The sequence below is a fragment of the Actinotignum stranguriae genome (assembly GCF_051265215.1).
Classification (GTDB): domain Bacteria; phylum Actinomycetota; class Actinomycetes; order Actinomycetales; family Actinomycetaceae; genus Actinotignum; species Actinotignum schaalii_C.
Genome location: NZ_JBOZCJ010000002.1, coordinates 1 through 57,671, shown reverse-complemented (window position 1 = coordinate 57,671; position 57,671 = coordinate 1). Strand labels below are relative to the sequence as shown.

The 57,671-nt window shown below is 61.7% G+C and carries 49 protein-coding genes (1 of these 49 running past the window's edge); 17 read left to right on the top strand and 32 right to left on the bottom strand.

Features of this window, described 5'->3' with window-relative positions:
• From ACRQEG_RS01370 to ACRQEG_RS01360, 3 genes are all read left to right on the top strand, one after another.
• Window positions 1-118: the end of an ABC transporter permease gene (locus ACRQEG_RS01370; RefSeq protein WP_320757299.1), read on the top strand. 635 nt of this gene lie to the left of the window's left edge; the window shows 118 of its 753 coding nt (coding positions 636-753); the start codon falls outside the window, past its left edge; the stop codon is at window positions 116-118.
• Window positions 115-1,209, top strand: a complete 1,095-nt coding sequence (gene rsgA / locus ACRQEG_RS01365; RefSeq protein WP_320757300.1) for a ribosome small subunit-dependent GTPase A — start codon at window positions 115-117, stop codon at window positions 1,207-1,209. Before ACRQEG_RS01370 ends, rsgA begins: the two co-directional genes overlap by 4 nt.
• A 237-nt stretch (window positions 1,210-1,446) precedes the next feature.
• Window positions 1,447-2,079 (top strand): M23 family metallopeptidase, encoded by a 633-nt coding sequence (locus tag ACRQEG_RS01360; RefSeq protein WP_320757301.1) that lies wholly within the window; start codon window positions 1,447-1,449, stop codon window positions 2,077-2,079.
• Between the two features lie 36 nt (window positions 2,080-2,115).
• Here ACRQEG_RS01360 and ACRQEG_RS01355 read toward each other — a convergent pair whose 3' ends face one another.
• From ACRQEG_RS01355 to rpsP, 12 genes are all read right to left on the bottom strand, one after another.
• Window positions 2,116-3,051: a tyrosine recombinase XerC gene (locus ACRQEG_RS01355; protein WP_320757302.1), complete on the bottom strand. Its 936-nt coding sequence runs from the start codon at window positions 3,049-3,051 to the stop codon at window positions 2,116-2,118.
• Between the two features lie 21 nt (window positions 3,052-3,072).
• Window positions 3,073-4,440 carry a DNA-processing protein DprA gene (gene dprA, locus ACRQEG_RS01350; RefSeq protein WP_320757303.1) on the bottom strand — a complete coding sequence of 456 codons (1,368 nt, stop codon included), beginning with the start codon at window positions 4,438-4,440 and terminating at the stop codon, window positions 3,073-3,075.
• A complete protein-coding gene (locus tag ACRQEG_RS01345) occupies window positions 4,427-5,947 on the bottom strand; it encodes a YifB family Mg chelatase-like AAA ATPase (protein WP_320757304.1) in 1,521 nt (506 codons plus the stop codon). The genes dprA and ACRQEG_RS01345 overlap by 14 nt, the downstream gene beginning before the upstream one ends.
• Window positions 5,944-6,369 carry a YraN family protein gene (locus tag ACRQEG_RS01340; RefSeq protein WP_320757305.1) on the bottom strand — a complete coding sequence of 142 codons (426 nt, stop codon included), beginning with the start codon at window positions 6,367-6,369 and terminating at the stop codon, window positions 5,944-5,946. Before ACRQEG_RS01340 ends, ACRQEG_RS01345 begins: the two co-directional genes overlap by 4 nt.
• Before the next feature lie 129 nt (window positions 6,370-6,498).
• Window positions 6,499-6,822, bottom strand: a complete 324-nt coding sequence (locus ACRQEG_RS01335; RefSeq protein WP_016442473.1) for a DUF2469 domain-containing protein — start codon at window positions 6,820-6,822, stop codon at window positions 6,499-6,501.
• Entirely contained in the window at window positions 6,822-7,499 is a 678-nt protein-coding gene (rnhB, locus tag ACRQEG_RS01330; protein WP_320757306.1) for a ribonuclease HII, read from the bottom strand. Before rnhB ends, ACRQEG_RS01335 begins: the two co-directional genes overlap by 1 nt.
• Window positions 7,500-7,504: 5 nt before the next feature.
• Window positions 7,505-8,404 (bottom strand): signal peptidase I, encoded by a 900-nt coding sequence (lepB, locus tag ACRQEG_RS01325; protein ID WP_320757307.1) that lies wholly within the window; start codon window positions 8,402-8,404, stop codon window positions 7,505-7,507.
• Window positions 8,405-9,118: 714 nt separating this feature from the next.
• Complete coding sequence (rplS, locus tag ACRQEG_RS01320; RefSeq protein ID WP_016442470.1) at window positions 9,119-9,472, bottom strand: 50S ribosomal protein L19; 354 nt, start codon at window positions 9,470-9,472, stop codon at window positions 9,119-9,121.
• Between the two features lie 120 nt (window positions 9,473-9,592).
• The gene (gene trmD, locus ACRQEG_RS01315; RefSeq protein WP_320757331.1) at window positions 9,593-11,116 is read right to left on the bottom strand and encodes a tRNA (guanosine(37)-N1)-methyltransferase TrmD; all 1,524 of its coding nucleotides are present in this window, start codon (window positions 11,114-11,116) and stop codon (window positions 9,593-9,595) included.
• An 8-nt stretch (window positions 11,117-11,124) separates the two neighbouring features.
• Window positions 11,125-11,745: a ribosome maturation factor RimM gene (gene rimM, locus ACRQEG_RS01310; protein WP_320757308.1), complete on the bottom strand. Its 621-nt coding sequence runs from the start codon at window positions 11,743-11,745 to the stop codon at window positions 11,125-11,127.
• Window positions 11,746-11,845: 100 nt separating this feature from the next.
• Window positions 11,846-12,085, bottom strand: coding sequence for an RNA-binding protein (locus tag ACRQEG_RS01305; protein ID WP_016442467.1), 240 nt, complete (start codon window positions 12,083-12,085; stop codon window positions 11,846-11,848).
• Entirely contained in the window at window positions 12,085-12,564 is a 480-nt protein-coding gene (rpsP, locus tag ACRQEG_RS01300) for a 30S ribosomal protein S16 (protein WP_320757309.1), read from the bottom strand. The genes ACRQEG_RS01305 and rpsP overlap by 1 nt, the downstream gene beginning before the upstream one ends.
• 291 nt (window positions 12,565-12,855) lie before the next feature.
• Between rpsP and ACRQEG_RS01295 the strand changes: the two genes are divergently transcribed.
• On the top strand, window positions 12,856-13,935 hold the full coding sequence (locus ACRQEG_RS01295) for a cation diffusion facilitator family transporter (RefSeq protein WP_320757310.1): 1,080 nt from the start codon (window positions 12,856-12,858) through the stop codon (window positions 13,933-13,935).
• Between the two features lie 59 nt (window positions 13,936-13,994).
• On the opposite strand, the gene ffh is transcribed toward ACRQEG_RS01295, so the two are convergent.
• The 12 genes from ffh to ACRQEG_RS01235 form a co-directional block, all read right to left on the bottom strand.
• Window positions 13,995-15,557 (bottom strand): signal recognition particle protein, encoded by a 1,563-nt coding sequence (gene ffh / locus ACRQEG_RS01290; RefSeq protein ID WP_320757311.1) that lies wholly within the window; start codon window positions 15,555-15,557, stop codon window positions 13,995-13,997.
• Window positions 15,558-15,728: 171 nt separating this feature from the next.
• Window positions 15,729-16,907, bottom strand: coding sequence for a signal recognition particle-docking protein FtsY (gene ftsY, locus ACRQEG_RS01285; RefSeq protein WP_320757312.1), 1,179 nt, complete (start codon window positions 16,905-16,907; stop codon window positions 15,729-15,731).
• Between the two features lie 47 nt (window positions 16,908-16,954).
• Window positions 16,955-17,530, bottom strand: coding sequence for a hypothetical protein (locus ACRQEG_RS01280; protein ID WP_320757313.1), 576 nt, complete (start codon window positions 17,528-17,530; stop codon window positions 16,955-16,957).
• Window positions 17,531-17,617: 87 nt separating this feature from the next.
• A complete protein-coding gene (gene smc / locus ACRQEG_RS01275) occupies window positions 17,618-21,172 on the bottom strand; it encodes a chromosome segregation protein SMC (protein WP_435733754.1) in 3,555 nt (1,184 codons plus the stop codon).
• 120 nt (window positions 21,173-21,292) lie between these two features.
• Window positions 21,293-22,852, bottom strand: a complete 1,560-nt coding sequence (locus ACRQEG_RS01270) for an aspartate:alanine exchanger family transporter (protein WP_320757315.1) — start codon at window positions 22,850-22,852, stop codon at window positions 21,293-21,295.
• 95 nt (window positions 22,853-22,947) lie between these two features.
• The gene (locus ACRQEG_RS01265; RefSeq protein WP_320757316.1) at window positions 22,948-24,486 is read right to left on the bottom strand and encodes a bifunctional folylpolyglutamate synthase/dihydrofolate synthase; all 1,539 of its coding nucleotides are present in this window, start codon (window positions 24,484-24,486) and stop codon (window positions 22,948-22,950) included.
• A 124-nt stretch (window positions 24,487-24,610) separates the two neighbouring features.
• On the bottom strand, window positions 24,611-26,050 hold the full coding sequence (uriT, locus tag ACRQEG_RS01260) for a uridine transporter UriT (protein WP_320757317.1): 1,440 nt from the start codon (window positions 26,048-26,050) through the stop codon (window positions 24,611-24,613).
• A 94-nt stretch (window positions 26,051-26,144) separates the two neighbouring features.
• A complete protein-coding gene (gene uriH / locus ACRQEG_RS01255; protein WP_274735066.1) occupies window positions 26,145-27,113 on the bottom strand; it encodes a uridine-preferring nucleoside hydrolase UriH in 969 nt (322 codons plus the stop codon).
• Window positions 27,114-27,218: 105 nt separating this feature from the next.
• Window positions 27,219-28,592: a branched-chain amino acid transport system II carrier protein gene (gene brnQ, locus ACRQEG_RS01250; protein ID WP_274735064.1), complete on the bottom strand. Its 1,374-nt coding sequence runs from the start codon at window positions 28,590-28,592 to the stop codon at window positions 27,219-27,221.
• A gap of 129 nt (window positions 28,593-28,721) precedes the next feature.
• A complete protein-coding gene (gene ileS / locus ACRQEG_RS01245; protein WP_320757332.1) occupies window positions 28,722-31,931 on the bottom strand; it encodes an isoleucine--tRNA ligase in 3,210 nt (1,069 codons plus the stop codon).
• A gap of 266 nt (window positions 31,932-32,197) precedes the next feature.
• Window positions 32,198-34,225 (bottom strand): alpha/beta hydrolase, encoded by a 2,028-nt coding sequence (locus ACRQEG_RS01240; protein ID WP_320757318.1) that lies wholly within the window; start codon window positions 34,223-34,225, stop codon window positions 32,198-32,200.
• Entirely contained in the window at window positions 34,222-34,548 is a 327-nt protein-coding gene (locus ACRQEG_RS01235; RefSeq protein WP_320757319.1) for a hypothetical protein, read from the bottom strand. The genes ACRQEG_RS01240 and ACRQEG_RS01235 overlap by 4 nt, the downstream gene beginning before the upstream one ends.
• 244 nt (window positions 34,549-34,792) lie before the next feature.
• Between ACRQEG_RS01235 and ACRQEG_RS01230 the strand changes: the two genes are divergently transcribed.
• Window positions 34,793-35,521, top strand: coding sequence for a pyroglutamyl-peptidase I (locus ACRQEG_RS01230; protein ID WP_320757320.1), 729 nt, complete (start codon window positions 34,793-34,795; stop codon window positions 35,519-35,521).
• A 62-nt stretch (window positions 35,522-35,583) separates the two neighbouring features.
• Here the strand turns inward: ACRQEG_RS01230 and ACRQEG_RS01225 are convergent, their stop codons facing one another.
• Window positions 35,584-36,366, bottom strand: a complete 783-nt coding sequence (locus ACRQEG_RS01225; RefSeq protein WP_320757321.1) for an SDR family oxidoreductase — start codon at window positions 36,364-36,366, stop codon at window positions 35,584-35,586.
• 146 nt (window positions 36,367-36,512) lie between these two features.
• Here ACRQEG_RS01225 and proC point away from each other — a divergent pair, with 146 nt between their 5' ends.
• From proC to ACRQEG_RS01170, 11 genes are all read left to right on the top strand, one after another.
• A complete protein-coding gene (gene proC / locus ACRQEG_RS01220) occupies window positions 36,513-37,313 on the top strand; it encodes a pyrroline-5-carboxylate reductase (RefSeq protein ID WP_320757322.1) in 801 nt (266 codons plus the stop codon).
• Window positions 37,314-37,655: a hypothetical protein gene (locus ACRQEG_RS01215; protein ID WP_320757323.1), complete on the top strand. Its 342-nt coding sequence runs from the start codon at window positions 37,314-37,316 to the stop codon at window positions 37,653-37,655. It abuts the gene before it with no gap.
• A 123-nt stretch (window positions 37,656-37,778) separates the two neighbouring features.
• Window positions 37,779-39,308, top strand: coding sequence for an ABC transporter substrate-binding protein (locus tag ACRQEG_RS01210; RefSeq protein WP_320757324.1), 1,530 nt, complete (start codon window positions 37,779-37,781; stop codon window positions 39,306-39,308).
• Window positions 39,308-40,348, top strand: a complete 1,041-nt coding sequence (locus ACRQEG_RS01205; RefSeq protein WP_320757325.1) for an ABC transporter permease — start codon at window positions 39,308-39,310, stop codon at window positions 40,346-40,348. Before ACRQEG_RS01210 ends, ACRQEG_RS01205 begins: the two co-directional genes overlap by 1 nt.
• The gene (locus tag ACRQEG_RS01200; RefSeq protein ID WP_320757326.1) at window positions 40,345-41,229 is read left to right on the top strand and encodes an ABC transporter permease; all 885 of its coding nucleotides are present in this window, start codon (window positions 40,345-40,347) and stop codon (window positions 41,227-41,229) included. The genes ACRQEG_RS01205 and ACRQEG_RS01200 overlap by 4 nt, the downstream gene beginning before the upstream one ends.
• Window positions 41,226-42,107 carry an ABC transporter ATP-binding protein gene (locus tag ACRQEG_RS01195; RefSeq protein WP_435730798.1) on the top strand — a complete coding sequence of 294 codons (882 nt, stop codon included), beginning with the start codon at window positions 41,226-41,228 and terminating at the stop codon, window positions 42,105-42,107. Before ACRQEG_RS01200 ends, ACRQEG_RS01195 begins: the two co-directional genes overlap by 4 nt.
• On the top strand, window positions 42,104-43,054 hold the full coding sequence (locus tag ACRQEG_RS01190) for an ABC transporter ATP-binding protein (protein ID WP_435730799.1): 951 nt from the start codon (window positions 42,104-42,106) through the stop codon (window positions 43,052-43,054). The genes ACRQEG_RS01195 and ACRQEG_RS01190 overlap by 4 nt, the downstream gene beginning before the upstream one ends.
• Window positions 43,051-44,067: a metallophosphoesterase family protein gene (locus ACRQEG_RS01185; protein ID WP_435730800.1), complete on the top strand. Its 1,017-nt coding sequence runs from the start codon at window positions 43,051-43,053 to the stop codon at window positions 44,065-44,067. The genes ACRQEG_RS01190 and ACRQEG_RS01185 overlap by 4 nt, the downstream gene beginning before the upstream one ends.
• Window positions 44,067-44,792 (top strand): tyrosine-protein phosphatase, encoded by a 726-nt coding sequence (locus ACRQEG_RS01180; RefSeq protein WP_435730801.1) that lies wholly within the window; start codon window positions 44,067-44,069, stop codon window positions 44,790-44,792. Before ACRQEG_RS01185 ends, ACRQEG_RS01180 begins: the two co-directional genes overlap by 1 nt.
• A gap of 136 nt (window positions 44,793-44,928) precedes the next feature.
• Window positions 44,929-47,571, top strand: a complete 2,643-nt coding sequence (valS, locus tag ACRQEG_RS01175; protein WP_435730802.1) for a valine--tRNA ligase — start codon at window positions 44,929-44,931, stop codon at window positions 47,569-47,571.
• A gap of 168 nt (window positions 47,572-47,739) precedes the next feature.
• The gene (locus ACRQEG_RS01170) at window positions 47,740-48,267 is read left to right on the top strand and encodes a hypothetical protein (protein ID WP_435730803.1); all 528 of its coding nucleotides are present in this window, start codon (window positions 47,740-47,742) and stop codon (window positions 48,265-48,267) included.
• A 71-nt stretch (window positions 48,268-48,338) separates the two neighbouring features.
• Here ACRQEG_RS01170 and ACRQEG_RS01165 read toward each other — a convergent pair whose 3' ends face one another.
• The 5 genes from ACRQEG_RS01165 to ACRQEG_RS01145 all read right to left on the bottom strand — a co-directional run bounded on the left by ACRQEG_RS01165 (window position 48,339) and on the right by ACRQEG_RS01145 (window position 53,771).
• The gene (locus ACRQEG_RS01165; protein ID WP_274735059.1) at window positions 48,339-49,010 is read right to left on the bottom strand and encodes a response regulator transcription factor; all 672 of its coding nucleotides are present in this window, start codon (window positions 49,008-49,010) and stop codon (window positions 48,339-48,341) included.
• 28 nt (window positions 49,011-49,038) lie between these two features.
• Entirely contained in the window at window positions 49,039-50,457 is a 1,419-nt protein-coding gene (locus ACRQEG_RS01160; RefSeq protein WP_435730804.1) for a sensor histidine kinase, read from the bottom strand.
• Window positions 50,454-51,680, bottom strand: coding sequence for a glycosyltransferase family 2 protein (locus tag ACRQEG_RS01155; protein WP_435730805.1), 1,227 nt, complete (start codon window positions 51,678-51,680; stop codon window positions 50,454-50,456). Before ACRQEG_RS01155 ends, ACRQEG_RS01160 begins: the two co-directional genes overlap by 4 nt.
• The gene (locus ACRQEG_RS01150; RefSeq protein WP_435730806.1) at window positions 51,677-52,651 is read right to left on the bottom strand and encodes an ATP-grasp domain-containing protein; all 975 of its coding nucleotides are present in this window, start codon (window positions 52,649-52,651) and stop codon (window positions 51,677-51,679) included. Before ACRQEG_RS01150 ends, ACRQEG_RS01155 begins: the two co-directional genes overlap by 4 nt.
• Window positions 52,652-52,865: 214 nt before the next feature.
• Window positions 52,866-53,771, bottom strand: a complete 906-nt coding sequence (locus ACRQEG_RS01145) for a PIG-L deacetylase family protein (protein ID WP_435730807.1) — start codon at window positions 53,769-53,771, stop codon at window positions 52,866-52,868.
• Between the two features lie 130 nt (window positions 53,772-53,901).
• On the opposite strand from ACRQEG_RS01145, the gene ACRQEG_RS01140 reads away from it, so the two are divergent.
• A complete protein-coding gene (locus ACRQEG_RS01140; RefSeq protein ID WP_394532635.1) occupies window positions 53,902-55,737 on the top strand; it encodes an AMP-dependent synthetase/ligase in 1,836 nt (611 codons plus the stop codon).
• Between the two features lie 77 nt (window positions 55,738-55,814).
• Here the strand turns inward: ACRQEG_RS01140 and ACRQEG_RS01135 are convergent, their stop codons facing one another.
• Together ACRQEG_RS01135 and clpX are read right to left on the bottom strand one after the other, a co-directional pair.
• Window positions 55,815-56,210: a chorismate mutase gene (locus tag ACRQEG_RS01135; protein WP_435730808.1), complete on the bottom strand. Its 396-nt coding sequence runs from the start codon at window positions 56,208-56,210 to the stop codon at window positions 55,815-55,817.
• The gene (gene clpX / locus ACRQEG_RS01130; RefSeq protein WP_435730809.1) at window positions 56,210-57,469 is read right to left on the bottom strand and encodes an ATP-dependent Clp protease ATP-binding subunit ClpX; all 1,260 of its coding nucleotides are present in this window, start codon (window positions 57,467-57,469) and stop codon (window positions 56,210-56,212) included. Before clpX ends, ACRQEG_RS01135 begins: the two co-directional genes overlap by 1 nt.
• Window positions 57,470-57,671: the final 202 nt, after the last annotated feature.

Below are 57,671 nucleotides of genomic sequence, written 5' to 3'. Positions count from 1 at the left end.
CGGGTGGTTGGTAGTCCGCGATATTGCGGTTGCGGCGATCTGGGCAGGTATCGGTGTGATAGCGACCCGCCATGCGGTGGCTCGGCTGCGTTCGGGGATGCGAAGGGATGTTGTATGAGTTTTCTGGGCTTTGATGAACGCTGGGCGGCCTACCTGAAAGTCGCGGAAATGAACCTTGGCGACTCCGCGCGCGTGCACGGCGGGCGGATCGCCGCGGTACATCGCGGCGCCGTCGAAGTGCTCCTCGTTGATAAAACCGATGTGCTGGACTCCCCCAGGTATGGCCCCTCGGACGGGGCATTGGTGCGCATTGACCTCGATATTCCGGGCCACTGCCGAGATAGTGAATCCTGGCCGCCGGTGGTGGGTGACTGGGTGGGCGTGGATGATGCCGGGCATATTCTCGACATTTTGCCGCGCCGTACCTACCTCACCCGCCCGTCGGTGGGCCGTGCCGCTCTCGAGCAACCTATCTGCGCGAATATTGATGTGGTTCTCATTGTGGAACCCGTGGTGCCAGCAGCCAGTCGCGGACGTATCGAACGTTTCGTGGCCCTGGCCCACGCCAGCGGGGCATGCCCCTGGCTGGTGCTCACGAAGGCAGACCTGGCAAACCCGGCAGATCTCCAGGAGCTGGGTGAGGGATGCGAGGAGGTGCTTGCGCTTGATGCACGCTCAGCTGTGGACGTGGCGCGGCTCGTTGAGCGCCTCTCCGGCACGGTCGTGGTGGTGGGGCGCTCCGGCGCGGGGAAATCCACTCTCACCAATACTTTGCTCGGAGCCACCCAGGAGGTGGGAGCGGTGCGCGAAAGTGACCATAAGGGTCGGCACACGACCACCGGGCGTCAGTTGGTTTGCGGAGAACACTTCGCGGTCATTGACACTCCCGGGGTGCGCGCTTTGGGAGCCACGATGGACACGGAGGCGATTGCCGATACCTACGCGGATATTCGCGAATTGGCTGCTTCGTGCTATTTCGCGAATTGTAGCCACGGGCGTGAGCCGGGGTGCGCGGTGCGTGAGGCCAGCGCGAGCGGGGCGTTGGATGCGGACCGTCTGAACCGCTATCTGCGGATGATGGCGGAAGCGGAGCGGTTACGTTCCCGCAGCGATGCGCGAACGGCGCGGAGCCAGGACCGACACTCCTCGAAAGAAAACACCCGCGGGCGGCGAGAAACGATGCGTCTGAAGGGTAAAAACCGCGGATAACAGTGCAAAAACCCCGACTAGTTCCAGAATAAAGCTAGAACCATCCACAGGCTGCGAATACGTATGGACTATCCACAGCCTGTAGGTGCCCGCTGGCGGGTGAGCTCTAGTCAGGGAATGCTCAGCCCTATGAAGACTCTCAGGATTTTTGCGACTCGATTCCCCGGTACGCGCTGTGGCCCGGGTACAGCGGCTGGTTCCCGGGCCACAGTGCGCTCCCGTTCCCGTGCGAGGCGCATGATCGTGGCACGCTGCTTGGCCGCGGCAGGCGCGGCTCTCACCCTGGTAGCGAGCCTCATTTCGCAATCGGCATCTGGCACAGTAGCGCCGTCGTCGGAAAACACTCCCACGCAGGCGGCAACTTCGGCAACGGAAAGTAAGCCAAAGGCACCGGTGGCATCCGCGCTCATGGCGAACGTCAGGAATACAACCCATACGACGGCCGCGCCTCCCCGCGCTACTGGCTTCCGCTCCCCTACCGGTAGCGAACCTGTGATCACTCGCCCCTTTGATCCACCGAAGCACAATTGGCTACCTGGACATCGCGGAGTGGATGTGGAGCTCCCAGCGGGTAGCCCCGTCCTTGCCGCTGGCACGGGCACCGTGGTGTATGCCGGGATGCTCGCGGACCGCCCCGTTATTTCTATTGAACACGCCAATGGCCTGCGCACCACTTACGAACCGGTCGAACCACAGGTACGGCGCGGGGATACCGTGAGTACCGGAATGGTGATTGGGACATTACTGGCCGGCCATGAGGATGGCGGGCGCTTCCCCGGCGATGTTTTGCACTGGGGTGCACGGCGCGGGAAAACCTATATTGACCCGCTCTCGCTTCTCTACCGGCGTGAGATTCGTCTTTATCCTTGACCCGTAACGCTTCAGTAATGCTCCTGCGATACTTCTTTAGGCCCGCGGGTGGGCTTGGGCGAAAGCAGCCCGGAGCCTGTCGGCGCTGACGTGAGTGTAGCGCTGCGTGGTTTGCAGAGATGAGTGACCGAGGATCTCTTGCACACTGCGCAAGTCTGAGCCGCCGTTAAGAAGATGCGTGGCAGCGGAATGGCGTAAATCGTGCGGGGTAATATCGGGTACTCCCGCACGGCTGGCAGCCCGGTGCACGACGTCACGCAGCGAACGCGGGTTGAGACGCCTGCCTTGTGCCCCCAAAAAGAGAGCCCGGGTCGGTTCTTTCATAAGAGCGGCACGCGCGGGCAGGTATTCCTGCACGGCCCGCATAGCCGGCACCCCGTACGGGACCACGCGTTCCTTATTTCCTTTTCCGACGACGCGCACCGTCAAATCAGGGCGAACCTGGTCAATATCCAGAGAACAGACTTCGCTCACGCGCAAACCAGCCGCGTACATGAGCTCGAGGGCCGCCCAGTCCCGGTAGGCGAGAGCTTTTCCGCTCTCGACCGCATGGCTTTTCGCGTTGTTAAGCAACTGTTGGGCCTGATGCTCATTGAGAACATGCGGGAGCTCGTTGGTTACCCGAGGTGATTTCAACCGTGCTGCCGGATCCGAAGCGGTATAGCCGCATCGGTATGCCCAGGAACTAAAAGTACGTATCGCAGCAGATTGCCGGGCCATTGAGGCTAGGGCACTCCCGTGTTCGCGCGAATGGGCTAGCCAGGCCCGCAAATCAGCCAGATCCAGGTGTTCGAGATCAATATCAAGATCGGATGAGTCCTGATCCGCCGTCTTGTTTCCGGTAGATAGCTCGTGAAGGAAAGCGAGGAGGGACACCACCTCGTGTAGATAGGCGCGGATCGTATGTTCGGAGTATCCGCGGCGCAGCCGTAATTCTCGCTCATAACGGTCCAAAATATCTGCTACTCGCATACTCCCCAGTTTATGCGAGCCTTATGTGGCCCGCTGCCGGCTCGCTTCTCGAGCCTGGGGCGTCAGGCGCCACTTCCCTCCCCGGCTCTCCGCAATTCCTGCTATCTCAAGTTTCCCGAGGGCCGCCATCACTTCGGTAAATCCCATTCCCGCGGTCTGCGCTATTTTATCCAGCGGCTGGTAATTGCGAGCCGGTAGCGCGTCGCGCACCCGCACCGCCCGGGGATCCCCGGCAAGCGGATCGGTCACAGCTAGCCCGAGCCCTAATTGCACCCCGCCGGCAAGCGCGTAAGTAACCGTTCGGCTGGCCGATGCGCCGCGGTGATCAGCCGTGGTGTTCCCCTCCGCCACCCGAGCGCGATCTTGGACAAATTGCTGGCCGGCGCTAAAGCCGAGCAATTCCACAATATCTTCCACCCCGGTAATACACACCGCGCCTTCTCGCAGCAGCCGATGGCAGCCCGTTGAACACATCGCGTAAATGGATCCGGGCACTGCCCCGACCGGGATGCCGTAAGTATGTGCGTGCCCCGCGGTATTAATGGCGCCCGACCTATAGGGAGCTTCAATAACAACAACGGCACGTGATAGGCCGGCAATGATCCGGTTCCGGGCCAGAAAACGGTGCCGGTGAGGGGCATTGCCCGGAGCAGTTTCGGAAAGGGCAAGCCCGCCAGTATCAAGAATCCGCGCGAAGAGTTCCTGGTGGGCTTTAGGATAGGGCCGGTTGATCCCGCTGGCAAAGACCACCGCGGTCGGAGCGTTCGCGAGTATAGCGCCACGGTGAGCAGCCGCATCAATACCAATGGCTCCCCCGGAAACAATAAGAGCGCCGCGTTCAGCAAGTTCGTAACTAAAATCGGTGGCGATCTTTTCGCCATAGTCGGTAGCGGCGCGGGAGCCCACCATCGCGAGCGCGGGGCGATCCAGCGCCGCAATATTTCCTTTCCACCATAGTCCCAACGGACGTTGTTCCCCGAGCTGTGCTAAGGATCGCGGCCAGGTGGGGCTACCCGGGTAGGTGAAGCCGTAACCTCGGTTAAGTAGTTCACGGTCGCGCGCAAAGCCCTGTGCATCGTAGCGGGCACTCCAGCGGGCAGTGGCTGCGCGCAGCGATTCAGGAATCGGGGCACCCGCGCGTATTTCTTCCAACCAATCCAGAGCTCCGGCGTAACCGAGATGTTCGGTGAGCGCAACGGCATGGTAGTCCTCCCCTTCGGCCAAGCGTGTCCATGCCATTGCTGCGGTTTCTTCTTGCGTGCTGGTGTTTTTCGTGCCGGTGGTTCCGGGGTGAGCCGCTACCGTGTCGGACGTTTCCGCGGCGGTTTCTCTTGCGCCGGCAGCTCCGGTTATTTCGCTGCCGGTCCAGGGTGTTTTATCCTCCGTCATAGCCAAAATATCCTTTCCCGCGCAGGGCAAATGCCCCGGCAACGTCGTCGGTGGTGGGCTGTGTATGGCCTGATAGATCTGCAAGGGTCCAGGCAACTCGCAGGATTTTATCCGCCGCCCGCATGCTGATGAGGCCGCGGGTGAGGGCCTCGCCCAGGCTCGCGCTTGAACTGGGTGCTAACTGGGTATGCGCACGGAGCCAGGTACCTGGTATCGCCGCGTTGATATCCCAGGTTTCAACCCGGAAGCGGTGGTGTTGGCGTTCACGTGCTTCGCGCACCCGCGCCGCGACCGTTTCGCTGTTATCCCCACTACTGCCCGCGGCTAGTTCGGCCCGGCTAGGCCTGGGCAGATTCACTATGAGGTCGATGCGATCCCGGAGCGGGCCTCCGATGCGGTGCTGGTAGTGGGCGCGGTCTGCCCCCGAACAGGTGCAGGAGGTTGGGGAATCAAGTAGCCTGCCGCACCTGCACGGGTTTCCTGCTCCTACCAGTTGGAAACGGGCCGGGAAGCATACCGAGCCTTGTGCGCGGTGAATATGTACTTCTCCCGATTCCATGGGTTCGCGGAGGGACTGGATGGCTCTGGTGGTGAATTCGGGAAGTTCATCGAGGAAAAGTACACCGTGGTGCGCTAGGGAGATAGCGCCGGGACGGGGCCGGCTGCCTCCTCCCACCAGAGCGGTGGCACTTGAGGTGTGGTGGGGTGCCACGTAGGGAGGCCTGGTGGTAATCTCCTCAAATTGCCCGACGATGGAGCGAATGCTGGCGCTTTCTACCGCTTGGGAGCGGGTGAGGGGAGGCATGATTCCGGGTAGCCGGGTTGCCAACATGGATTTGCCCACGCCGGGCGCCCCGATCATGAGAAGGTGGTGGCCACCCGCGGCAGCTATTTCCAAGGCGTGGCGGGCCAGGTATTGGCCCCGTACCTCCGCGAGGTCACCAATATCGCTACTGGCACGGGGCTGTGATACCGGCACGGGTGGCGGTGGTGGCACCGAATCACTAGCAACTCCCAGGCGCTGCGCTATCTGGGTGATATGCCAGATTTCTCCCACTTGGATCTGGGCCAGCGCAGCTTCGGCTCCGCAACCGTGCGGAACGATGGCGTGCTGGAAGCCGTGGTGAGCGGCGCCCAGCACGCACGGTAATACTCCCCGCACCGGGCGCACCGATCCGTCCAACCCTAATTCGCCTAGGAAGACGCTTCCGGGCGGCACGTGGGTACGGGCCTGCGCAGCGAGGATGGCGGCAGCGATCGCCACATCGAAAGCGGTACCAACTTTCGGGGTATCTGCCGGAGACAGATTCACAGTGACGCGCCCGGCCGGGAAGGGGATCCGAGCCGCGGCGAAAGCGGCTCGGATGCGTTCGCGTGATTCGCTCACCGCCGCATCTGGCAGGCCAACGATAGTGAAATTGGGCAGTCCCGAAAGGATCGCTACTTCCACCCGGATAGGCATGCCCCTGACACCGAGGATAGAGACGGTATGGGAGGTGCCAATCATGAGGCGTTCCGCAGATGGTCGATAGTGACGGGACCGGAGGTGGGCACGTTCACGGCCACGATATCCACCGCGAGTGCGGGGTAGTTTCCACCTTCTACGTGGAGCCACTGCGCCAGAAGATGGCGAAGCCTGCGATATTTTTCGGTACTAACGGCCAGAGGAGCGGGAACCGTATTCCGCCCGCGGCGGGTTTTCACCTCAACCGCAACCAGTGCGCCGCTGGGTTCTTCGCGGCATACCAGGTCAATTTCCCCGCACCGGCATCTCCAATTCTGGGCCAGCACGTGGTAGCCGCACTCCCGCACATATGCGGCGGCCACGTTTTCTCCCCATTCTCCGACCTCCCGAGTGGTGGCGGAAGGAGGAAGTGGGGCGAGCTCGTTGCGAGCAATGGTGGCATGCAAAGTTTCACACTGGTACATGCCCCTAGTGTGACGCGGATATTACCAATGGTGGCTCGGGCGGTGCGCGACTGAGGATAGCGTCGTCGTTTCAGATACCTGTGGATAAACGTAAGCTTCGCCTAAGCTCACGACGCAACGTTCTCCCGATTAAAGCGAGGAACCCGGAAGATCAAGTTCCCGAGTAATATCGGTTTGGTTGAGCTCTTCGATATTGACGTCTTTAAAAGTCACCACCCGTACCGAACGAATGAAACGGGATGTGCGGTAGATATCCCACACCCACGCATCGCTCAGGTTCACCTCGAAAAACACGTCACCTGCAGTCGAGGATCGTACTTTCACGTCTACGTCATTGGCCAAGTAAAAACGCCGTTCGGTTTCCACCACGTAGCGGAAAATCTTCACAACATCGCGGTACTCGCGATATAACGCGAGTTCCAGTTCGGCTTCGTAGCCGTCAATCTCGCTCATTATTCACTCCTTACCGCGGGCAAATGCCACGACATTCGATGATACGGGCTCGGCCCCACCTGCGCGATGGCGTGGAGGTGAGCACGGGTACCGTACCCTTTATTATGTTCCCAATCGTAATCGGGGAAATCTTTCGCGAGTGCCTCCATATATCGGTCTCGCTCAACTTTAGCGACGACGGATGCCGCGGCAATCCCGGCGCAGGAAGCATCCCCCTTAATCACGGTGGTGACCGGAAGCTGCGGGACCGTCGGTTCGGCATCGAAGAGGGAATCTTGGACCCACCAATTGTGTTTTCCGTCTAAGAGAACAGCATCGGGGCGTAATCCGGATTTCTCCAGCTGGGCGAGAGCATCCGCAGCCGCACATCGCAAGGCTTCAATAATTCCCACCGTGTCGATCACACTGGCGGCTGCGCTTCCCACCGCTACCGCGAGCGGCCAGTCGCGGGCCGCCTGGTAGATCGTTTCCCGCCGGTGCGCACTCAGCATTTTTGAATCCCGTAATCCGGGTGGGAAGTCATCCGGAGTACTCCCATCCAGGAGGGCAATACCCACGCAGACCGGTCCGGCGATGGCACCGCGACCCACTTCATCCACTGCGGCGAGAATACCCCCGCCGCGTGCCTCGAGCCGAGCCAATAGTTCTTTTTCGACTGTGCGATCAGGTTCCTGCACGCGTACTACCTGCCCTGCCCGGAAAGCACAGCAAGGGGAAGCCCCGGCTGGGCCGCCGTGGCTGAATATAAGGAACGCGGATCAACTGGATTTTCCGGCAGTGCCACCCGCGCACCCGCGGGTGCTGCCGGTTCGGGGACACCGGAAAAAACGTGGCTCATATCGGGCAAACGCCCGTGACGGCTCCACGGTGAGAAAACGTACCAGGCCCGGCCCACAACGTTTTCTACCGGCACGAATCCATTTCCGGATTCACGCTGATGCCACCGCGAATCTTTAGAATTGGCGCGGTTGTCCCCCATCATCCACAGGTACCCTTCCGGAACCTTCACCTCAAATTTCTGCAAGGAGGGCGACACCCCGTAATTGAGATATTCCTCCGTGATCGGCACGCCATTGACCTGCACGCGACCATCTTCCCCGCAGCAGCTGACGGTATCCCCACCTTTAGCGATAATTCGTTTCACCAGGTAGTGACCAGAATCTGCCGGAAGAAGCCCGATGCCTTGCAGGATCCGAGTTCCGGTTTGGGCAATCCAGGACCGGTTTTCTTCCACATCATCAAGCCATCCGCCCGGATCCACAAAGACCACGATATCGCCGCGGCGTAACTCCTCATTATCGGTCACCATCCGGTTGACAAAAAACTTATCCCCGGTACTCAACGTGGTTTCCATGGAACCGGAAGGCACATTAAAAGCTTGTATAAAGAAAGTTTTTATAATGACGGAGACGAGAAGAACGACGGCGACAGTGAGGGCCATCTCCACTACGCTACGCAGGCGCGAGTTACGCACGGGGGCTTCCCGGGCGTCCGCCTCGGGGCGCACCGGAGCAACCTCGGGAGGGTAGGAGGGAGGCTGCTCCGTATTGGCAGCGGAGGACTGACCGTCCGTTGTATTCATGGTTACTCCTCCGTGGTTCACATATGCTTCCGCTCGGGCGAGTTCATCTCGCAACGCATCAGCGTAGAGACCTTCATCCGCGTTCGAGAGCTGCTCCGTGAGCGTTAGCCTTAAGCGGGCTTCAGCTGCATTTATCTTAGCGGGCCCCTCCGACACGTTTTTTGTCTCGTTAGATTCCGGTGGTGTAGACAAGCAAGGCTGCGGCTCTGGCTCTGGCGCCGAATGCTCCGCTGCCCTCACTGCAGGTTGCAGGGCCTGCAATTCTGCCCCATCAAAGAGGTCGTCAAGCTCCGGTAGTTCGTCCACGTCCGGTACCGCATGCAGGTTCTGTACCTCAGGTGCGGGAGCGGCCCGGCGACCACGAGCCTGGCTCCGGTGGGTCCGCCCTGCCGGCCACCGCGAGGCATCCTCCGACGCCCGTGACCCGCCTGACGTGCCCTCGCCCATACGCCCCTCCGCCCCTGCATTAGATAAAAGATACGCGTATTCCATGCTACCAGCGCACGTGAACGTACCTGGGGTTATCCGCGCCGTCGCGCCACATTATTTTAGTAAAGCTCCAGGAATAACTCAGCGTTGCTCTACCGTTATCGGAACTTATCGGAGAAGATGGTGCGCACGGTTTCCTAGGTTATCGGCCCGGGGTGCCCCAGATAAAAATGGACCCGCACCGGGGCGCGGGTCCATATGTGAACGAGAAGTTCGTACCGTTCCTTACTTGGAATCGGTGCGACGTTCGCGAATCTTCGCTGCCTTACCGTGGCGATCACGCAGGTAGTACAGCTTGGCGCGACGCACCCGACCGCGGGTAATCACTTCGATGGATTCAATGGAGGGGGAATGCACCGGGAACTTACGTTCCACGCCCACCCCGAAGGAAATCTTGCGGACATCGAAGGTGGCGCGCAGGCCATCACCCTGGCGGGCAATAACAACACCCTGGAACGCCTGGGTACGGGTGCGGTTACCTTCCACGACGCGCACGTTCACACGCACGGTGTCACCGGCGCGGAAATCGGGGATATCGTCGCGCAAACGCGAAGCATCAACTACATCAAGAGTCTGCATTATTCATTCACTTTCCGCCTCTGCACGCAGGCCAGGGGCGCTGTTATCGGTTAAGATCTCGCCGATGCGCGACCCCCTGCGGCAGGCACAGCGCATTATGAAAGCGAGGAAACTCCACTATTATGCCACAGTCAGCGGACAGGTAAAAATGAGATCCGAGTTGATTACCTCACCCACCTGGAATTCTCGGGTAGCTACCTTTCGGAAACCGCACCGTTTGTAGAATCGTTGCGCGCGCCGGTTGTCTTTATTTGTTCCGAGCCACAGGTACGGTGCGGACGCCACCTCGGCATCAAGTATTCTGTCTCGGCATGCCTCCACCGTTGCCTGCCAGAGCAGATCCGCTACCCCGCTCCCGTGCCAGCTGCGCTCCACGTAGAACTTTGATAGCTCAAGCAACGGGCCTTTCCGCTCCGGAAGGTGCATGACTGGTGCACCGTCCTCGCGCCCGGCAACGTCGTCGTCCCCCATTCCCACCGTACTATCGGGAAGCAACATGAGACTGTACCCCAGCAATTCCCCGCGCGACTCTCCGCTGGCGGCACGCACTACCACCGTCACCCAGTGGGGGTCGGCAAGGTATTTTTCGAAAGCTGCGACGGAAAGATTCGCCGCCTCGAACGCGGCAATATCCGCTTCCCTAAGATAACGCGGGCAGGCATCGGGGAAGGTGCGGGCGGCCAGGTTAGCCAGCTCGGTTGCGGTGCGCCGTCGAACCTCGTGCAGTCGCGCACTGTCCGGTAGCGCCCCGTCCGGGTCCAGCCCGTTCTCAAGTACCCCACCTGAAAACGTTTCGTCCGGTAGCGCCCCGTCGTCAGAAACGACGGCGCCCGCCACCCCCAGGGCCTCGGTATCCACCGCCACCGGGTGGGCGTCACTGGTGCGCCATACATAGCCCGCCGCCGCGAGCGCCGGCCGGTCGTGTTTGTCCAGCTGCGAGGTATCTAGCTCCGCGATCATATCGGGACGGCGCGCAGCGGTGCGCGCGATGGCTTCGTCGCGCCGGTAGCGCGCCACCGCCCCGTGATTGCCGCTGAGCAGTACTGCGGGCACCTCGAACTCACGCCAGCGCACCGGGCGGGTGTAGACACGGTATTCGAGCAAACCGGCCGCACCGTGCGATTCTTCCACGAGGGACTCCGGGTTCCCCACCATGCCGGGGATAAGACGGGTAACCGCCTCCACGAGGGCCACTGCCGCCACTTCCCCACCGTTGAGGACATAATCTCCGAGAGAAAACTCCTCTACGCGCACACCCCGCCCACGATAGTGCTCAGCTACCCGCGCATCAATTCCCTCATAGCGCCCGCAGGCGATAATGATGCGCTCCCGGGTGGCCAGGTCTTCGACGAGGCGCTGAGTGAGGGGCCGACCGGACGGGGTGGGCATCGCGAGAGTAATTGTTTCCGGAGAGCTCGGGCCGATGAGGTCATCGAGAGCACGACCCCAAACATCCGGTTTCATGACCATGCCAGCCCCGCCTCCGATGGGGGTATCGTCCACGGTGCGGTGGATATCGCTGGTCCAGTCGCGCAGATTGTGGGTGCGAATATCAACGACGCCGCGACGGCGCGCCTTGCCTACCAGCGATAAATCGAGCACGTCGAAGAATTCCGGAAAAACGGAAACGAGGTCAATGCGCAAGCTCGCCATTACTTCACTTCCTCAGCGCTGTTTTCCTCCGTCATGCTTTCTTCGGCGGCGCTAAGTGCGTCCCCGGCTGCGCTGAGTGCCCCGGCCAGGTCATCACCGTCCACTACGATCATGTCATCTTCGGAAAAAAGCCCGGCCGGGGCATCAACCACGATGCAGTGGTCATCCAGATCCACCGCCGTCACGATCTCACGCACGAAGGGCACGCGGGTAATCCGGCCATCCGGCTCACGCACCACCAGGATATCCTGGGCGGGGCCGTTTTCTAAGCCGGTAATAATACCGAGCTCGTAACCTTCTGGGTCGAGGACTTCCAGACCGCGTAGCTCATGGGCATAATAGGCATCTTCTTCGGGCTCATCCTCATCAGTTTCCACGACGAGACGCACCCCTCGCAGCGCTTCTGCGGTGTCACGCGTGGTGGATTCAGCGAAGAGCGCGTAGGTAATTCCTCGGTATTCTCGAGTGCGAGTGATGGTGAGCGGCCCGAAATCCGCCGGATCTGTTTCCAGCTGGGTCCCCACAGCGAGGCGGCGCGCGGGCGAATCTGTGCGAACGTCCAAACGGACTTCCCCTTTAAGCCCGTGCGGCGCCCCGATAATAGCTACCGTCAGTTGCATCGTGTCCTTCTCTCAGTTCCCGCACACGGTGGGGAACGGTGGTGGCTCATACAAAACCGGCCCGCAACCCCGAAAGGTTGAGGGCCGGTATGCCGCTACGTTAGTTACGGTCCGTTTCGATAACGTCCACGCGCACGGAGCCTTCGTCCGAAAGCGCGTTGACGACGGTCCGCAGCGCCTTGGCGGTACGCCCGCCACGGCCGATCACCCGACCGAGATCGTCAGGGTTCACCCGAACTTCCAGAAGTTCGCCACGACGATTACGCGATGCCGAGACGTTGACATCATCCGGGTAATCAACAATTCCCTTGACCAGGTGTTCCAGAGCGTCCGTCAGCATTAGGCTTCCTCGGTTTCCACTTCGGTAGCTTCACCGGTTTCGGCTTCCCCAGCTTCAGCGGCGGCAGCAGCTGCGGCTTCCGCTTCGGCCTTCGCCTTTGCTTCAGCGGCGGCAGCGCGGCGCTTTTCGGCATCGTCCTGGACCTTCTTGACCGCTGCGGCGCGCGCTTCTTCAGCGTTCACCGTTTCCGGAACACGCAGGCGACCCTCCTGACCATCCTTGTATCCCTTGAACTTCTGCCAGTCACCGGTCACCTTAAGCTGCGCGAGCACGGCTTCGGTGGGCTGAGCACCCACACCGAGCCAGTACTGAGCCCGATCAGAATCGATACGGATGGTAGACGGCTGGGTATTGGGATCGTAGTAACCGATTTCCTCAATAACCTTGCCGTCGCGCTTGACGCGAGAATCCGCCACGACAATACGGTACTGGGCCGCACGGATCTTACCCATGCGCTTCAAACGAATTTTGACTGCCACTTTTGTGGTCAATCCTTTCTCATTGGGGTGGATTACCCGGCCGGTTGGGGGACGCGCACCGTGCAATCCGTGAACACGGACAATACCGGGTTGAGAGGGACCCGGCATCCTCCAAGTACATCTAGCTATTCTGCCAGAATTTTCCGGCGGAAGAAACAGGCAGTGCGCAGCTGCGCGGTGAGATCACTTACGCCGTCGGTCCGCTACGGTGCCGGTGCGGACGCGCGACAGTCACGGCGCGAACCCCTATCCCACCGTTTCAACCTGACAAGCCCCGCCGTGCCTGGCAAGATGGGAAGCGTGAATACCCTCGCTCCCGCCACCGCAGCCTGCACCGTTGGCACCGTTAGCACCGTGGGCTCGCCCGCGGTTGTGCCCGCACCTACCTCCAAGCTCGTGCGCTACGCCTGGCTTTCCGTTGCGGCCGCCCTCGTCACCATTGCACTCAAAGCAGCTGGCTACTGGCTCACCGATTCGGTGGGCCTTCTCTCCGACGCCACAGAATCCTTAGTTAACCTGGCCGCGGCGGTGGTCGCGGTACTGGCTCTCTCCGCGGCCGCAAAACCCGCAAATGCACGCTATACCTACGGACGCTCGAAGGCCGAGTACTTTTCTTCCGCCGTGGAAGGTGCCATGATTTTTGCGGCAGCCGGTTTTATTATTTTTTCCGCCATTGACCGCATTATTCACCCCCAGCCGCTGGCTGCGCTGGGATGGGGCTTGGGCATTGTGGCGCTCGCATCGTTAGTCAATGGAATTGTCGGTATAGTCCTGCTGCGCGCTGGCGCGAAGCACCGTTCTCCCACCTTGCGTGCCGACGGCAAACACCTTCTCACGGATGTCATCACTTCCGTTGGGGTGATCGTGGGCGTGGGATTGGTGGTGCTAACTGACGAACCGCTGCTAGACCCCATCGTCGCTATCCTCGTTGCGGTCAATATTCTAGCCACCGGAGTTAAGCTGCTGCGCGAGTCGCTCGCGGGACTCATGGACGCAGCCCTGTCCGAGCCTGATACTGAAAAAATCGTGGCGATTCTACGTTCGCACACCCGCCGTGAGGTACGTTTCCACGGGCTGCAGACCCGAGTGGCCGGACGCGATTCGTTTTGTAACTTTGATCTGTTGGTCCCCTCCGCATGGACGGTGCGCGAGGGCCACGAGCTCGCTGAGGATATCGCGGAGGAATTACGCGCCGCGGTGCCTCACCTCCGCGCCCTCATCCATGTGGAGCCACTGGAGGACCCGCGCTCCTATGAGGATATTCCGGAAGGTTACGTGCCGCTGGGCGGTATTTCCGATGCGGTTCCGGATATTGTGGTGGAGGCTTTAACCACCGGAAAGAACGACGACGCCGCTACTTCCCAGAAATAACCACTCTGCCACGAACGGCGCCGCGGGCAAGATTCCTCCTGCCCGCTGCGCCGTCGTCGTTATTTAAGGAAGCGCTTGAGCTCTTCCATGCTTGCCATATCGGGTGCCGCCGGGGCGGAGCCGGGAAGCTGGGTGCCCTTGCCGAAAGCCGAGCCCCGTTCGGCACGCTGCCGTGCCGCCGCGGCTTCGGCTTCCTGCCGGGCGCGTTTCGCCGGATTACCCGAACGGCCCTTCTTACCACCCGAAACGTTCTTCTTCGCGCGTTTCTGCTTGCGTGATCCCCCGCCAACGCCGGGCATACCGGGCATACCTGGGATTCCGCCACCGCGGCTCATCTGCGTCATCATCTTCGCGGCACCTTCAAAGCGCTGCACCAACTGATTGACTTCCTGGACGGTGGTTCCTGAGCCTCGGGCGATGCGCTGGCGGCGCGAACCGTTGAGAATTTTCGGGGTGCGGCGTTCGGCAGGCGTCATGGATTGGATAATGGCTTCCACGCGCCCCATCGAGGATTCATCCCACTGTTCGAGGGCTTCGCGGTACTGACCCATTCCGGGCAGCATCCCCATGAGTTTCTTGAGTGAACCCATCCGTTTAATTTGGTTCATTTGCACGAGGAAGTCATTGAGGTCGAAAGCCCCCTCGCTCATTTTCTCGGAAAGCTCGCGCTGCTGTTCTTGCGTCCAGGTGGCTTCGGCACGTTCGATGAGGGAGAGAATATCGCCCATATCGAGGATGCGGGAAGCCATGCGGTCGGCGTGGAAGCGTTCGAAATCTTCCAGTTTTTCGCCGGTGGAGGCGAAAAGGATTGGTTTGCCGGTCACGCCACGCACCGAGAGCGCCGCGCCGCCGCGGGTATCGCCGTCGAGCTTGGTGATAACCACGCCGGTGAAGCCCACCCCATCTTGGAAGGCCTTCGCGGTGGCGACCGCGTCCTGACCGATCATGGCATCGATAACGAAGAGAACTTCGTCGGGGTTGACGGCAGCCCGAATATCAGCTGCCTGCTGCATGAGGACCTCGTCGATACCCAAGCGTCCGGCGGTATCCACCACGACGGCACCGTAGCCGTTCGCGGCCGCGTAATCTACACCGCTAGCGGCCACCTGGATGGGGTCGCCCACCCCGTTACCGGGTTCGGGAGCCCATACGTCCACTCCGGCACGCTCACCCACCACCTGAAGCTGCTGCACGGCATTAGGCCGCTGCAAATCGGAGGCGACGAGGAGCGCTTTGCGGCCCCCGCGCGCGAACCAGCGCCCGAGCTTACCGGCCAGCGTGGTTTTACCCGCGCCCTGGAGACCGGCGAGCATGACCACGGTGGGTCGTCCCTGCGCAAAATTAAGTTCCCGAGTTTCCCCGCCGAGAATCTCAATGAGTTCGTCATTAACAATTTTGACGATCTGCTGCGAGGGATTGAGAGCCTGGGAGCGTACCGCACCGGTGGCGCGTTCGCGCACCGCGGCGGTGAACTCGCGCACCACGGGAAGCGCGACGTCGGCGTCCAAAAGGGCACGCCGAATCTCGCTAATGGTGGTTTCTACATCCGCTTGGGTGAGCACACCCTTGGAGCGCAGATTCTTGAATGCACCGGAAATCCGGTCGGAAAGATTATTAAACACTGGCCAGCCTTCGCGTCAACAAACTCGTTCCATTGTAAAGCAGGGTGCGCGAGCGCGCATATTCACCCGCTGCCGCACGTCAAACTCGAATCTAGCGGCGGTGGACCTGTTCCGCAGCACCGTCGCGCTGTAGCTCAGCTATGCATGTCCTTGGCTCGGCTATGCATACCTTTAGCTGAGCAGCGAATCGACGAAAGCTTCCGGATCGAAGGGTGCCAGATCGTCCGGTCCCTCCCCCAGGCCCACCAGCTTAACGGGCACGCCAAGTTCGCGCTGCACCGAAATAACAATGCCGCCCTTGGCAGTGCCGTCCAGTTTGGTCAGCACGATCCCGGTTAGTCCTGTCACCTCCGCGAAAACACGGGCCTGCTGCATCCCGTTTTGCCCCGTCGTGGCGTCCAGAACAAGGAGAACTTCATTGACCGGCGTGGTGCGTTCCATGACACGCTTGATTTTTCCGAGCTCATCCATGAGCCCGGCCTTATTTTGGAGGCGCCCGGCGGTATCCACGATAATCACGTCCACACCGGTTGCATCTGCCTGCGCCACCGCATCAAAAGCAACGGAGGCCGGATCTGCCCCCTCACGATCCGAACGCACAACATCCACACCCACTCGGTCGCCCCAGGTGACCAACTGATCGGCTGCGGCCGCGCGGAAAGTATCTGCTGCACCGAGCAGCACCGTGGTTCCCTGCGCGCGCAGCAATCGCGCGAGCTTACCGACCGTGGTGGTTTTCCCGGTGCCATTCACACCCACCATAAGAACCGCCGCGGGATGCACCGCCCCGGAATCCGTTTCACTGCGAGTGAGATTGAGGGAGCGATCCATATCTGGACCTACGTGGCGTAGCAGCTCCTCGCGCAAAATCTCACGGACCCGTTGCGGATCGGTGGTGCTTTCAATTTTCACACGCGAGCGCAGACCCTCCATAATCTCGCTGGTGGCATCCAGCCCCACATCGGCCATGATGAGGGTATCTTCCAGTTCTTCCCAGTCCGCCGCGGAGAGATCCCCGCGGGAAAGAATCGCCAAAAGAGCCTGCCCGAAGCCACCCGAGTGAGCCAGCCGGGCGCGCAGGCGCTGCATCCTGGAGGGAAGGGATTCGGGCTGTTCAACCGCCGGAACCGTAACGATATTCGGGGTGGTTTCACCGGAGATTTCTCCGACGGCTTCTTCAGCGGTACCTTCCGAGGCTTCCGCGGTGGAATCCCCTTCGAGAACCGGGATGTTCCGACGTTCCAATTCCTCGCGCCGCTGGTTCTTCTTCACCAGGGAAATAACGAGGGGAACAAGGAGGAGGGCAACAACGCCCGCGATGACAAGTGCAAGAACTACAGGATTATCCACTCCTCCAGTCTTGCAGAGGGTGCCGGGTTTTTCCAGCTGGTGCCCTATCAGGCACTGCGCCGTTCGCGCGTTTCAGCGTCTTCACCCTCGACGCTTTCCTCAATATCAACGGTGCAGCTTTGGCCGCCAGCACCGTCAATGACCACGTCCGCTACCAGAGCACCATCCGGCTCCCCGGCAAAATCCGCCACATGGATTTCTTCCGGTACACCCGTGGAAACATAGGCAACGTCCGCCTCCGTGCGAGTATCTTCTACAGCACTTTCAGCACGACGGCGCAGCGGCGGTGCGGGAATACGCGCCCGCAGTTTTTCACTATTGCGGCGCACCGTTTCCGAGAGTTCACGCTCCGTTTCCCGAGCTCGATCAAAGTGCTCATCGAGGGTTTCGGAGGTGATATAAGCTTCGGATTCGTGCGCGAAAGCTTCGAACATATCGTCCACCGCCGTATCGTGGTGGACGATGTCATAAGTGTCCATATCCAGTTCATCAGAGCGCCACGCGTCAAATGATTCCGCGACGGATGCTCCGGTACTTTTCCCGGAATTCCGCGCGAATGACAGGGCATACACCAGCGCCGCGGCAGCAATAATGATGGCGATAACAACGATGATAAGGGGCACGGTCTTATTATGAGAATTTTCGCGGCGGCCGGCTACCTCCGACCCGCACACTTGCGCAATTGTTACCGAACTGCAACGTAACTCTCGCTATTCGCGCAGTTCAGACATGCGCTGGGATACCACGGTGGAAACCCCGTCCTCGCGCATCGCTACCCCGTACAGAGCATCGGCGATTTCCATTGTCCGCTTCTGGTGGGTGATGACCAGGAGCTGGGAAGAGCGCTGCAATTCCCGGAAAATCTCGAGAAGGCGCCCCAGATTGACATCATCGAGGGCTGCTTCTACTTCGTCCATGACGTAGAACGGGGAGGGACGCGCCATAAAGATTGCCACGAGGAAAGCAATGGCGGTGAGCGAGCGTTCCCCACCCGACAGCAAGGACAGCCGCTTGACGCGCTTGCCGGGTGGCCGCGCTTCGATTTCCACCCCGGTGGTCAGCACGTTCTCCGGGTCGGTGATAATGAGATGCCCTTCCCCACCCGGGAAGAGGCGAGCAAAGACCTGCTCGAAACGGGCGCTAATATCGCTGAGCGCGGCTTTCATGACGAGGGTGACTCGTTCATCAAGCTCCGCCACGATATCGAGAAGATCGGCGCGGGTCTTCTTCAGGTCATCAAGTTGCTGCGCGAGGTACTTTTGACGTTCTTCCAGCGCGGCGTGCTCCTCCAGGGCGAGCGGGTTAATGGTGCCCAGCCGCGCGAGGGCTCGCTGCGCCGTGGCCAGGCGCCGTTCCTGTTCAGCCCGCACGTAGGGCACCGCACCGTCCTCGGTGGGAACCTGGGTATGCGGTCCGAATTCCTCTACGAGTGTGGCACTATCGATGCCCAAATCCTCGAGGGCACGGGTGGCCAGCTGTTCGTATTCCATGCGGGCACGGGCAGTTGCCAATTCACGGGCGTGGGTGGAATCTGCGAGGTCGCGTTCGCGGGTACGCAGCTGATCGACGCGTTCGCGTAGGTGCGTGAGCTGCCCCTCGGCGCCGTGTTGTTCTTCTTCTACCCGACGACGCTGCTCGGCCACCTCGGCACGTAAGCTGCGTACGTGCGCTAAGGCTCGCACCGCCGCGGCCGCGACCTGTCCTGCCAGCACCGCATGTTCGGCGCGAACCTGGCGGGCTCGTTCTTCCCGTTCAAGACGTTCGCGGGCCAATCGAGCCCGGTTATCCAGGGCATCAGCGCGCCCACTCAACGCTCGGAAACGTTCTTCTGCGGTGCGCAGCGCCAATCGAGCCTCCGTTTCTTGTTTACGGGCGGCCACAGCGGCTTCGTGCGCGGTATCGCGCTGCCGGGAGAGACGCGTCAGTTCACCATCATCGGGAATCTCAGTAGCATTTTCTTCGGGCTCCGCGAAACTTTCTAGCTCTGCCTGCCGTGCGGCAATATCTTCCCGCAAGGAGGCGGCGCGCGCGACGGCGCGTTCTTCATCGGCACGGGCCGCAGCGAGGGCTTGGCGTAAAGCTCCTAATTGGGCAGTTGCGGCAGCCAGATTAGAGTCCCGCGCCGTCAGTTCGCTCCCGGAAGCCTCGGCGCGGGCCCGAGCCTCTTCCTCGGTACTCTCAGCTTTTCGCAGCGCACCAGCTGCTTCATCAGCGGCAGTGGCGGCGGCATCAAGTTGCTCGGAAGCGTCCTGATAGGCAGCTTGGCGGGTGAGGGTGGCAGCGGCGGTGGCTTCTCCCCCGGTAGCGGTGCACGCCGTGATAACGTCCCCGCTCGTTGTTACCGCGCGGGGTGCCCCGGCTGCCACGAGCAGGCGGGCTGTAACAAGATCAACGGTGAGTGCGGTGCCAGCTAGGAGCTGCTTGAGGAGGCCAGCCAGGTCACTGCCCGTCCCGGACCAACTCACCACCGATAATGCGCGCACGGCGGCATCCGGATCCGGGCGCACCGTCTCGAAAGCGGCGCTGAGTTCACCTTCGCGCGCGGCAGCTGCGGCGTCGTCGTTCTTCCCTTCCGTAATCGTGAGCGTGAGACGCCCGGCTTGCGCCTGCGCGGCGCCACGCAAAATATCCACGGCGCTGTCGAGGTCATTCACCACCGCACCGGCGGCGGTTCCCGCCAGTGCATTTTCCGCCGCACTTTCCCAACCGCGTTCCACGTGGAGGTGGTCTCGTAACAACGCCGCACCGTGCTCGATAGCCCACGCGGTGGCATCTTCCGGTTCCAAAGAGAGCGCGAGGGTATCAACAATGGCCTGTAGGCGCGCCATCTCCTCGCGAGCACGTACCTCGTTCGCGCGCGCCTCTTCCACGGCAGCGCGGGCCTCCAGATGAGCCCGGGTATGTTCTTCATGGGCGGAAGCGAGGGTATCGTCCCCGGCGGAGGTAGCGACGAGCTCCTCCTCAATATCCGTGACCTGCACGCTGGTAGTCTGCACGCGCTGGCGCGCGGCCGCCACATCCTTGTCCACACGTTCAACTTCAGCCGCGAGCGCCTCAAGCCGCGAGCGTACGGCGGAAACCTTCCCGGCACGGCGTGCGGCGTTCTCGCGAGCGTCGGCGCGCACTCGGCTCGCCTCGTTATAGGCGCGCTCGGCCACAGCTTCCGCAGTTTCAGTTTCCTCCCGCTGGGTGAGGACGACGCGCAAAGCATCCTGAGCATCGCGGACGCGCCCCTCAAGTTCTTCTTCTTCGGCCCGGGCCCGTACAGCTCGCGCATGGAGCTCCTCCGGGTCGTCTTGGCCGCCCCGTGCAGGCATGGTGCTCAGGGTGCGTTCACGTTCGCGCGCCAGCTCGTCCATGGCGCGAAATCTTTCCTCGAGGGAAGCGAGACGTTCGGAGCTATCCCGAAGAGCTGAGAGCTGCGGGTTGAGGCGCGCGTGATGGTCCTCTGCCGTAGCGAGGGCGGCTCGGGCCTGAGTGAGGGCCACTTGGTTTTCTTCGCGCAGCTGAGCGGTACGCTGATCTTCAGCAGCTCCGGCTTCCAGCCTGGCCTGCGCCTGGGCCAGATCATCAGCGAGAAGACGAGCCCGCGCGTCGCGTTCGGTTGCCTGAATGATCTGGGCACGGCGGGCTGCCTCAGCCTGTTTGGCGAGCGGTCCGAGCTGACGGCGCAGCTCCGCAGTGAGGTCCTCCACCCGCGTGAACGAACCCTTCATTGCTTCGAGCTTGCGCAGAGTTTTTTCTTTACGGCGACGGTGCTTGAGCACTCCGGCAGCTTCTTCCACAATATTGCGGCGCTCTTCGGGACTCGAAGTGAGGACTTCATCGAGGCGGCCCTGCCCGATAATGACATGCATTTCGCGCCCCATGCCGGTGTCTGAGAGAAGTTCTTGGACGTCAAGGAGGCGTGCCGGCGTACCATTAATGGCATATTCGGAACCGCCGGCACGGAAGAGGGTTCGGGTGATCGTCACTTCCGAATACTCAATGGGGAGCACACCATCAGAATTATCGATAGTAAGGGAGACTTCCGCGCGTCCGAGCGCGGGACGGCGCGACGTGCCAGCAAAAATAACATCCGCCATGGAGCCACCACGCAAAGTTTTCGCACCCTGTTCGCCCATCACCCAGGCGAGAGCATCCACCACATTGGATTTCCCTGAGCCGTTAGGGCCTACCACCGCATTAATCCCGGGTTCAAAGCGCACTGTGGTGGCGGTGGCAAAGGATTTGAATCCTCGCATGGTCAAGGTTTTTAAGTGCACGATTACAGATTATGCCAGACGGCGCCACCGGTGGCGCTACGACGGGGCGTTATGACAGTTGCAACCGGTACCCGTGGTCGCGGTGGCACGCCGGCGACACACCGCACCGTACCGGGACCGCTAGAACATGAAGGGGACGACGACGATCTTGTAAATAAGTGCAATCGCGAAGGTCGTAGCGTAACCGGTCATCACCCGGTTATCGGTGGTACGCGAGGTAGCGTAGGAAAGCACGGCCGGCTGACCGAGCAATCCTGCCACCGCACCCGAAGAACGGGTGGCAGAGGAACCAAGCGCCCACGCGGCAGCCATCATGACTCCGCACCCGACAATACTCACCGCTGCGGCCAAGAGCAGCGATTTCAAGCCCACCATTGTGAAGACGGTCGAGGCAAAAGCAGAACCGGAGTTGAGGCCGACTGCCGCGAGGAAGAGCATGAGGCCAAACTGGCGCAGGGTCAGATTCGCGGGGCGCGGGAGTTGCCAGGGTACCCGGCCGGTGCGGTGCACCGCTCCGAGGATCAGCCCCACCACAAGCGGGCCGCCGGCCGCACCCAGGGAAAAGGCCGCGCCACCCGGTAGCGGGATTTCCACCAGTCCGAGAGCAAAGCCCAGGGCAAGGCCACCGGCTGCTGCCACCCAGTCCAGTTCGGAGGAGCTGGAGACCGAGTCACCGAAATACTCTTCGAGTTCTTCTACCCGCGAGGTAGGTAAGGCGACTTCTACCACGTCGCCCATTTCCAGGTAGGTATCCGGGGTGGCGAGGATCTCGTCATCGGCACGGCGGATAACCGTCACCCGTGCTTCGAAACGACGATAGAGCGGGAGGGAACCCACCGTGAGCCCAGCAATATCCCGATTGGATACCGTAAAACGGTGCACCGCCAGATAGGGATCAGTCAGCCGCCGATGACGCATCCGGCTACCCAGGCGTTCGATAGCTTCAGAAAGCGCCGCCCGGGAAGCGAAAATACGAACCCTATCCCCCGGTTCCAGAGCACGCTCCATATCGAGGATATGCCAACGGCGATTGCGCCGCATTGCTACGAATCGCACCTGTTGTCCGGCTATATCCCGCATCTGCTGCGCGGAGATCTCCCGATCCACGTACACGGTTGCCTGTTCCAGTTCCACATCATCCGGATCGAGTTGGTCATGACGGGCTTTCCATTCCCGGTTAATAAAAATAGCGACCATGACAATGGCGAGCGTGACCCCGACCGGGTAACCAATGGAGTAGCCCACCGCCGGATTATCCGGGTCGGTCATTTCCTGGGCGAGAGCAAGCGAGGGCGTCGAGGTGAGCGAACCTGCGAAAACACCCACGGCAGTACCGCGCAATAAACCGAGAAGCTCGCCCAGTCCCACCGCGGCCGCCGCACCGGCCGTAATCGCAATAACTGAGGCGAGCATAAGGCCTAGCTGTTTGCGGATCTCCTGGAAGAATGTTTCCCCGGCTTCCAATCCAATCATGTAAACGAAAATACCCAGGCCCAAATCTTGCAGGAGCACGAGGAGGGAGGTGGAGGGCGGAACCACCGCACCGACAAGCAAACCGATGAAAAGCGCTCCCGCTGCCCCGAATTTCAGGGGACCAAAAGGAATCGCCCCGAAGGCAGCGCCAAGCGCCACCACAATGAAAACAACGAGAACGGTATTGCTGGCAAGGATATCGAGCACAGTGCCACCTCGGGGTTAAAGACTGGTAGAACGTTGCCTACTCTACCAATTTGGTACACCGTGCCAGTGCTTTCGGGCCCGGTGTCCGCCCCGTCCTACTCGGTAGGGGCTTCGTCAGGAGCCCCTTTACCCATCATTTGACGCGCCATTCCTGCCAGATAAACCGATCCAACTACTGTCACCACCGGCGTGGCGAGCTCATCGCCCGCTTCGGCCTCGGCCCATCCGGAAGCTTCGTCAATCGCGGCGAGCAGATCGCGTTCCACCCGCACCCTTTCTGCACCGAAGACCGCCCGCGCCAGCTCTGCCAGGTCCTCGGCGTCCATGGCACGTTCACCGGGCATATCGGTGATGACAACAGCGTCCAAGACCGGCTCGAACTGCCCGAGGGTTCCTTCCACATCCTTATCTGCCATCATGGCGAGCACCCCAACCCGCCGGCCGGGATAGTACTCTTCCAGCGCGGCGGCTGTGTGTGCGGCACCGTGAGGGTTATGGGCCGCGTCCACGAGGACGGTAGGCGAGGTACGCACCACTTCGAGGCGCCCGGGCGAAGTAACGGCCATCAGTGCATGTTCGACGACGTCACCCGCAAGCGCGCGCCCCCCGAAGAATGCTTCAACCGCAGTGATGGCCAGCGCCGCGTTCTCTGCCTGATACGAGCCGCGCAGTGCGAGAGGAATATCGTCGTAGCGGGCCGCGGGGGTGCGCACAGTCATAAGCTGACCACCCACCGCAGTCTCCCGCCCGAGGACCTGGATGTCTTTCCCGTAGACGGATACGTGGGCGCGGGCCCGGTGGGCTGCCTGAGCGATAGCCGCACCGGCTTCCTCGGGTTGGGAGGCGCTCACCACGCTGGCCCCGGGTTTAATAATCCCAACTTTTTCACCCGCGATCTGTGCGATGGTGTGCCCGAGCCATCGTTCATGGTCGAGAGCGATGGGGGTGAGAACAGCGACGTCGCCGTCAATCACATTGGTGGCATCCCACCTTCCCCCCATGCCCACTTCGACCACCGCCACATCGATAGGTGCGGCGGCGAAAGCTACGTAGGCCATGACCACAAACACTTCGAAGAAGCTCATGCGCGGCCCACCCTCCGCTTGGGAGCGCTGGTCCACTAGTTCGACGAACGGCGCGACATCTTCCCATGCCTGAATGAAATCCGCGCGGGAAATATTATGTCCGTCGATAGCGATGCGCTCACGCACCGACACCAGGTGCGGGGAGGTGAAACGCCCGGTACGCAGACCGTGCTCGCGTAGCAGCGCTTCGATCATGCGTGCCGTCGAGGTTTTCCCATTGGTGCCCGTCACGTGCACGCACCGGTAGGAATGGTGCGGATTACCGAGTAAATCCAGGCACATCTGAACGCGCTCAAGGGAGGGCTGCACCTTATGTTCGGGGGCGCGGGTGAGGATATCCCGGTAGATCTCATCCACCCGAGCTTCTTCTGCGGTGGTATCCGCGAGTTCAACGGTAGGATCAGGTGACTCCTTGACCTCTCGGAGCACCGCTTCGTCCCCGAAAATTCCAGAGTTGAGGACCTCGGAAAGCGCCGCGTCAAGTTCGGCTTCCCGCGCATCTTCACTGTCGTACCCCGCGCCATCGTACCCAACGTTATTCGTACCCATACCTGCCCCTTTCACGGCACACCAGCATATACCACGGGGCCCACGGTGCGACTGGCGCTGCCAGCCCCGTGGGCCCCGTTCCCGCACACTACCGGTCCGCACGAACCCTTATGTACGGATGTATCTAGGAGGCTGATTCCTCCGCGTTCTCAACCGACGGGATGAGGGTGGAGAGGAGAAGCGCAATAATCACAAGGACCGCACCCACCGCAATTCCGGCCTGATAACCACCCACCAGGTTCTCAGTGCCACCCACGGCGGTGGCCACAGCGGTGAGGATCGCGAAGGAAAGCCCGGCTCCCAGGTTGAAGGCACCGGCATTCATTCCCGGTAGGTAGCCCTGGTTATCAGCCGGGGAGAGCACGATACCCAAGCCGTTGAGCATGATATTGACGGTACCGGCGTAGGTAATACCGATGGCCACGCACAGGAAGAAGATAAGCGACTTCGACGGTGCCCCCACACCGAACACCGCGATCCCGAGGAAAATAACCGTGGAGAGCAGCCCCGCCTGGAGTACCTTCTTGTAGCCGAAACGCGAAGCGAGCTGCCCGGCGATCGGCCCCATAATAAGACCGGCAATCGCGTAGGGCGTCAGCGTCACGAAGGAGACCGTTTCGGCCGGGAGCTCCAGACCACCGGCACTGGCTTCCAGCTGCGCCAGGTTCGGGATGAGACCGTTCATGACCGCGAATACCCCGGTCATGGTGAAGAGAGTGGTGGACAGGAGAGCCCAGGTGCGCCGTTGCTTGAGGTAGCGAGTGGCCACTAGCGGGTGTGCGCGCGAGGACTCGATCTTCCAGAAAATCACCGCGGAAACGGCGGCCACCAGGATTTCCACGCCGATGAGCCACCAGCGGGCATCCCCGAGCTTGCCTAACTCATTGAAAGCGAAATAGACGCAGCCAAAAACGATGAGGAGTGCGATAACGCCGGGCCAGTCCATCGGGGTGCGGTCGCCCTGGGATTCACGGGTCCCGAACACCGACGCCAGGAAAGCGACGGCGCACACAACTGCCATGCACAAGAAAACGGAGCGGAAGCCCCAGTTCCCGGCGAGCCAGCCGCCCAACAGGGCGTCTACTCCTGCGATACCGCCGTTGACGGAGGTAAGAATAGCCATGTACTTGGCGTAACGGCGCGGTTCGGGTACTTCCTGGTGCAGCATCACAAGGGTGAGAGGCACCATCGGCCCCGCCGTCCCCTGAATCACACGCCCGATACCGAGGATCGTGACATTGGGAGCGAGTGCCGAGACTACGCATCCGATCCCGGTAGCCAGGAGCATGCCCAGCAGAATCTTCTTGCGCCCGATAAGGTCGCCCCAGCGCGGCAGGAAAAGGGAGAAGAGCGCGGCGGAAGCGAAGAAGGCCGTTTGGGTCACGCCAATTTCAACCTCGGTCGCATTGAGTTCCACGCTCATAGTATGCAGAGCTGGGGAAAGCATGGAAGCGTTGAGCTGGAAGGCGAAGACAGCGCAGAGCAGCGCGGCCATCAGCACGATAATATTCGTGCGCGAACCGGATTGCGCCCGGCCGGCACGTGTGGGAACGGACGATGCCATAGTTTTTCTTTCTCACCGGGGAGGACGACGCCGCACCGTGGCGGCACCGCCCTCCGTTCACAAAGGTTGGGTTGGACGGGGATTAGCCCCGTGGTTAGCCCAGGTAGTGGTGTTCACCCACGCGCTCCAGCGCATCGGCGATGAGATCCCAGAAACGCCCGTGATCGAGTCGGGTCGCAGCCCAGGTGTGGCAGTCCTCGGGAATGGGTCCGCGGAAATCAGCCACTGTCATCCCCACGGTGAGGGTTCCGGTGAGTTCCACATCAATGGGGACCTGCACCGTTTCCACGATGGTGGGGTCAATAAGATAGGCAACCGCGCACGGATCATGCACCGGCGGGTAGTCGAAGCCCTGCGCGTCCTGGTAGGAAGCACGGAAGAAATCCATGAGTTCGTGGACGAAACGGGCCGGCTGGGTGCCCACCGCATCAATTTTTGCGTAGGCTTCCGGGGTGCAGAGCGCCTGGTGGGTGAGATCCAGGCCCACCATGACCACCTTCCACGGTTCGTTGAAAACGATATGCGCGGCTTCGGGGTCGATCTTAATATTGAATTCGGCCACCGCGGACCAGTTACCAACGTGGTACCCCCCACCCATGAGGACCACCTGCTTGACACGCTCGGCCAGGCGCGGTTCCTTACGTACCGCCAGCGCGATATTGGTGAGCGGGCCGGTGGGAACCAGGGTGACGGTTCCCGGTTCGTGCGCCATCACCGTGTCAATAATGAGGTCGACGGCGTGCCGGGAATCAAGCTCGATAGCCGGGGCTGGCAGTTCGGTGCCGTCCAAGCCGGTATCCCCGTGAATATCGGGGGCGACTTCCACCGGGCGTACTAGCGGTCGGTCGCATCCGGCCGCGAAAGGCACGCCGGTCATTTTCATTACGGTGCCCACGGCGAGGGCATTATTCGTAACCTTCTTCAGGGTTTGGTTGCCACCCACCGTGGTGACGGCAAGCAGTTCAATCTGCGGATTCGCCCACGCCAGCAGCATCGCAACGGCGTCGTCATGACCGGGATCGCAATCCAAAATGATTTTTTCCGGGGTGTGCTGTGTTGCCATGTTTTTCTCCACATCCTTGGGGAACTCCCACGGAGTTCTACGTAGTTTCATTAAAACATAGAAACAATAGCTTCACCGCGAGCGTTCGCCGACACCCCGCAAATATCAGGCTACTGGCGCCTCCGCTGGCTCATCGGCTTTGGCTCGCACCAGAGTCGGTGGGAATAACCGCCCTTGGATCCCGTCTACCGCTAGCCCGAGAACAAAACCGAGCACCGCCGGCCCGGCCCAGGCGAGCCCTTCTGCACCCAGCGGGAATAGCGCCAAGAATTCCGCGACGGGAGCGAAAATATCCCATTCGGTGACAACCAGCCCGTCCAGGAGAGCGAGAGGTGCCGCAATCCAGGCGGAGGCTCGGTAAGCCCAATGCAGGCGCCCGGGAACCGCCAGATCAACAAGCGTCACGAAAATAAGAACAATCGCGATGGGATAAATAAAGCGATTGATCGGATTAATGAAATTGAGGATTCCTTCCAGTCCCAGCGTGGACATGGCAAAAGCAAACATTCCCTGCCCGATGAGGAGAGGACGGTACGCCAGCCCCGGAAGATAACTGCGATAAAACTGAGTGGCCGCGCCCAGCAGGCCAATCGCCGTCGTCAGGCACGCCAGAATCGTGATGGCACCGAAAATAAGCTGACCGCTGCGTCCGAAGAAACGCTCGGAAACAGCCGCCAGTGCATCCGCACCGTTGGCAAATCCCTCGGTGGCCACCCGGACCCCGATCTGGGACAGCCCCAGGTAGATCGCGGCGAGGATAATCGCGGCGATGAGGGCCACGCCCGCCGCTCCCCCGAAGAGCGCCCCGCGAGAGGTGAAACCTTTGGAGCGCAATGAGGACACGATGACCAACCCAAAGACGAAGGCCGCCAGCGCATCCATGGTCATATACCCGCTCAGCAGCCCACCGGTGAGTGCATTAGGAGCATACGGTGCCTGCGGAAGGGCAACCTGGGGCGGCAGGTTGAGCACCACCACCGCAATAAGAATCGCCATGAGAATAACGAGGGCAGGGGTGAGGATTCCTCCCACTCGATCCACCATTTTGCCTGGGTTGAGGGCCACGAGCACAGCCACCACGAAGAACACGGCGGAGAAAACGAGGAGGGCGGGGCGGGCAGCGGCGTCGTCGTGCATCACGGGGCGGACCGCAACCTCGAAACTCACCGCGGCCACCCGCGGTACCGCGTACAAAACTCCGGTGGTGATAAAAATTGCCCACAGAAGCGCGTGACCGGGGATGCGACCGATACGGGTCGCAATATCCTGCGGGGTGCCATCGCGGCTAGAGGTGGCAGCGATGAGCCCAACGGCGGGGAGAATAACCCCGGTGCCGATAAATCCGGCGATAGCCAGCGGCGTATTTGTTCCGGCTTGGATGCCGAGCATCACCGGGAAAATCAGATTCCCCGCCCCGAAGAACATGGCGAAGAGCGCCAAACCGGTAACAGCGAGCGTGAGGACGCGCGAGTTTTTCATCCCTGACCTTCGTGTGAATTGTGAGGAGAGTGCGTGGGCCGCGGCGAAGACCATGGTCGTCCACCGCGGCCCGTGCAAGGCACCCTACTCTAGAGGATCACGGCGCGCCGTTACAGAGCGCGCCGGCCTTTAGTACGCGACTTTCGTCACCTCGATGCCGAGCGGTGCGCCTTCTGCACCCGCCGTCACCTGCGCCTGCACCGCGAGAGTTTCCTCCTGGATGAAGGGCAGATAGCGGGTAACCGCATCAACGCGCTCGGCGGGAACCGTGAGGTTGAGAGCGATCCGGTCGGCCACGTGCAGCTGGGCATTCTTGCGTTCATCTTGCACAGCGCGCACGACGTCGCGGGCGTAGCCTTCGGCTTCCAGTTCTTCATCCACCTCGGTATCCAGGGCGATGAAGGAACCGGAATCGAGCGCCGCGGCAACCGAACCCGGGTCGGCTTCCACCGATACGGTGATCTCGAACTGGCCGGGCGCCAGGCGCACCTCCGGATCGGTGTGAAGCACCGCGTCCGCACCGTCTTCGCTCCAGTTCCCGGCCTTGGCGGCTTGGAAGAGCGCGGAGGTCATCTTGCGTAGCTGGGGATCCAGTTCACGCGGGAGAACCTTGAGGTCACGGCTGACCTTCATCCCCGATTGCGCCACGTTCTTGAGCTCAACATTCTTGACGTTCACTTCCAGAGCGATGAGCTCGGTGAAGGGCTCCAGGTCACGGTCGGTGACGATGGTGAGGGTCCGCAGCGGTTGGCGCACCCGCAACTGGTGGGTTTTACGCAGGGAATGCGCAGCGGAGACGACGGCGCGCGCTTCGTCCATCGCTTCGCGCAGCGCATCGTCCTTCCAGGAATCGGGTAGTTCGGGCCAGTCTTCCAAGTGGACGGAGCGTCCGCCGGTCAGCCCCTTCCAGATCTCTTCGGTCACGAGCGGCGCGAGGGGCGCCATGACCCGCATGAGCACTTCGAGCGCCGTGTAGAGGGTATCGAAGGCGGCGTGGTCCTCATTCCAGAAGCGATCCCGGGAGGTACGCACGTACCAGTTGGTCAGCACATCTAGGAAACCGCGCACCCGGTCGCAGGCGGCCGGAATATCGTAGTTATCCAGGTCGGTGCGCACCTTATCGGCCAGGTCCTTAATGCTGGCCAGCAGGTAGCGGTCCATCACATCCAAACCGGAGGGGTCGCTTACCGGCTGGGCGCGGTAGCCCTCCCCCTTCGAGCACGTCGAGGCGTAGAGCGCGAAGAAGTAGTAGGCATTCCACAGCGGCAGCAGGACCTGGCGCACCGTATCGCGCAGGGCACGTTCGGTCACGATGAGGTTCCCGCCGCGCACAATCGGTGAATTCATGAGGAAGAAACGCATCGCATCCGCGCCGACCTCGTCGAACATCTCGTAGACATCCGGGTAATTGCGCAGCGATTTCGACATCTTCTGACCGTCATCTCCCAGCACAATGCCGTGGGAAATACAGGTGCGGAAGGCCGGACGGTCAAAGAGCGCGGTGGCGAGCACGTGGAGGGTGTAGAACCAGCCGCGAGTCTGGCCGATGTATTCGACGATAAAGTCCCCCGGGTAGTGGTCCTCGAACCAGTCCTTATTCTCGAAGGGATAGTGGACCTGGGCGTAGGGCATGGAGCCAGATTCGAACCAGCAATCCAACACGTCGGTGATGCGCCGCATGGTGGACTTACCCGTCGGATCGTCCGGGTTAGGGCGGGTCAGCTCGTCAATATAGGGACGGTGGAGATCCACTTCGCCCTTCTCGTTACGCGGCAGGCGCCCGAAATCACGCTCGAGTTCTTCCAGGGAACCGTATACATCTTCGCGCGGATAGTTCGGATCGTCGGAACGCCATACCGGAATGGGGCTGCCCCAGAACCGGTTACGAGAAATGGACCAATCGCGCGCGCCGGCCAGCCAATTACCGAACTGGCCGTGCTTGATATGCGCCGGGGTCCATTCGATCTGCTCGTTAAGCTCCACCATCCGATCTCGGAAGGCACTCACCCGCACAAACCACGAGGACACTGCCTTGTAAATGAGCGGTTTACGGCAGCGCCAGCAATGCGGGTAAGAGTGCAGGTAGGAGCGTTCTTGCACAAGCACGGCGCGCTCGTTTTCCGGGCGGCGTGCCAGCGGTCCGGTTCCCTCGCGCAGATCGCGGGTGATGGGCAGATTGGCATCAAAGACCTGGGTGCCTTCGTAATCGGGCACCTCGGCGGTGAAACGCCCGGCGCCATCCACCGGAACCACGGGGCGGATGCCCACCTCCTGGCAGGCGAACATATCGTCCTCACCGAAAGCGGGGGCAATATGAACCAGCCCGGTACCGTCGTCGGTGGTCACGAAGCTCCCCGCGATCACGTGGTAGGCATGCGGGCCGGGTGCCTCATCGTCCGCACGATTCATGAAGTAATCGAAAATCGGGGCGTAAGCGCGACCCACTAGCCGCGAGCCGGGGAAACGATCCACAACTTCCGGATCTTCACCCAGTTCCTTCTCGTAAGATTCCAGGCGGGCTGCGGAGATAATCACTCGCTCGCCTTCCAGCTTGCCTTCGCGCGGAATGACGGTGAGGTACTCGATGTCCGGACCCACGGCAATGGCCAGATTGGAGGGCAGCGTCCAGGGCGTCGTCGTCCAAATAAGGGCAAGTTCACCCGTTTCCAGACGCAGCCCCACGGTCAAGCTGAGATCCTGCCGGTCCTTGTAGACGTCGTCATCCATCTTCAATTCGTGATTGGACAGCGGGGTTTCGTCATTCCAGCAGTAGGGCAGCACCCGGTAGCCATCGTAAGCCAGACCCTTGTCGTACAGAGTCTTGAAGGCCCACAGCACCGATTCCATATAGGTGGTGTCCAGAGTCTTGTAATCATGGGAAAAATCGACCCAACGTGCCTGGCGGGTCACGTATTCTTCCCATTCCTTGGTGTAGCGCAGCACCGAGGAACGGCAGGCCTCGTTAAATGTGGCGATGCCCATATCCTCGATCTCATCGGTGGAATCGATGCCGAGGATACGCTGGGCTTCCAATTCGGCCGGCAGCCCGTGGGTATCCCAGCCAAAGCGGCGCTCGACTCGGCGCCCGCGCATGGTCTGGTAGCGCCCCACCACATCCTTGACGTAACCGGTGAGAAGGTGACCGTAATGGGGTAGGCCGTTGGCGAAGGGCGGACCGTCATAGAAAACGAATTCATTGGAGCCGTGCGGCCCGGATTCACGCTGCGCCACGGAGGACTGGAACGTATTGTCTTTCTTCCAGAAAGCGAGGGTGCCTTCTTCCATCTTCGGGAAGTTCGGGGAGGCGGGCACGCCGCCCTCGCGATGAAGCGGATACATATCCACGCGGTGTCTCCTCGTGTCTCAAACCTAATCGGATTGAGGACGACGCCGGAATTCCGGTACCGCGGTACCACCTCATTTGCTACTCACCGCACGCGTGGTACGGCGGGTAACCGCTTCATTAGGACGCTAACGGGTCCACCCGCTCGGTTCTACTGGGCTGCACGGCACGGGCCGCGCGGCTGTTCTTCCGAGAGCTCGCCGGTGATTGCCGGGTCATAGCCAACGCCGCTCATTGTAGCCCTTCCGCGCGCGGTGCGCATCTACCTTCCGGGTGGTGGGCGGACCGGTGGGGATTGGGGCAACGGCGCAGCTCCGGCGGGTGGTTCGCGGGGCGGCGCAAGCATGGTGCGCTCCGTGGAAGGCTCCGTGGTAATACGAGCAAGTTCGCGCATTTGCGGGGAATCCGCGTTTTCCAAATATTCCGAATGCTGGGAGAATAATCCGCCGCGCCCGGAGAAATGATGCGCGGTGAAATCCGGATCCCGGCGCGGATTGAAGCCGAGCGCATCGGTGTTCCCGCCCGAGACCGCTCCCCCACCCAGCGCGTTGACCACGTTAATAATGTCTTTCTTATTGGAAAGGACGTGATTGGAGGCGGCGCTTCCAGCCCCGTGCGCCCCGGTATTCATATCCCATCCCTCGGCCACAACCCCGGGTGTTCCGTATACCACAAGAGTGTCGACGATGCCGGGCCGAACCCGCTCCGCGGCCGCTGAAGCCGTCACTGAACCGTAGGAGTGCCCCAGCAGACTGATACGCGGGCGATCCTCCCCGCGGACCTGGGCAATTCCCTCCGCGAAGCGCGCGAGGCTTGCTCCGCCTTCACGGGCGCGCGCCGGGGTGTAGAGGGAAGAGTCCAGCGCACTTTGCGGAGCGGCGTAATCAAACCAAGTCACCACAGCCGGGCTTCCGGTTTCTCCCCGAGCGGTGAGGATCTCCTGCTGGAGGGTAGCCAGGCGGCCGGCCGCTTCGATGTGGGAATCAAGGGAATTCACCACATTGGTAGTCATTCCACCCACCTCGATGGTGATAGACGAGGCAGTATCCACATCGCCTTGAGATAGGGCCACCTGGATGGTGCGCAATTCCGCACCGGTACCGGTACGGGCCCGGTTCGGCCCGCGATACACGAGGAGTTGGCGTGGCTGGCCGGACTGGGCGGACTGGGCGGAGCCTGCCAGCGGAGAGGAACGCGGCGCAGGCGAGTGCGCCGGAGCTGCGCGCCCCGCGGATAGTCGCGCGGCGGACGAGTGCGCCGCGAATGATCGCCCCGCGGGTGGCGACGAGCTCCGCTTCGAATCCTGGGACGAAGCGGAGCGAACCGGGGCCGTGGAGATATGCTCGCGCCAATTGCGATCCAGGCCGCGCTGGGTGCGGATCATGGCGTACGCAGCCAGGTTGGCGGTGATGGTGGCATAGCGCAGTTGAGCCGCGCCGAGCTGGGCGGTGCGAATCTCCCGATCAGTTTTCCCGAGGTTTCCCTCAAGATCCGCCTGGGCACTGGCGATTTCCGCGGAAAGCTCGGCCAGAATCGGATCGTAATAGGCGCGGGCCATTTCTTCGTCATGACGGGCCACGGCAATATTGGCGCGGTCCCGCACCGCGTAGGGTATTCCGTCCAAATTCCCCAGATCCTGAGGGGCATGGACGAGCACATACGAGCGCTCGGCATCTCCCAAGGATGCCCACCATGCCTGCACATAGGCCGCGCTTTTCCCAACCGGCACCCGCCCGACCGAACGATAGTAATTGGTGCGAGCCTCCGGGGCTATCTGCCCGGCAGCCAGCTGGTTGAACACCCTGTTTAGATAGCTGAGCGTATTATCGGCCGATCGGTGGGCTACCTCTACCTCCGCTCTAATCTGTACCACTATCTGGTGGCGTTCCCACTCCGCTACCCCGGTGCCATCCGCGCCGGCGAGCGGGTCGATCACCTCACCGCGAGGGGTGATCTCCATTCCGGCAGCATTCGCACGGGAGAGTGCTTCGCTCACTGCCGTTTGGGTACGGGTGATTTTATGCTGCGCTTCCCCCAAAGCCTGGATCAGGTGGTCAATACGGTCGGTGTGCGCGGCGGCGCGCGCGGCCAGGGCCCGCACATCGGAAAGGAAGGCACGTGCTCCGTAGCCTTCCCAGGCTCCCTTCAAGGAGCGCGCGGCTAGCTGGCGCAGCTGCCAGCTGGCTTCTTCGCAGCGCCTGCGCACGGCCGCTACCTCATCGAGAACCGCTCCGAGCAGGGCCCCGTTCCAGCCACGCAGTTGCCCCCACGTCACCCGGAGATCTTTCATCTTCCGACCCCCGCAATATCGAAACCGGAAATATCCACGCCCGCGATATCCACGCCGGCCCCGCCGTCTGCCTCCTGGTAGATGCGCCAGGCCAGTGCGAGGGATGCTGCTAGCTCATCGGCTCGGGCCGCGATATCGCGGGTGTGCCTATCCAGGGCCGCGCATCCCGCGCTCACGCTGGCCGGCGGTGGGCTTCCAGCCAATGCCGCCGCCACCGCTCCCGGCACGGTATCTACCCGCAGCGGAGCCAGCGCGGCACTCACGTCCGCAAGCGCGGCGCGCAGCTCCGCCGTCGCAGACTCCGTGATAAGAACACCATCCACCGTGACCTCCCCTCTTCGCTCCTGTTTCCTTTGCGCTGGCTACGTTTGACTTCTGTGCGCTGGCGCCGCTTACTTTCGTTGAACTGGCCCCGCTTGTTTTCTGGGAGCCGGCTCCCCCTGCCAAACGCTTGAGCCGATGGTGCCAGGAAGGGAAAAATCCGTCTAGGGCCCATCCACAGGCGGAGTTCGGCGCGTGTAGTTATCCACAGGTAGGGGCGCGGTAGGGTGAAGTGTGCGTGTTTTAGTGACTTATTTTGAGCCCTTTGGTGCCGATACCGAAAATGCGAGCCGGGAGGCAGCGCTGCGCTCCGTCCCTCATCTTCGAGATATGAATCTTCCTTGCGAAGTGGAGGTCGCGACGGCCATGTTGCCGGTGGTGTTCGCGAGCGCCGGACAGGTGCTGGCCGAGGCAGTGGAGCGTTTTCACCCCGATGCGGTTATTGCCATCGGGGAAGCGGGCGGGCGTAGCGCTATCACCCCGGAACTCCAAGCTTTTAATGAGAATATCGCCCGGATTCCGGATAATGTGGGAGCTCAACCCGATGGCGAACCCGTGATTGCGGGCGGTCCTGCCATCGCCACGAGCCCCGTGCGGGTGGCGGATATTACCCGCGCTATTAACGGGGCCGGTATCAATGCGGAAACGAGCCGAGATCCGGGGCGTTACCTCTGCAATAACATCGCCTACCGCGTGGCCCAGCTTGCAGTTCCCGGTATTTTCATTCACGTTCCGGCTCTGCGCACCGTTGGGGTGGCCACGGTGGGTGCGGAAACCGACGTACCGTCCGCGCCGCAGCCTGCGCCACTAACCGACGCCGGAGATGCAGCATTGCCCAAGACGGTGCACGGCGCACCGTTAAACGAGGGCGCCACCCCGGCGCTCCCCCGGCCCGCCACCACCTTCGATGAGCTCGGCCTCGGGATTGCCGCGGCGATTGCTGAACTTGCCCGGCAGATCACCGCGACCCGGTAGTTTCCCGCACGACGCTGGCGCGGTGCTGGCGCTACGCCGGCACCGCGTGCGCCCCGGTGCCCCTACTTTCCGCCTAGCCCCGAGGAGGGTAACTCCACCACGTTGTTGCCGGTACGGGCCACCGTCCACGAATTCGCCTGGGCAACGGGGCGGATAACCACCGAATCGATATTGACGTGGGCGGGGCGGGAGAGCATCCATACCACCGTCTCAGCAATATCCTCGGCGAGGAGCGGCTCAGCTACCCCGGCATACACGTTCTGGGCTGCGGCATCTGATCCGAGTCGATTCTTAGAAAATTCCTCCGTCATCACCATGCCCGGGCGCAGTTCCATGAGCCGCACCGGTTCTCCCACCAGTTCCAGACGCAAAGTGTCCTTAATCATGCGTTCGGCATGCTTGGCCGCCGTGTATCCGGCTCCACCCACGTAGGTTTCCTGCGCCGCCGTGGACGTCACAAAGAGAATGCTCCCGCCGTTCTCGCGCATATGTGGGAGCAGCGCCCGGGTCAGGCGCAGGGTACCGAGTACGTTCACGCGGTACATCCACTCCCAATCCTCGATTTTCGCGTCCGCCACCTTGTCCTGCCCGCGGGCGCCGCCTGCGTTATTGACCAGGGAGTCCACCCCGCCGGCTTCCGCTACGGTGGCGGCGAGCCGTGCGACGTCGCCTTCCTCCGTCAAGTCCGCCACCACGTAGCTGCACCCGGTTTGTTCGGCGAGCTGCCGGAGCCGATCTTCGCGCCGGGCGGTGGCGATCACCTCAAATCCGGCCGCGCGTAAAGCGCGAACGCTCGCCGCCCCAATTCCGCTGGATGCTCCGGTCACGAGTACTCGATGTGACATGTCAAACCCTCCGTTCTGCCGGGTGAGAGCCACGCCGGCCATAAAACACCTTTCTTCAGCCTAAAATAAAACGCGGAGAGCATACCCGGTGTTCGCTCAGCGCCGCTGCGGGAGCACCGGGCCTAGCTGGTAGAAAGGAAGTGCTCGTGATCGGCTTTATTGGAACCGGACATATGGGAGGGGCCCTGGCGCGCGGGGTGCTTGCCGCGGGTGCGGATCCGGCATCCGTCGTCGTTTCCGCGAAAGACGCGCAGGCGGCGCGCGACTTCGCAAAGGAAACGGGGGTGCGCCCGGCCGTCTCAAATACCGAGCTGGTCACGGCCGTGGGTGACGGAATCGTCGTCGTCGCCGTAAAACCATACGCGGTTGCGGGCGTTCTGAGAGAGATTAACGACGCCGCACGGCAATGCGGCACCGTCGTCGTGTCTATCGCAGCGGGCCTTGAACTTGCCACCCTCGCCCACCATCTCGCCCCCGGTCAGCCACTCGTGCGTGCCATGCCGAATGTAGCCGCCAGCGTGCGTGCCTCCATGACGGCGCTATGCTTCTCAAGCTCCGTCACCCCCGCTCAGCAGGACGCGGTGCGGGAAGTTTTCGCTGCCGTGGGTGCCCATATCACCCTGGAAGAAAAGCATTTTTCCGTCTTTTCCGCGCTCGCCGGATGCTCCCCGGCTTTCACCTTTACTTATATTGATGCCCTCAAACGGGCCGCGGTTGCCGATGGTCTCCCGGCCGCGCAGGCGGTGCGCATCGCCGCGCAGGCGGTGGAAGGTGCGGCACGCCTGGTGCTCGCAAGTGAGCTGTCCCCTGCCGATTTGGCAGATACGGTGCAGTCGCCGGGGGGCACCACCGTGGCCGGTGTGGTGGAATTAGAACGCGCCGGTTTCGGAGCGGCCGTTGTGCGCGGCGTGCAGGCCAGTATTGATAAAGATAGGAACCTCAGCTAAATGAACGGACTGTCACTCCTTGGCTTCGCTGGGATTTTCCTGGTGGTGCTGCTGTTGTGGGGGATTTCCATGCTGCGCGAGGCCCGCTCGCTGCGTTTTATGCGTACCCACGAATGGAGCGAGGAAGAAAAAGAACGTATTTTGACGGCCGCGGCGGAGGGAACCGCCACCGCCATGCGCGCCGCGAAGAAAATCCACCCCATCTTGACCGCGCGCCACGCTCGCCTCGTGGTGCACGATCTGGAAAGCGAAGCCGCTGAGGCTCGCCGGCGCGCCAAGCGTGCCAAACCCGGGACCCGCGCGTCCCGCTCTATCCGCGATACTGACGCAAAGGAGAGGTAGCTCGCCTTTTAACTCCACGTTTTCCAACGGTTCACATTGACTCGATAGATACATATATGGTGACGCCTTCGTGCTGAGATGCGCCGAGCCATATTTTGACTTCACTACCTGATGGGAACAGATATGAAGCGTTTTGCGGGCGTCGCCCTGCTCGTTGCCGGACTCGCGCTGTCCGGCTGCTCAACCAACCCGCCCTCCAATGAGGCTTCTTCCTCCGCTAGCGGCCCAGCCCCGGTTCAGAATGCGAACCCGGATGCCTCGGTGCACGTTGGTTTTATTTTGGAACCCACCGGCCTGGATCCGACCTCGGTATCCGGCGCGGCCCTCGATCAGCTTGTTATCGATAATGTTTATGAAGGACTCACCCGCCGCGCTGAAAACGGTGATATCTTGCCAGCTTTGGCTACCTCCTGGGATATTTCCGAAGATGGGCTGAGCTATACTTTCCATCTGCGCGAGGGTGTTAAATTCCACGACGGTTCTGATTTTGATGCCGCGGATGTTGTTGCCACCCTGGAAGCTTCTGCTGCCGAGGGGTCGAAGAATCCCGATCATAAGCTCATGCGCACTTTTAAATCCGCGCAGGCTTCCGACCCGCATACCGTCGTCGTTACTCTATCCGAACCGAATATGAATTTCTTGGACAGCATGTCTACGGACGCTGCCATGATGGTTCCTTCCGATAACACGGTCGATTTGAATAAGGAATCGAACGGTACCGGCCCCTTCACCATCGGTGATTGGAAGACCGGATCCACCATTACCCTCGAACGCAATGACAATTACTGGGGCGATCCGGCCGGCACCAAGGAAGTGGTCTACCACTATTACGCGGATCAGACCGCAGCCGGCAATGCGCTTGCCTCGGGACAAATTGATATTCTCACCACCCAGAACACCGATACGGTGGAGCGGTTCGCGGCCGACCCGGCAATTATTACCTCGCAGGGTACGGAAACCTCATGGATGACGCTCGGCTTCAACCACAGCAACCCGGCTCTGGCTAATAAGGATGTGCGTACCGCTATCCGTAAGGGCATCGATAAGGATGGCCTCATTACCGCGCTGGGTGGGAACATGGTGCGGGTGGGTTCCATGGTTTCTCCCGGGATGGCCTGGTGGAGTGATTCCCTCAATGACATTGATTCCTATGATCCGCAGGCGGCCCGTGAACTGCTCAAAAAGGCCGGCGTTGAGAATCTCTCTCTCAACCTGCGGGTAGCTAATAATTACGATTCCGCTATTTCCGAATATGTGGCTGCCCAGCTCAAGGAGATCGGCATTAATGTGACGATTGACCGGATGGAATTTTCCAGCTGGCTCGATGAGGTCTACCGCGGGGGAAATTACGATATGACCATGGTGCTCCACGTGGATCCGTGGACGCTCACCTACTACTCGAATCCTAGCTACTACTGGCATTACGACAGCGCGCAGGCCCAGCGCCTCAATAAGGAAGCGATGACCGCCAGTTCGCTGGCCGAACGCGATAAGAAGCTCGGTGAGCTGGCCGCTTTCGTTTCCGAAGATGCAGCCTCGGATTGGCTCTACAGCCCCAAGGCCATTATTTTCTCCCGGGAAGGGGTCTCCGGATTCCCGACCAACCGGACCGGTTCTCGCTTCTACGCCGCTGATATTCAGGTTGCGCGTTAATGGCTGAACCACTCGCGCTCGCGCAGGTGCCGGGGGCCACTGCGGATCCCGGCACCGTGGACCGCGAAACGGTGCTTCGCACCACGACGTCGCGCACCGCCCGCATCGTGCTCGCTGCGCTGGGGTGGGCGGTGGCGGCGTTATTCCTCGCCTCTTTCGTAATTTTCTTCGCGCTCCACACCCTGCCCGGGGATCCGGCTGTCATTATGGGTGGCCTGGATGCTACCGACGCGCAAATCGAGGCGATCCGGGCCGAGCACGGCTGGGATCGTCCTCTCGTCGTCCAGTATCTGAGCTGGTTAGGCGCTGCCCTCACCGGAGATTTCGGCACCTCCCCTTTTTCTTCTCTTTCCGTGACCCACGAGCTCGTGACGAAGCTCCAGGTCACCGTACCCCTCGCTCTCATGTCCTTGAGTTTGGCGGTTATTTTCGCCTTGCTGATCGGGGTGTATGCCGCGGCCCGTTCCACCACCCTGACCGGGCGCCTCGTCTCCTGGCTTTCCCAGCTGGGTATCGCCATCCCTACGTTCATCGTGGGTATGTTGCTCGTGATGTACCTAGCAACCCCGCTTCATCTTCCCTCCACCGGTTTCCCGCGCGAGGGATGGGGCGATCCGGGGGCGGCGCTCCGTAGTCTCATCCTGCCCGCCATTACCCTGGCGATTCCACAAACGGCGGGACTGGTGCGCTACGTGCGTTCCGCCGTGCTGGAACAGCTCGGCCAGGATTATGTGCGCACCGCTCGCGCCCAGGGGATGAGTCGCAGGCGTGCCCTCCTCACTCAGGCGCTGCGAAACGCCTGGCTCCCCCTGCTGGCTGTTATCGCTCTCGATGCGGCGGCCCTCCTCATGGGCACCGTGGTGGTCGAACAGGTCTTTGCACTTCCCGGCATCGGGCACCATCTGGTTGCGAGCGTATCCACCCGCGATATTGTTACTGTCCAAGGTTTCCTCATGGTGCTCTCCGGAGCGGTTATTCTCCTGATGATGCTCTCCAACGTGGCTTCCCGCCTCCTCGATCCGAGAGTGAGGTTGCGATGAGTATTCCTTCTCCGGCGCTGCGAGCGCTCTCCGCTACGTCGCCGTGGCGGGCACGGTTGCGGGCGCTGCTGCGCAATCCGGCCGGCCTCATCGGCACCGTGGTGGTACTGGCGGTGCTGGCCACCTTCCTGCTCTCCTTCATCTGGGTACCTTATGATCCCGAAAGTGTGGATTCGCGGGCTTCCTGGGCCCGCCCGAACGGGGCGCACTGGTTCGGCGCCGACCAACTCGGGCGTGATATTTTCTCCCTCATGGTGCTTGGTTCGCGGGTCACGGTGCTCACCAGCGTGGGTGGAGCGGCGGTAGCCTTGGTGGTCGGGTTGCTCCTCGCCTCGGTTATTGTATATGCCCCGCGTTGGCTCGGCTCCCTGATGGAGCGCCTCACCGACGTGTGGGTGGCTTTCCCCACGCTCATTATTGCCCTCATCCTTGTCACCGCTTTTTCTGGCTCCACCCTCACTTCCACCGTTGCCATCGGATTGGGCTCCGCCCCGGCGGTTACCCGCACCGTACTGCCCGAATTGCGCCGTGCCACCGCCTCCGATCATGTGCTCCTCGCCGTGGCCGCGGGGGCGCGTTCCTGGTGGATTCTTTCGCGTCATATTTTCCCGGCGATCACGCCCACACTGATCGTACGTGTCACCCAGGTCATGGGAACGGCCACGCTGGCGGAGGCTGGGCTGTCCTACCTGGGGCTGGGAACTCCGCCGCCCACTCCCTCCTGGGGGCGTATGCTCTCCACCTACCAGAGTTTCATGTATTCCCACCCGACGGTTATTCTCATTCCGGCCACCGCGATTATCCTTACGATTATTGGATTTAACCTCTTGGGGGACGGCCTGCGCGACGTGCTCGATCCGCGCGGAAGGGAGACACGATGAGTCTTCTTGAGGTACGTGATCTCACTGTGGCTTTCGGTTCCACTGACGTGGTGCGGGGAGTTTCCTTCACGGTGGAGGCCGGCGAACGCGTCTGCCTCATCGGCGAATCCGGATCCGGAAAATCGATCACGGCCATGGCAATCCAAGGGCTGCTCCCCCGCGGGGCACGCGTGACCGGTTCGATTCGTTTCGAGGGGCGCGAATTAGTAGGCGCTTCGGACGCGGAGTTCCAGAAAATCCGCGGGCGCCGTATCGGCTGTATTTTCCAGGAACCGCATACAGCACTCAACCCGATTGTGCGCATTAAGCACCAGTTGGTGGCGGCTTCTCGTATTCACGCGGGATTAAAAAAATCGGCGACGGCGCAGCGGGCCAGCGAGCTGGCCCGCATGGTTGAGCTCCCTAGCCCGGAAAACATCATTAACCGCTTCCCCCATGAGCTTTCCGGGGGCCAGCGCCAACGCGTAGTTATTGCCATGGCGATGAGTTTGGCCCCCGCCCTTCTTATCGCAGATGAGCCGACGACGGCCCTGGATGCCACGGTGCAGTCCCATATTTTGCAGCTCATGGACGATGCCGCCCGCGAACATGGCACCGCTGTTCTCATGATTACCCACGATATGGCGGTGGCCTACCACACCTCCGAACGTATCCTCGTGCTGCGCCGGGGAGAATTGGTGGAAGAAGGTAGCGCCGCGGATATTTTGCTCCGCCCCGCGCATCTCTATACTCAAGGGCTGGTGGCCGCGGCTCGCGCCACTAGCTTGCAACGCCCAGCAGCGGTGGGCGGCCAAGCGCGGGTAGGAGAAGCGCAGGTGGTCGCCCCGGAACTAGGAGAACAGCAAGGCCTGGCGGTGCACGGAGGTGACCGGTCATGACAAGCGCATCGGAAAAAACCTGGGATCCGCGCGAGGCTGCCCTCCGGATGACTTCCCGGGCCCCGCTGGAAAAGGACTGGCCCGTCAAACGCGGGGATGTGCTGTTCAGCTGCCGGAACGTCACTAAATCCTACGGAAGCACCCTGGCTCTGGCACCCACGTCTTTCGAGGTGCGAGCGGGGCGGTCGCTGGGGATTATTGGCGAATCCGGCTCGGGAAAAACCACGCTCAGCCGCATGATGCTCGGTTTACTCGAGCCTAGCGGCGGCTCAATCACCTACCGGGGTCAGGAGGTGCGCTACGGAAAGTTGGGTGTTACCCGCCTGCGCCACGAAGTCCAATTGGTGCTGCAAGATCCTTTTGCTTCCCTCAATCCGCGGATGACGGTAGGCCGGATTATTGAAGAACCGCTGCGCCTGCTGCGCGTTCCCGGCAACCACCGGGAGATGGTGCGCGATGCGCTGGCCGCCGTGGATCTCAACCCGGAATGGGGCTCCCGCTATCCGCACGAACTTTCGGGAGGGCAGCGCCAGCGGGTGGCAATTGCCCGTGCCGTGGGCTGCCAACCCAAGGTTCTTATCGCCGATGAGCCCGTCTCCGCCCTCGACGTTTCGGTGCGAGCCACTGTCCTGGAGCTTCTCCACGACCTGCGCACCCGCCTGGACCTCACCCTCATTGTTATCTCCCATGACTTAGGCATTGTCCAGAATCTGTGCGAGGACACCCTCGTGCTACGCGGGGGCACCGTCGTCGAATATGCTCCCACGGCGCAGGTGCTGGAGCATCCGCGCCACCCTGCCACCCGGGAACTTATCGCAGCGGTGCCGTTATTGCCCGAGCCGACACAAGCGGGGAATTCCGCGCCACCCGCCATACCCGCCCCGTCCGCAGCATCAGCTACATCCGCCGTATCCACCACGCTATCCGAGGGAGACGATGACCTATGAGCCTGCGAATCCTGCACCTCTCCGATACCCACCTTCTAGCCGAGCGCGCCCGCCACTACGGAAAAATTGATACTTCCGGGCTACTGGAGGCGGCTGCTGCGGCCGCTGGCGAGCTCGCGCCCTGCCAGGCCATCGTGGTCTCCGGAGATATTTCCGATGACGGCACGCCCGATTCGTATACTTTCGCGGCCCGCACCCTCGCCCCGCTCGCGCAGCAGTGGGGTGCCCCAGTAGTCTGGGCCTGCGGGAATCATGACCGGCGCGCGGCGATGCGCGAAGCCCTCAGCCTGCCCGGCGCGCCCCTGGACCCGATTTTTACCATCACCGATATCACGGTGGGAAAGGCGCGCTGGCGCTTCGTTGCGGCAGATAGCTCCGTTCCCGGGCGTGGCTTCGGCTACCTCGGCGAACAGATTCACCGTATCGAGGACGCTGTGACCGACGCCTACGGCGCCACAAAAGTGGACGGTACGCCCGCCCACGAGGAAGAGAGTGCACCTCTCCACTCCGTCCTTGTCCTCCACCACCCACCGCTGACCGCCCCGACGGTGCTCCACGGGGCACTGCGCCTCATGGACGCTCCGCGCCTGGCACAGGGCCTGCAATCCTGGGAAGCGGCGCCCACCGTGGTGCTGGCGGGCCACTACCACCTGGCCGGACGCGGACGCGCCGGAGGCGTTCCGGTAGTAGTCGGCCCGGCTCTCTCCAACGAAACAACGCTCGGACGGGGCCCCGAATGGGAAAGCGCACGAGCCCGCTCGGCTTTTTCGGTGGTACAGATCAGCGAGGCCAGTATCCAACAGGACATCATCTACCTGGACGACGTTGCAGCCTCATTGCCCAGTGGAATGGAGCCGGGCGAGGAAATCTTTGCGTACACGCCTGAGGCAGTGGTGGCTATCGGGCGGCGGGCCGGGCGGCCTGGCTGGAGCCCGAGCGACCCGCTGGACTGGGACGGCCCCGGCGCCTACCTCCTGGAAAACACCCTCTACGCCAGTTCGAAAGGACAGTGATGACTTCCCCACGCTTGCCCCTCGGCCTGCATAATCTTCGTTCCCTGGGCGGAACCCCGGTGGCCGGCGGGCATATCCGCGAGCGCGCCCTGCTGCGTTCTTCCGCTGCTTTCCGCCACGATGAGAGCCTGGGAGATTTTTTGAGAGCACAGGGCATCACCGGTGTTATTGATTTGCGCGACGACGCCGAACGCGCCGGCACCACCAATTGGGCAGATTACGGGGTGAGCGTTGCTTCCGTGCCTATTTTCAATAACCAACTTGCCCACCTGGAATGGTCCGAACTTGCCGATTTGTATATGCAGATGGCCCGCAATTTCGGTGGGCAATTGGCGCAGGCGGTCACCGCGGCCGCGGAGCTATCCGCGGAAGGCGGGGTGCTTATCCACTGCACCGCCGGTAAGGACCGCACCGGGGTGGTCACCGGGCTTATCCTCTCCATCCTCGGGGCGAGCCGCGACACAATCCTGGCTGATTACCTCACCTCCGCCACGGCGTTGGGCGAGAGTTATCAGGAGGATCTTGCCTTCGTGATGGGGCGCGAATATATCCCCGGGGCCGCCGCGCACCGCGCCGTGTACGTGACTGAAGAAGCTCTGAGCGCCGCCACGGTGCGCATTGAGGCGGCTGGCGGGGCACGCGAGTACCTCCTCGGGCACGGGATTGATCCGGCTGTTTTTGAGCTGTTGCGCGCCCACCTGGTGGAACCGGATACCCCTCTCTAACGGGGCCGTGCGCCATTCTGACGGCCTCGGATACCACCGCTACGGTGCCCGAGCACCGCGCGCCGTAGCTGCGCCGTCGCCCCTCTCACGTATGGCGCAGTTTCCCGCAGCGCACGGGGCGTGAAACAATAGCCCCATGACTAGTTTTAACCAAGAGTCCAAACTCCTCGATCACACGGAGGTACCGGACCGTGCCACTCTCGACGGTCTTGAAACTACCTGGGGCGAACGGTGGGAAGAAGAAGGCACCTATGCTTTCGACCGCACCGCTACCCGCTCCGAAGTCTTTTCGGTAGATACCCCGCCGCCCACGGTCTCTGGCTCGCTGCATATCGGCCACGTTTTTTCCTACACTCACACCGATACCGTGGCCCGTTACCAGCGCATGCGTGGCAAATCGGTGTTCTACCCGATGGGCTGGGATGATAACGGTCTGCCCACCGAACGGCGCGTTCAAAACTACTACGGGGTGCGCGGGGATGCGTCCCTCCCCTACGACCCGAATTTCGTGCCCCCGCACCAGGGCGGCGCAAAATCCATTAAGTACGCCGACCAGGTGCCCATTTCGCGGCGTAATTTCATTGAGCTGTGCTGGAAGCTGTCCGAAGAAGACGAAAAGCAATTCGAGGCCCTGTGGCGCCACCTGGGACTGTCCGTGGACTGGAAGCAGAATTACCAGACCATCGGAGAGAAGGCCCAGAAGGTAGCCCAAACCGCTTTTCTGCGTAATCTCGCGCGCGGGGAGGCTTACCAGGCGCAGGCCCCGGGCCTGTGGGATATTACCTTCCAAACCGCGGTGGCGCAGGCAGAACTTGAGGCTCGCGATTATCCGGGTGCCTATCACGCGCTGGCATTCCACGGCGCGGACGGCGACGTCGTTATTGAAACCACCCGCCCGGAGCTGCTGCCCGCCTGCGTGGCCCTCATCGCGCACCCTGATGACACCCGCTACCAGCATCTTTTTGGGACCACGGTGCGCGTGCCGATTTTCGATATGGAAGTTCCGGTGCTCGCCCACCCCAAGGCAGAAATGGACAAGGGCGCCGGTATCGCCATGTGCTGTACATTCGGTGACATCACCGACGTGGAGTGGTGGCGCGAATTGCAGCTTCCGTTGCACAGTGTGCTCGGTAAGGACGGGCGCCTGGTGCGTGACACCCCCGAGTGGATTACCTCGGAGGCCGGGCGCGCCATGTACGCTGAGATGGCCGGAAAAACCACGTTCTCCGCGCGCAAGGCACTGGTGGAGAAACTCAAGGAAACCGGGGAAATGATCGGTGATGAGAAGCCGACCATGCGTAAGACTAACTTCTTTGAGAAGGGTGATAAGCCGCTCGAAATTGTCACCTCACGCCAGTGGTACATCCGCAACGGCGGGCGTTCCCACGTGGAAGAAAATGGTAAGGAGCTGCGCGATAACCTCATTGAAGCCGGCAACAAGCTGGCTTTCCACCCCGATTTCATGCATGTGCGGTACGACAACTGGGTCAAGGGGCTCAACTCTGACTGGCTTGTTTCGCGTCAGCGCTTCTTCGGGGTGCCGATTCCGGTGTGGTACAAGATTTCGGAGAACGGCGAAGTAAAGTACGACGCCGTCATTACGCCGGAGGAATCCAGCCTTCCCGTGGATCCTTCCAGTGATGTGCCAGCCGGCTATACCGAAGATCAGCGCGGCAAGCCGGGCGGCTTCGCCGGGGAAACCGATATTTTGGATACCTGGGCCACGTCGTCGCTCTCCCCCCAGATCGCCGGGGGCTGGCTCACCGATGAGGATCTTTTCGAGCGTGTGTACCCCATGGACGTGCGCCCGCAGGGTCAGGATATTATCCGCACGTGGCTCTTCTCCACCGTGGTGCGCGCGCACCTGGAATTCGGGGAGCTGCCCTGGAAGCACGCCACGATTTCCGGGTGGATTTTGGATCCGGATCACAAGAAGATGTCCAAGTCCAAGGGCAATGTGGTGACCCCTATGGATCTGCTGGTGCGGCACGGTGCGGACGCGGTGCGTTACTGGGCTGCCTCCGCGCGCCTGGGCGTGGATGCCGCCTTTGATGAAAAGCAGATGAAAGTGGGGCGCCGTCTTGCTATGAAGGTGCTCAACGCCTCGAAGTTTGCGCTGGGCATGGGCGGGGTAGGTTCACCGGTCTGCCTGGATGCCTCCCGCGTGACCGAGCCGATTGACCGGGCTCTGCTGGCCGATCTGGCGCGCGTGGTGGAGGAAGCCACCGCCGCTTTTGAGGTCTTTGATCACACCCGCGCTCTGGAAGTAGCTGAAACCGCTTTCTGGACCTTCTGTGATGATTACCTGGAGCTGGTCAAGGACCGCGCCTATTCGGATACGCCGGAGGCGGAGAGCGCCCGGGTGACGCTGGCGATTGCGGTGGATACTTTCCTACGCTTGCTGGCGCCCTTTATCCCCTATGCCACCGCCGAGGTGTGGAGCTGGTACCGTACCGGCTCGGTGCACCGGGCAGCGTGGCCGGAGGCGGCGCCGCTGCGCGAGGCGGCGGGATCCGGGAACGCGGAGCTGCTCGAGGTGGCCGGTCAGGCGCTCACGGTGCTGCGCGGTGTGAAATCCGCGGCGAAGGTGTCGCAGCGCACCAGCTTCGCTCGGGTGGAGCTGCGCGGGAATACCGCCCTGCTCGAGGAGGTGCGCGCGGACCTGGTGCGCGCCGCCCACGTGCGCGGGGAGCTCCGCTTCACGCCGAGTACGGAGGCCAGCGAGCAGATCACCATCGGTGATTACGAGCTGGATGAGCCGGAGCCGAAGCGGAAGTAGCGTCGCAAGAACAACGGCGCGAAGGCGCAGCGCTCCACATAGCGTAGCGCGCGATTGAGTGAATCCGGGTGGCGGGTCTGCGAAAGCGGGCCCGCCACTTCACGTACATGAGAAGATTCTCATGATTGTTTCCTGGCCCCGTCATCTCGCTCCGGTGTACTTAGGGACATGACAACTCGTGTGAAACTTCTTGCCGTACTTCTAGGGCTGGCGCTCCTCGGTTTCTTGGGGATGCAGCTTGCCCACGCCGTGAGCGGGAGCGGCACCCAGTCCGTGGGCCCCGCCGTCACCGTCACGGGGCCGTCTTCCCCGTCCGCGAGCTCCGCCGGCGCTGGCAGCACCGTTTCGGTTTCTTCGCCCACGGAGCGCCCGCCGCTCAACAACGCGCAGCACGCCACCCTGCGCAGTCTTTTGGTTGATGTGGCCGAAAATGCGCACCTGTTCACCGGTGATACTTCAAATAGTACGACGACGACGCCCGCGGGCACTGCCCCGTCCCCCGCTAACGTCGCTCCGGCACCGGCGCCAGTTCCCGCCCCGGCAGCGCCGGCACCCGCGCCGCAGCGGGTGGCGCCGGCTCCCGCGCGCCCCGCACCGCCCCAGTACTCGGATGATGACTGGGACGATGATGACGCGGATGACGATGATTGGGATGATAACGACGATGACGATTGGGACGACGAGGATGACGACTAAACCAGTCGCGAACCCCGGTCCTACCGCCTGAGCTAGCAGCACCGTTCCTTCACCCAGAAGGCCCCGCTGCCTTAGCTCAGGCGGTAGCCCATTCCGCGCACCGTTTCGATACGGTCCCGCCCGATTTTCCCACGCAGGTAGCGCACGTACACATCCACCACATTGGAACCGGGATCGAAATCGTAGCCCCAGACCCGGGAAAGGAGTTGCTCGCGGGATAGCACCTGCCCCGGGTGGCGCATAAAGGTTTCCAGCAGGGTAAATTCGCGGGCGGACAGCTCCACCTGTTTCCCGCCCACGTGGGCGTGGTGGGAGAGTAAATCCAGAATGATGCCGCCGTGGGAAAGCTGGGTGGCGGAACTAGCTGGCGCCGGGGTGGCTGCGGCGTCGCGCAAACGCAAACGGATACGCGCGAGCAGTTCTTCAAAAGAAAAAGGCTTCGCCATGTAATCATCGGCCCCGCCCTCGAGCCCGGCCACGCGGTCCGTCACGGAAGTGCGGGCGGTGAGGAGAATAACCGGGGTGTCCAGGCCCTGCCCGCGCAGGCGCTCGAGCACCGCAAATCCGTCAATATCGGGCAGGCCAATATCCAAAATAATAAGATCAAAAGGAGTGTGAACAGCCAGATCAACGGCCTGCCCACCGTTTGACGCGGTGGTGGAAGTGTAGCCGGCTGCTTTCAGGCCTTTCGCAATAAAGCGGGCAATGCGCTCTTCGTCCTCGACTATGAGGATGGTGCTCATCTTGCTCCCTTCTCCGGTTGTGAGGCTATCACGAACCCAGGTAAACGCTGGGCAAACTCAAGGTAAATACGGAGCCTTCCCCCACCCGCGAGCGCACCGTGACTTCCCCACCGTGAGCCCGCGCGATGGAGCTAACAATCGCGAGCCCGAGCCCGGAGCCTTCCGAACGCCCAGTATTACGCCCACGCGCAAAACGCTCCATAATACGTTCGGTATCCTCCGGGGCGATCCCGCAGCCGGCATCTTCCACCGTGAAACTCACCCGCCCCGCTACCACGCTTGAAGAAATCTCCACCGGGGTGCCTTCGTCGGAGTATTTGACCGCATTCGCCGCCAATTGCAGCACCGCCTGGGTGATACGCTCCGGGTCCAGGCGCACCTGCCCACTGGCCACGGCGCCCAGGTTCCAGGCACGCGGGCCCAACCCGGTGGCTTTATCAAAGATCCGCTCCGTGAGCGCGGCTATATCAATCTCGCGGGGCACCACAAAATCGGATCGTTCGGCTTTCGCGAGGGTGAGTAAATCCCCAACCAGTGAATTCATGCGGTCGAGTTCTTCGAGGGCCAGGGCGCGGGTATCCGAGGCATCACTCGGGTCGTTGGCATCCATGAGCTCCAGGTGCCCGCGCACAATCGTGATGGGGGTGCGCAGCTCGTGCCCAACATCATCCAAAAGCTGACGCTGATCTGCGTCCATGGTTTCCAGGGAATCGAGCATGGTATTCATCGCCGTTGATAGCCGCGCCAGGTCGTCGCGCCCTTCCACCGGGACCCGCCGGGACAAATCCGCATTGGCGGTAATATTTTCGGCCGTGGCGCGCAGTTGCTCCACGGGGCGTAGCAGCTGCCCCACCAGTCGCCACGCGATGGCGACGACGCCGATGACGGCCACCAGGTAGACCACCGCCAGCACCGTCATGAGATTCCAGATACGGGCACTGATGACGTCAAGAAGGTACACGTGCACGAGCGCGCCGGGCTGCGAGCCGGAGAACTGCACCGGGACCACGATATAGCGGTATTCACGCTGCGCCCCCGCGTAGGTCCCCATCGTGATCTCTCCGCTGCGGGTGAGTGGGAGAAGGTGGCGTACCAGGCCGGAATCTTCCTCGGGGCGCACAGGACTGGTATCACCACCTACCCAGGCAACCCGACCGTCTACAATCCCCATCTCCCCTTCGGCTTCGGAGAGTACGGTGCGCGAAAGGTAGGTTTCGATGAGCTGGGATGGCCCAGCGAAGGGCTGCCCGGTTTCCGGATCGACTCCGTTTTCAGCCAGCACCCGAAATTCATCTGCGACTCGCACCAGGGTGGCGTCCACTTGGGCACGCCACATGCGGCTCTCGGTGAGGACAACGGCTACGCCGGTTGCCGCCAGCACGACCGCGACGAGCGCGACCATGGTGGCGGCAATCCGAAAACGAATCGTAATAGGACGTGATGTCACATTGTTTCCCGTTCGACGGCGGCGGGCGGGAGCGGCACGGTGTGCACGCCCGTTCGTTCCAGCTTATTCCATTCGCTGGCTTTTCCGCGTATTTCTAGCCAGATCGCGCGCACCGTGGCGGCGCTCATCATCCAGGAGAAGGGGAGCCACAAAGGCAAGGCGGGTAGGAGGCGCAGGTCGCGCCAGGCGCGATCAAGGATAAGGGAGAGCACCGTTACCGCGAGGGCGACCACCAGTCCTGCCCCCACCAGTACATTCATCCAGTGCGGTGCCGCGCCACTGAGTGCTGCCACCGCCCACACCGCGAGGGTGACGACCTGGAGTACCGGGGCAACAAGGAGTGAGAAAAGATTGATAGGTAGGTAGGCATCAATGGGGCGCCGCCACGGGGAGGTGAGGCGGGAGCGGTGGATGCGAGCGGTTTGGATGAGGCCGCGTTGCCAGCGCACTCGCTGTTTCCACAAGGCCGGCAGGGTGGCGGGAACTTCAGCCAGCACGAGGGCATGGGGCGCAAATTCCACGTCCCAGCCGGCAAAGTGGATCCGCCAGGTAAGCTCCAGATCCTCCCCCAGGGTATCTTCCCGGAAGCCACCTACCCGGCGCACCGCATCAGCACGGAAAGCCCCGGAATTTCCCGCCACGATGGGGAGCATCCCCAGCAAGGCGAGCGCACGGCGCGTCATCCCTGTCCCGACGTGAGTCATAAGGGCGAGCAGCGCGGTGAGCGGACCGGTAATATTGACCGGCTGGTCGTTCCCGCACACAGCACCCACCCCGGGGTGGCGGAATCCGGCCAGGAGCTCCGGAATGGTGGTGGAAGTGAAAAGCCCGTCGGCATCCACAAAAATGAGGATCTCCCCGGTGGCATGGGCAATACCGAGATTGAGGGCGCTGCCTTTCCCACCATTGGTCTTGCTCAGGAAGGTGACGCGTGGATCGCTGGTGAAAGGTGCCGCAACGGCGGCAGTGGCGTCCGTGGAGCCATCGTCGACGACGATTACTTCCAGCCGGAGCCAGCCAGTGGCAAGGATGGAGCGCAGGCAGGCACCGAGTACCACTTCCTCGTTATAGGCCGGGATAATAATCGACACTTTCGTGTGGGCACCGTAGAGCGGACGGGGCTGCTGGCGCATCTCCCCCAGGATCGCAGCCGGGTACATCATCCAGGTCACCGCGGTGAGGATGAGGGTAGGAACGGCAAGAATGAGGAGCAGGGTGGTCATGCGGTCACCTCGACGGTGCTGCACGGTGCCAAAGTAGCCTGCGCGGGTGCGTAAGCGTCCAGGAGCGCTTCCAGCAATTCGGGTGCGTGAGCGCTATGCGCGCCAAAACGGGCATTGATTTCGATGAGGGCGGGGCGGCCTTGGGTATCGCGGCGGATATCAACGTCGGCCGCTCCGTTCAGGCCCACCGCCCGAGCCGCAGCGAGCGCCAGCTCGGCAACGTCCGGGGCCTCCACGCGCCGAACCCCGGTCGCGTTTCCGTGCTGACCGGAAGCCAAGCTAGTTTTTTCCAGCACGACGACGGTGGGGCAACGCCGCGCGTTATCTCCCGCGCCGTTCGCGGCCCCGTTCCGTCGCCGGCTTCCCGGGGCAGGCAGATACAGCTGCGCGCAGTATTCGGTTCCGGGGAGGAAGGCGGAAACGATCTCGGTCTCGCGCAGTGGCACGGTGGGCGGGAATGATGTTTCCAGGCGTACCCCGCGCCCGCCGCGTGCCACCCGCGGGCGTACCACGTAGGGGAAACCGAGCCAGTATGCGCCTTCTTCGGTGAGGGCAGGGCCCTCCAGGCTGCGAGGCACGGCCAGGCCACTACTCTCCGCTACCCGATGGGTGAGCCATTTATCGGCAGCAATCGCCACCGCTGCGGTGGGGGCTACCGCAATGCGAGCGCGGTGAAGCAGCGCGGTACGGAGCGGGGCGAGAACGGAGAGTTCTTCATCCACCGTGGGGATAAGGAGATCAATCGAGTGTTCCTCACAGATAGCGGCCAGAGCACTCACAAAATCCGGGGCGGTGGCGGGCGGGCACCGGAGGATCGTCGCGCCATCGGCGCGGGGACGGGGCGCCATATCGACACCAAGCGCCGAAATTCCCCTGGCTCTCAGCTGGGTGAGGAGGGAGGATCCAGCCGGGCCACTGGCGCCGGTGACAAGCATGCGCGGGCGGGAGCTGAGAGGTGAATGATTCATCATAATGGTCCTTCGGTAGAAGATGGAGGGGACGGGGCAACGGGGCGGGGTGGTGCGACGGTGCTAGTGGTGCGTGCGGTATAGCAGAGCACGCACGGGGCAACGGTGCCCACGGCGCGCGCAGGCGCACGGAGCGACGGCGCTCGCGGTGCGGGCAGTGCAACGGCGCAGGCACGGTGCAGGCAGGCACCCCGGGCTGAGAGCACGCCACGATGATCTAAAGCACGCCCCGGAAAGCGGGAATGCGTACCGCTTCAAAAGCTTCCGCGGCCTCCATTTTGGCTTGTTCGCCCCGGAAATTAGCTTTGGCGGTGAGGACGTCACCGGCCATATACGGCTTGTCCATCTGGTCGGTGTGGATAGCCACCCCGGCGCTTTTCACCCCGGTGTACTCGGTGATATCCACGAAGACTTGCGGAGAAAAGTTTGCGGTAGCGGAGAGGGATTCATAGCAAAGAATCGCCGGGTGGCGCCGTCCGGCCCTCATGGTGGCGCGGTGCACGGCGGTGTGGTCCTGGTGCTGGTCGTGGGCTGAATGGGTGAAAATAATATCCGGGTTGAGGACGCGGATTTTTTCTTCAATAGCGGCGGTGAGAGTATTTTCGTGTTCGGCGAGGCAGGTATCGGGTAGACCGAGGGTGCGCAGTGAGGTCACCCCGAGGAACGTACTGGCGCGCTGGGCTTCCCCGGCCCGCTCCCCGGCATTACCTCCCACCGCACCGTCCGCCGCCACGATGGCATGAATCTCATGCCCCGCATCGGCCAAGCGCGCCAGAGTACCCCCGCATGCCAATTCCAGATCATCAGGATGCGCCCCGACGGCGAGAATACGGCGCGTGGGCGCCGCCGCCCCCACCGGAATCCAGCCACTCACCAGGAGAACAAGCTGGGTGGCCAGCGCCGCAACGGAGCCCAGGCTCACCCACCGCTCCAGGTTCGTGGGCGCATTCCCGCCCAGCAGGGCGATATTAGCCGGAACGAGAAGGAAAGCACTTCCCAGCGTAAAAAGCTGAAGGGGCCGGAAGGCGCGGATGCGTCGTCGTACTGAAGTTTCAAGGAGGACAACGGACAGTGCCGCCACAAGTAGCAGCACGGCAAGCAGAGCATTCATGGAGATCGTCATGGCTCCAGTGTTCCGCCCCGTGTTAATATCGCGGTGAGGAGGTAATGAGAACTCTCTCATCGTGCCTCCACCCCCGTTTCCCGCGCGTGCCGTACACTTTACTTACTCACGCGTAACCTTGAGGAGAATCATGGCCGAAATCGAGCGGACTGAAGTTTTCACTCCCGGAAAGATTCATATCACCGATGAAATGACGATTCCGTGGGTTTTCCGTAACATCGCACGCGAGCAGCCCGAGCGCACCGTGGTGGCACGCAAAGCCTCGCTGGGGCAATGGGTGCCGGTGGCATGGCGAACTTTCGAATCCGAATATCGCGCGCTGGCACGCGGCTTTATCGCCATGGGCGTCCAGCCCGGGGATCGTATCGCTCTCATGTGTCACACCCGCTATGAATTCTGCGTTGTTGATTTCGCGCTGTGGTCCATTGGTGCGATGGCCGTCACCGTGTACGAAACTGATTCCACGGAGCAGGCTCGCTGGATTGTAGAAGATGCGCACTGCCGTTTTGCCGTCGTCGAAAACCAGCAGATGGCCGCCGTTATGGCGCCTTTCCGTTCCGATTTTGATTTCTTTAGCGATATTTTCGTTATTTCTGATGATGACCTGGCCCGGATTTCCGCGCGCGGCACCATGGATCTCGATGCTGAGATTGACCGCCGTATCGATGCTATGCATGCCGACGACGAAGCTACCGTCATCTACACCTCTGGCTCGACAGGCCGGCCCAAGGGCGTGGTTCTCAGCCACCGCAACCTGCTGCACGTCGTTATTAACGGGCCGTTGGATGATAACCTCGCCCCGATCCTCTCCGGCGAGAAGCGTACCCTGCTCTTCCTCCCCATGGCCCATGTTTTCGCGCGCTTTATTAACCTGGTGGCTTTCTACGCGGGCAATACCATCGGGCACTGCCCCGATACCCATAACCTCGTCGAAGATATGAAGTCTTTCAAGCCGCATTACATTTTGGCAGTGCCGCGTGTTTTCGAAAAGATTTACAACGCGGCGGATGCCCAGGCCACCGGCGTGAAACAGAAGATTTTCCGCTACTACGCCAAAGTGGCGATTGCTTATTCGCGGGCCCTCGATAGTGCAGCCGGGCCTTCGCTAGCATTGCGGGCCCAACACGAAGTGGGTGAACGCCTGGTCTACTCCAAGATTAAGGAGATTACCGGCGGGAACCTCGAGAATGTGATTTCTGGTGGCGCGCCGCTGGGTGCACGGCTCGGGCATTTCTTCCGTGGCATCGGGATTAATATTTTCGAAGGCTACGGAGCAACGGAAACGTCCGCACCCACCACGGTGAACCGCTTCAACCACCAGCGAATCGGCTCGGTGGGTCCGGCCTATCCCGGCTGCCACGTTGCGATTGATACCGACGGCGAAGTGCTTGTCAAGGGCGATCACGTTTTCCACAAGTACCTGAATAATCCGGAAGAAACCGCCAAGGCTTTTACCGAGGACGGCTGGTATCGCACCGGTGACCTCGGCAAGATCGAAGATGGCTTCGTGTGGATTACCGGGCGGAAGAAGGAACTTATTGTGACCGCCGGGGGGAAGAACGTCTCTCCCGCAATCCTGGAAGACCGGCTGCGTGGACACCCACTTATTTCGCAGGTGGTTGTAGTGGGTGATCAGCGGCCTTTCGTGGGTGCGCTTATCACCCTGGACGCGGAGATGCTGCCTATCTGGCTGAAGAACAAGAATCTGCCGGCCATGTCCGTTTCGGAGGCCGTGCACGATCCGCAGATTATCGCCGCGGTGGATCGCGCCATTAAGCGCACCAACGAAGCGGTTTCCCGCGCGGAATCCATCCGTAAATTCGTTATTCTGCCCATTGATTTCACCCCGGAGAACGGCTACCTTACCGCCTCCCTCAAGGTGAAGCGCACCGCGGTGCTCCGTGATTTCGCCACCGTGATCGGGCGCGATATTTACGGGGATAAGGGCGATAAGAACCGCGACTAGGTCATAGTTCTGCCAAGAGCGGGGCGTGGGCTACCTTAGTCCGCGCCCCGACCCGTTTCTCCCGGTGTTGTGCGAAGCTAGTGCGCGCCGTCATCGCCAGCTTCAGGCTCAGCGCGCTGAGCCTGAACAACACGGCCAGCCTGCGCAGCGCGGGAAGCGCGGGAAATACGCTGGTGATCCTCGACGGCCCTCGAGGTGATGACATTATGCACCCGCACCGCAAACTCGGGATCTAGCCCCGCCCCGCGCGCCAGCTCGGCAATTCGAGCGTGCTGGACACCTTCGCGCGCCATATCGCGAGCGGGAAGCCGGTAGCGGTCCTTGAGGCTCCCCACGGCATCGGTCACCTGCTTGCGTTGCCCCAGCAGCTCAATAAGTTGGGCATCCAAAACGTCGAGGCGCGCCCGCAAAGCCCCGAGTTCCGCGGCGCAACGTTCTGCATCCGGATGGCGCCGCATCCCTTCGCCGCCCACTAAGCGCTCTTCCGTTGCGCAGCGGAAACAATCTCCACAGGTGCACCGTCTGTGACCGCCGCGCGGGTCACAATCACTTCCCGGACATCCTTGCGGGAAGGCACATCAAACATGGCCGGGCCGAGTACCCGTTCCATAATGGAGCGCAGCCCGCGGGCCCCGGTGCCCCGTTCCATAGCTTCACGCGCCATGGCACGCAGTGCCTCGTCCTGGAAGGTCAGGTGCACCCCGTCCAGCTCAAACATGCGGGTGTACTGCTTGACCAGGGCATTGCGTGGCTCGGTGAGGATCTGCACCAGGTCGTCTTCGCCCAGCGCTTCCACCGTTGCGATAACGGGCAGGCGCCCCACCAGCTCCGGGATAAGGCCGTATTTGTGAAGATCCTCCGGGGTGACTTGCGCAAGCATGGTCGAATTGGCCTCGGCGTCGTGCAATTGCGCCCCGAAACCGATACCGTGACGCCCTACGCGAGTAGAAATAACATCTTCCAAACCCGCAAACGCACCGGCGCAAATAAAAAGAATATTCGAGGTATTGATCTGGAGATAATCCTGCTGGGGATGCTTGCGCCCGCCCTGCGGGGGCACCGCCGCAACCGTGCCTTCCACGATCTTGAGAAGCGCCTGCTGTACGCCCTCCCCCGACACGTCGCGGGTAATGGAAGGATTTTCAGATTTGCGCGTGATTTTATCGATTTCATCGATGTAAATAATGCCGGATTCGGCCTTTTTCACATCATCGCCGGCAGCCTGCACGAGCCGCAATAAAATATTCTCGACATCTTCGCCCACGTACCCGGCTTCGGTGAGAGAGGTGGCATCCGCGATCGCGAAGGGCACATCAAGCATCCACGCCAGCGACTGGGCAAGATACGTTTTCCCAGTTCCGGTGGGTCCAAGCAGCAAAATATTGGACTTGCCGAGCTCAACGGTATCCTCACCATCGGCGGGACGCGGTGCAGCTTTGGCGCGCAAACGCTTGTAGTGATTATACACGGCGACGGCGAGCGTGCGCTTGGCGGCATCCTGCCCCACCACATACTCATTCAAAAACGCGTAAATATCAGCGGGAACGGGAAGCTCATTCGGGGAAAAACCATCGTTTTCCTTCCCGAATTCCTCGGCGATAATCTCATTGCATAGCTCAATGCATTCATTGCAGATATATACGCCCGAGCCGGTGATGAGTTTCTTTACCTGGCGTTGGGTTTTCTGGCAGAACGAACACTTGAGAGCTTCTGCTGCATCGACGGTCGCCATGTTCCTCCTTGCCTCGCGGCCGCGCCGTACGCGCGTCTTCCCTATTTCACCGCATCTTCGCCCAAAGGTCACGTTCCCACGCGGGGCGCCAGGTCAGTGAGATGTACGACGAGGCTTATAGGACAAAATGTGTTGGTTACGGTTTAGTAGGTTTGGTTCCATTTAGCCCCGTTGTGTAGATCGGTCCACTCGATACCCGTGC

Bases quoted from the DNA above. Each gene is read 5' to 3' on its own strand.
- ACRQEG_RS01240 (WP_320757318.1), bottom strand. From the start codon at position 34,225: ATGAAAGATCTCCGGGTGACGTGGGGGCAACTGCGTGGCTGGAACGGG.
- ACRQEG_RS01205 (WP_320757325.1), top strand. From the start codon at position 39,308: ATGGCTGAACCACTCGCGCTCGCGCAGGTGCCGGGGGCCACTGCGGAT.
- ACRQEG_RS01145 (WP_435730807.1), bottom strand. From the start codon at position 53,771: ATGACGATCTCCATGAATGCTCTGCTTGCCGTGCTGCTACTTGTGGCG.
- brnQ (WP_274735064.1), bottom strand. From the start codon at position 28,592: ATGAAAAACTCGCGCGTCCTCACGCTCGCTGTTACCGGTTTGGCGCTC.
- dprA (WP_320757303.1), bottom strand. From the start codon at position 4,440: ATGACGGAGGATAAAACACCCTGGACCGGCAGCGAAATAACCGGAGCT.
- ACRQEG_RS01195 (WP_435730798.1), top strand. From the start codon at position 41,226: ATGAGTCTTCTTGAGGTACGTGATCTCACTGTGGCTTTCGGTTCCACT.
- ACRQEG_RS01210 (WP_320757324.1), top strand. From the start codon at position 37,779: ATGAAGCGTTTTGCGGGCGTCGCCCTGCTCGTTGCCGGACTCGCGCTG.
- ACRQEG_RS01155 (WP_435730805.1), bottom strand. From the start codon at position 51,680: ATGACCACCCTGCTCCTCATTCTTGCCGTTCCTACCCTCATCCTCACC.
- ACRQEG_RS01335 (WP_016442473.1), bottom strand. From the start codon at position 6,822: ATGAGCGAGATTGACGGCTACGAAGCCGAACTGGAACTCGCGTTATAT.
- uriH (WP_274735066.1), bottom strand. From the start codon at position 27,113: ATGGCAACACAGCACACCCCGGAAAAAATCATTTTGGATTGCGATCCC.
- rsgA (WP_320757300.1), top strand. From the start codon at position 115: ATGAGTTTTCTGGGCTTTGATGAACGCTGGGCGGCCTACCTGAAAGTC.
- ACRQEG_RS01295 (WP_320757310.1), top strand. From the start codon at position 12,856: ATGGGAAGCGTGAATACCCTCGCTCCCGCCACCGCAGCCTGCACCGTT.
- ACRQEG_RS01360 (WP_320757301.1), top strand. From the start codon at position 1,447: ATGATCGTGGCACGCTGCTTGGCCGCGGCAGGCGCGGCTCTCACCCTG.
- ACRQEG_RS01340 (WP_320757305.1), bottom strand. From the start codon at position 6,369: ATGTACCAGTGTGAAACTTTGCATGCCACCATTGCTCGCAACGAGCTC.
- ACRQEG_RS01355 (WP_320757302.1), bottom strand. From the start codon at position 3,051: ATGCGAGTAGCAGATATTTTGGACCGTTATGAGCGAGAATTACGGCTG.
- ACRQEG_RS01200 (WP_320757326.1), top strand. From the start codon at position 40,345: ATGAGTATTCCTTCTCCGGCGCTGCGAGCGCTCTCCGCTACGTCGCCG.
- ACRQEG_RS01185 (WP_435730800.1), top strand. From the start codon at position 43,051: ATGAGCCTGCGAATCCTGCACCTCTCCGATACCCACCTTCTAGCCGAG.
- ACRQEG_RS01150 (WP_435730806.1), bottom strand. From the start codon at position 52,651: ATGATGAATCATTCACCTCTCAGCTCCCGCCCGCGCATGCTTGTCACC.
- ACRQEG_RS01215 (WP_320757323.1), top strand. From the start codon at position 37,314: ATGAACGGACTGTCACTCCTTGGCTTCGCTGGGATTTTCCTGGTGGTG.
- ACRQEG_RS01225 (WP_320757321.1), bottom strand. From the start codon at position 36,366: ATGTCACATCGAGTACTCGTGACCGGAGCATCCAGCGGAATTGGGGCG.
- ACRQEG_RS01190 (WP_435730799.1), top strand. From the start codon at position 42,104: ATGACAAGCGCATCGGAAAAAACCTGGGATCCGCGCGAGGCTGCCCTC.
- clpX (WP_435730809.1), bottom strand. From the start codon at position 57,469: ATGGCGACCGTCGATGCAGCAGAAGCTCTCAAGTGTTCGTTCTGCCAG.
- ACRQEG_RS01170 (WP_435730803.1), top strand. From the start codon at position 47,740: ATGACAACTCGTGTGAAACTTCTTGCCGTACTTCTAGGGCTGGCGCTC.
- ACRQEG_RS01265 (WP_320757316.1), bottom strand. From the start codon at position 24,486: ATGGGTACGAATAACGTTGGGTACGATGGCGCGGGGTACGACAGTGAA.
- ACRQEG_RS01305 (WP_016442467.1), bottom strand. From the start codon at position 12,085: ATGCTGACGGACGCTCTGGAACACCTGGTCAAGGGAATTGTTGATTAC.
- ACRQEG_RS01180 (WP_435730801.1), top strand. From the start codon at position 44,067: ATGACTTCCCCACGCTTGCCCCTCGGCCTGCATAATCTTCGTTCCCTG.
- ACRQEG_RS01165 (WP_274735059.1), bottom strand. From the start codon at position 49,010: ATGAGCACCATCCTCATAGTCGAGGACGAAGAGCGCATTGCCCGCTTT.
- valS (WP_435730802.1), top strand. From the start codon at position 44,929: ATGACTAGTTTTAACCAAGAGTCCAAACTCCTCGATCACACGGAGGTA.
- rimM (WP_320757308.1), bottom strand. From the start codon at position 11,745: ATGCAACTGACGGTAGCTATTATCGGGGCGCCGCACGGGCTTAAAGGG.
- lepB (WP_320757307.1), bottom strand. From the start codon at position 8,404: ATGAATACAACGGACGGTCAGTCCTCCGCTGCCAATACGGAGCAGCCT.
- uriT (WP_320757317.1), bottom strand. From the start codon at position 26,050: ATGGCATCGTCCGTTCCCACACGTGCCGGCCGGGCGCAATCCGGTTCG.
- ACRQEG_RS01140 (WP_394532635.1), top strand. From the start codon at position 53,902: ATGGCCGAAATCGAGCGGACTGAAGTTTTCACTCCCGGAAAGATTCAT.
- ileS (WP_320757332.1), bottom strand. From the start codon at position 31,931: ATGTATCCGCTTCATCGCGAGGGCGGCGTGCCCGCCTCCCCGAACTTC.
- ACRQEG_RS01345 (WP_320757304.1), bottom strand. From the start codon at position 5,947: ATGATTGGCACCTCCCATACCGTCTCTATCCTCGGTGTCAGGGGCATG.
- rplS (WP_016442470.1), bottom strand. From the start codon at position 9,472: ATGCAGACTCTTGATGTAGTTGATGCTTCGCGTTTGCGCGACGATATC.